Source organism: Aeromonas bestiarum (assembly GCF_028751155.1).
GTDB lineage: Bacteria > Pseudomonadota > Gammaproteobacteria > Enterobacterales > Aeromonadaceae > Aeromonas > Aeromonas bestiarum.
The window spans coordinates 1,832,443-1,890,113 of sequence record NZ_CP064746.1 but is presented as its reverse complement, the minus strand read 5'-3'; the positions used below and the strand labels follow the sequence as shown (position 1 = coordinate 1,890,113).

The following is a 57,671-nucleotide window of genomic DNA, read 5'->3' as shown; positions in this document are numbered from 1 at the left end:
AGTCCCCTTCGCCTTCGGCTGGCCCACCTTCGATCCCATCTCCATCGCCACCCTCACCGTCATCATGCTGATCACCTTCATCGAATCCATGGGAATGTTTCTGGCCCTCGGCGACATAGTCGGTCACCCGGCCAGCCGGGGCGACATAGTGCGGGGGCTGCGGGTGGATGGCATAGGAACCGTGATTGGCGGCATCTTCAACAGCTTCCCCCACACCTCGTTTTCCCAGAATATCGGGCTGGTGAGCGTGACCGGGGTGTCGAGCCGCTGGGTCTGTGTCATGTCGGGCGGGATACTGCTCGCCTTTGGCCTGATCCCCAAGATGTCGCTGATGGTCGCCTCCATTCCCCCCTTCGTGCTCGGCGGCGCCGGCATCGTCATGTTCGGCATGGTGCTGGCCACCGGCATTCGCATCCTGGCGCGGGCCGATTACAACAGCAACCGTCACAACCTCTACATAGTCGCCATCAGCTTGGGAATAGGCATGATCCCCACCGTCTCCGGCCACTTCTTTCAGCACTTTCCCGCCGCACTGCAGCCGCTGCTGCACAGCGGTATCCTGCTGGCGACCCTGAGCTCGGTGCTGCTGAATCTCTTCTTCAACGGCTACCAGCCGGATCTCAGCCACCAGCCTCGCCCCCTGCTGGTGGGCCCGGTCCGGCCGGTCGACCCCCGGCCATAAAAAAGCCGCCGGGCAGATACACTGCCCGGCGGCGCCTTCACGTGCCAGAGTCCCCTTAGCCGCAGGTCTGCTCGAAGCGATCCACCGCTGCCGCCACCAGCGCCATGCTGCCCTGCCAGAAGGCAGCCTCGCGGATATCCTGACCCAGGTGTTTTGCCACCAGATCTTCGGCGCTCATGCGGCCGGTATCGCGCAGCAGGGCGCGATACGCCCCGGCCACGTTCGTTTCCCCCGCCGCCTGACGGCTCATCAACTGCTGATAGACCCCCAGGCTGAACAGATAGCCAAACAGATAGGGATAGTTGTAAAACCCGAGCCCGGCGATGGAGAAGTGCGCCTTGGCCGCCCAGAACATGGGGTGGTAACGGCAGAGGCTCCCCTCATACCAGCGGCCCCACGCCTCGTCGGTCAGGGTCTTGAGCCGCTCAGCCGACACATAGCCCTGTCCGCGGGCGGTCACCAGCGCCTGTTCGAAGTCGAAGCGGGCCGGAATATTGACCAGGAAGGTGGCGGCGCCGTCGGCCTCGGCCCAGGCGATGGCCTGCTGCTGCTCCTGTGTCTGCGCCTGTTCGAACAGGGCGCTGCGCACCAGGGTCTCGGCGAAGATGGAGGCAGTCTCCGCCAGCGTCATGGGGTAGCTGCGCTGGCTCATGGGCAGATCGCGAATGAGCCAGTTGTGCCAGGCGTGACCCAGCTCGTGGGCGAGCGTGATGACGTTGTCCATGGTGCCGGCATAGGTGATGAAGACCCGCGGCTCCACCGGATCGGCAAACTTGGTGCAGTAGGCACCGGTACGCCGGTTCGGGCTCGGCGCCGCATCGATCCAGCCCTTCTCGGCCATCATGCGGGCAAACTCCCCCATCTCGGGATCGAAGCGGGCGAAGGCCTCGGCGATGATCTCGATGGCCTCCTCGAACGGGATCTCGCGGCTGCTGGCGGCCGGGGGCGGTGCAAACAAGTCCTCCGGCCCCAGATCGTCGATGCCGAGTCGCTTCGCCATCAGCCCCAGCGCCCGCTGGCCCAGACCCCGGGCGTGATAGGTTTCGGCCATGAGGGTATCCAGGGTGGTGCGCTCTATGTGGCTCTGATGGCAGGAGAGATCCAGCGCATCGAGCACACGCTGCTTGCCGCGCTGGCGCGAAAGCTCCAGCCGCCAGCCGTTGAGGGCATTGAGGATGGCCGCCACCGTCTCCTGCTCCCCTTCCCAGCCGGCACTGATGGCGTCGAAGGCTTCCCGGCGCAGGGCCCGTACCGGGCTGGATAGCAGGTTGCTGGCCTCGGCCAGTCCCATCTCGCGGCCGTCGATCACGAGGCGGATCTTGCCCACCAGATCGTTGTAGAGGTTGCCCCAGGCGTGCAGCCCGTCGGTGCCAAGCCCGATCACCAGCTGCTCTGCCTCCACCGGCAGGCGCTGATCCTGCAGCCGGCGCTCATGGCGCAGCCGGTAATCCTCTTCTCCGAGCAAGGGATCCAGCATCAGCCGCTCAAACTCGGGCTCGGGCAGTCCCAGCATCAGATCTTCCACCGGGGCCAGGGTCTTGAACAGATCGGCGTTGAGGGCGCGGGCGCGGGAAGCCAGCTGCTTGGCGAGCACATCGCGGGCGTCCTGACTGCCCTTGCAGGCCGCCAGTATGGCGACGTTCCAGCCGATATTGCGGATCCGCTGGGCCCGCAGACGCACTTCGCGCAAAAAATCGGGCAAGGCGTCGGCGTTGCCCAACACCTGCTCAAGACCGTCGATAAAACCGGCAAGCTCGGCGAGGTTGGCTCGGGCCAGGCTCATGTCCGCGTCCAGCTCGGGGCAGTCGAGGGCGGGATAGATATGCTGGTTGTGCCACTGTTGTGGGTAGATTCGTTGCTGCATCAAACGCTCGTCATCAATATCAGGGGGCAGAGGCTGCCCTGGGTGAAATGCGCGTGGCTGGGCCGCTGCGGGCCCGCCACGAAAGAAACAGGGGCCGCCGGGGCGACCCCGAACGGCCGGTCTGATCAACCCGTGCGATCAGATGGGCCAGCCCGTCACACCAGTCGCTCGAGGCGGTCGACCGCCTCCTCCACATAGCGCAGGCTCTCCTGCCAGAAGGCGGGTTCGCGAATGTCGACCCCCAGGTGTTTCTCCACCAGATCCTCGGCGCTCATGCGGCCCGTGTCGGTGAGCAGCGCGCGATAGGCCTGGGCAAACTCGCCCCCGGCCCGCTCCTTCTGGGCATAGAGCCCCAGGCTGAACAGATAACCGAACAGGTAGGGGTAGTTGTAAAACCCGAGATCGGCGATGGAGAAGTGGCACTTGCTGGCCCAGAACAGCTCGTCGTACTGGCTGAGAGTGTCACCATACCACTGCTGATGCGCGGATTTCATCATCTGCCGCAGCTGGCTTGCCCCCACATAGCCCTGCTCCCGCGCCGTCACCAGCGCCCGCTCGAAGGTGAAGCGGGCGGGGATGTCGAGCAGCAGGCTGGCGGCGCGCTCCCCATCCAGCCAGGCGATGGCCCGGCGCGGCTCCATCTTGTCGGTGGCGGCCAACAGGGCATCGCGCACCAGGGCCTCGGCAAACAGGGAGGCGGTCTCGGCCAGCGTCTTGGGGTAGTCGCGCTGCTCCAGCGGCAAGTCCCGCAGCAACCAGCTGTGCCAGGCGTGCCCAAGCTCGTGAGCCAGGGTGATGAGGTTGTCCATGGTGCCCTCGAAGGTGAGAAACACCCGAGGCTCGGGGGGATCGGCATATTCGGTGCTGTAGGCACCGCTGCGCCGGTTTGCGCTGGGGGCCGCGTCAATCCAGCCCTTGTCGGCCATCATGCGGGCAAAGGCCCCCATCTCGGGGTCAAAGCCGGCGAAGGCATCGGCCACCAGGGTCAGCGCCTGCTCGAAGCTGAGCGAGGCCGGAGTCGCGGCGGGCGCCGGGGCATAGAGATCCCAGGGGGCAAAATCGCTGATCTGCCGGGCGCTGGCCATGGCGCGCAGGGCTCGCCGCCCCAGCGTCTTGTGGGCGTCAGCCTCGGTCATCAGGGTATCCAGGGTGGCGCGCTCGATATGGCTCTGATGACAGGAGACATCCAGCGCATCTAGCCTGTGCACCTTGCCACGCTGGGCGGCGAGCTCGTTGCGCCAGCCGTTGATGGCGTTGAGGATGGCGGCCACCGTCTCCTGCTCTGCCTGCCAGGCGGCCTGAATACCGTGCCAGGCGCTGGCACGACGCGCCCGTTCCGGGTGGGCCAGCAGATTTTCCGCCTGGGCCAGCCCCATGGGCTCTCCGTCCACGACCGGCCTGAGCCGGCCCACCAGGCCGTCGTAGAGATCCCCCCAGCCTTGCAGTCCATCCACTCCCAGCCCCGCGATCAGCTGTTCGCTCTCCAAGGAGAGCCGTTGATCCTGCTGACGCCTGTCGTGACGGATGGCATAGGCCAGCTCGAACAGCTCGGGATCCTGCAACAGGGCCCGCACCTGCCCCTCGGGGGCGCTTGCCCAGAACAGGGCCACAGGTTTGCTGAGCTGGGCCAGGGTCGCCTGCAACTGCTGACCACGGGAGAGCAGCGCACGCGCCGCTTCGTCGCGACCATTGCGACTAAGCCGGTTATAGGCATAAGTCTGGCTGTTCCAGGCCAGCCGGCAAACGTCGGTCCAGCAGGATCTGATGGCCCGCAGCAGGTGGCGCAAGGCATTAATGTCGGTGGTCTTGGGCAGTTCATCCAGCAAGTGCTGCAGGCTGTTCAGGGTCTCGCGGGCACGCTGGAAATCAGCGTCGATCGCCGGGCAATCGGGGGCGGCATAGATGTGATCATCCAGCCAAACGGGTGGGTTCATGATAGTCCTTGTTTGTTTGCATCCATGTCATGTGGCCCCGCCTCTGTGGGCTGGTGCCAGTTCGGATAGTACGAAGGGGACCGGCACTTGCCCAGCCCCCATCCGAGTCAGCAAACAAGACGAACAATCACATCTGCGACGGCCTCTGTCGGCCGTGTACAAACAGTGGACAGACCGCCGTTATTTGGCGGGTTTGAGTTTGCTCACCAGGGTCATGGCCAGCACCAGCACCATGCCCGCCACCACACCGGCCACGGCGTTGAGCAGGGTCGGCGTCACCGCGGCCAGCACGGCGCCCACGGACGGCAAGGTGGCAAGGGCGGCGGCCGCAGCTTCAACCAGGTGATGGGCGAAGGGCCAGCCATGCACCAGAATGCCGCCACCCACCATGAACATGGCGATGGTCCCCACCAGTGCCAGCAGGTGCATCAGACGGGGCGCCGTCACCAGCAGGCCCCGCCCCACGGCGCGGCGCAAGGGGCCGCCATCGGGCTTTTGCAGCAGGTGCAGGCCGATATCGTCGAGCTTGACGATTAGCCCCACCAGGCCATAGACCCCGACCGTCATCAGCAGGGCTATGCCCGCCACCACGGAGATCTGCAGGCCCAGGCTGCTGCCCTGCACTGTGCCGAGCGCGATGACGATGATCTCGGCAGAGAGGATAAAGTCGGTGCGAATGGCCCCCTTTATCTTTTGCTGCTCGAAAGCCACCAGATCGTCCGGCACCGGGCCCCTGTGTTGCTCGCTCTCTGCCGCCTCGTGGGGCAGAAACTTGTGGGCCAGCTTCTCCGCCCCCTCGAAGCAGAGGTAGGCGCCCCCCAGCATCAGCAAGGGGGTGATGAGCCAGGGCACCAGGGCGCTGATGGCGATGGCGGCGGGCACCAGAATAAGCTTGTTGCGAAACGACCCCTTGGCCACGGCCCACACCACGGGCAGCTCCCGCTCGGCCCGCACGCCGGAGACCTGCTCGGCATTGAGGGCGAGATCGTCCCCAAGCACGCCGGCGGTCTTCTTGGCCGCCACCTTGGTCATCAGGGCCACGTCATCAAGCACGCTGGCAATATCATCGAGCAGGGCCAACAAACTGGTTCCGGCCATATCAGGCATTCCTCATCTCAGTGGAAACATCCCCCGGGCACGCAGGCCATCTCGCCGGGCAGAGGGGGGTCCTTATTTCAGGCAAAAGATGGCACAGTGTAACGAGAAGCCGCCCGTTAGGCAGCAACCACATCAGGGTCAATTGGCCTTGTTTCACCCCGAGTCCCCCCGGCTCAAGGAGTTCCCATGCAACCCTGGCAATCTCTGCTCGATTTCTGGTTTGGCGATGACGCCGACGACGCCACCCGCGCCAAACGGCAAGCCCCGCTCTGGTGGGGAAAAAGCAGCGAAACCGATGCGCTGATAACCAGCCGCTTTGGGGCGCTGGCCGAAGCCGCCGCCACTGGCTCTCTGGCCCACTGGGCCGAGGTACCCGTCGGCCGGCTGGCGCTGATCCTGCTGCTGGATCAACTGCCACGCAACATACATCGCGCCACGCCCGGCGCCTTTGCCCAGGACCCGCAGGCCCGGGATCTCTGTCTGAAGGGCCTGTCGCTGGGGGCAGACAAGGCGCTCTCGCCGCTGGCGCGGGTCTTCTTCTACCTGCCGCTGGAGCATGCCGAATCGCGCGAGCAGCAAGTCCGCAGCGTGACCCTGTTCGAGACGCTGGCGGCCGAGCAGGCCGGCAGTCCGGCGCAGGCCACCTTCGCGGGCTTCACCGATTTTGCCCGCCGCCATCAGGTGATCATCGAACGCTTTGGCCGCTTCCCTCACCGCAACGCCATACTTGGTCGCACCAGCACGCCGGAGGAGGCCGAATTTTTGCAGCAACCTGGCTCCGGTTTCTAGGCCAGCCGCAGAGACAAAAAAACGGGCCCGATGGGCCCGTTTTGCATGCAGGGAGTGGACAAGGGGCATCACGCCGCCTCTGCCAGCTCCTCCTCTTTCTTTTGGTAGGCCTGGGGCGAGAGACCCAGCAGCTCCTGCACTGTGGAGGCGACCGTGATGGAGGAGATGGTCCCCACCAGGATGCCGGCGAACAGGGTGAAGGCGAAACCGTAGAGGGCATCGCCGCCGAACAGCAGCAGGGCGCCCACGGTAAAGAGGGTGGTGCCCGAGGTGATCATGGTGCGGCTGAAGGTCGCCTTGATCGCCACGTCCGAGCAGTCGTGGATGGAGAGCTTGGTGCGTGAGCTCAAGATGTCCCGCAACCGGTCCGAGATGACGATGCTGTCGTTGAGGGAATAGCCGATCACCGCCATCAGGCCGGCGATCACGTTGAGGTCAAACTCGATGTTGAACAGCGCCAGCAGCCCCATGGCCACCAGGCCGTCGTGCAGCACAGACACCAGGATGCCGATGGCCTGACGCCACTCGAAGCGCACCGCCAGGTAGGCAGAGATGGCCAAGGAGGCCACCAGCACCGCCAGCATCCCCTGCTGGAACAATTCGGCACCCACCTGAGGGCCGACTATGGTGGTGCGCAGCAGCTCCACCGGCAAGTTGAGCTGTTGACCCAGCATGACTGCCAGCTCCTCGGCTGGCCAGGGCAGCTCGTGGGGTGGCAGCTTGATGAGCCACTCCCCCGGGATGCCGGCGCCGCTCAGCTCGACCGCCCCTGCCAGCGGGGCGCTCAGCAGGGCGTTCAGTTCATGGGCCTCTTTCAGGGTCTGGATGCGAAACTCCAGCAGTATACCGCCGGTGAAATCGAGCCCGAGCGACAGCCCGTTGATGGCCAGCACGGCTATGCTCGCCACCGTCAGCAGCACGGAGATCCACAACCCGATGTAACGCCAGCGGGTCAGGCCCATGGCAACGATCATTCTCAACATAGTTTTATCCTCGACAACAGCTGACTCGGGCTTCCCGCCGGGAAGCGCGTGGCGCAGGCGCGGAGCAGGCTCGAACGCGCGGCGCTATGGCACAGAGTGAATGCAGGGGTCACGGTCACACCCTCAGCAGCTTGTCGCTGCTCTTGCCCCACAGGGGGTTGATGATGGCGCGGGTGCCCCAGATGCCGGTCACCATGCTGGAGATGAGACCCAGGATCAGGGTGATGGAGAAGCCCTGCAGCGGGCCCGAGCCGATGGAGTAGAGCACCACGGCACAGATCAGGGTGGTGATGTTGGCATCGAAGATGGTGCGAAACGCCGAGCGATAGCCAAAGTCGATGGCGTTGGCGAGACTCCCCCCTTCCCGCAGGCGGTCCTTGATCCGCTCAAAGATCAGCACATGGGTATCCACCGCCATGCCGACCGTGAGCACCAGACCGGCGATCCCCGGCAGGGTCAGCACGGCCCCCGGCAGCACCGCCAGCATGCCCACCTGCATCAGCAGGTTGGCGATGAGCGCCGTGATGGCGACCCAGCCGAACTTGCGATACCAGGCCATCATGAACAGCATCATGCCCGCCATGCCGAACGCCAGCGCGGTGAAGCCCGCTTCTATGTTCTGCAAGCCCAGGGTCGGGCCGATTGAGCGCTCCTCCAGGATCTTCAGCGGCGCCGTCAGGGCACCGGCCCGCAGCAGCATGGCCAGCTCCTGGGCCTCTGGCAGACTGCCAATACCCGTGATGCGGAACTGGTTGCCGAGCGCCGTCTGTATGGTGGCGACGTTGATCACCTCGCTCTGGGCGCGCAGCTTGCCCTGGGCGTTGGTCTTGTATTCGGTGAAGACGGTGGCCATCGGCTTGCCCACGTGCTGGCGGCTGAACTGGTTCATCTTGCTGCCACCCAGGCTGTCGAGCACGATATTGACCTGGGGTTGGCCCATCTCGCCCATATTGGCGCGCGCATCGACTATGTGCTCACCGCTCAGCACCGGCTTGCGGGCCAGACCGACGGCCTGACCGCTGCGATCCGCCATGAAGAAGCGGCTGTCGGCCTGGGCCTCGTAGAAGGCCAGCGACGCGGTCGCACCTATCACTTCCTTGGCCTGCTTGGGATTGTGCACCCCGGGCAGCTCGATGCGGATGCCATCCTGACCCTGACGCTGGACCGAGGCCTCGACGATTCCGAGCTCGTTGATCCGCTTTTTCAGGATTGACAGGTTCTGGGTCACGGCGTTGTTGGCCAAGAGGGTGCGCTCGGCCTCGCTCATCACCAGCCGCAGCTCGTTGCCGCTGCGATTGAGTTGCCACTGATCCTGGCGGGTGCCGGCGGAATCCTTGATGATGTTGAGCCAGGGCGCCTGATCGGCCACCTCGGGCAGGGTGACTCTCACCTCCCCTTCGCTCACCCGGGCCACGTTGGCGCCCCGCAGGCGCGCCTCGCGGAACTGGGTGCGCAGCATGTCCACCAGGTTTCTGGTCTGGTTGTCCACCACGAAGCTGAGATCGACCCCGATCAGCAGCTGGGAGCCGCCGCGCAGGTCCAGCCCGAGCTTGATGGGGGCGGCGCCGAGCTGGCTGATCCAGGTCGGGGCATTGGAGTAGAACTCCAGGGTCAGGGCCGCGCTGTCATAGCCCTGCTGCTCCAGCAGCTGCTTGGCCCTCTGCTGTTCGGACTGGCTGTTGAACACCAGTTCGACCCGCTCTTTCTGTTGCACCTGTTTGACCGGCGCTATCTGGTTGTCGGCCAGCAGGGTGCGCTGTGCCTCGGTCAGGCTGGTCTGGCCGTGCAGGCCAAGGGAAGGCTGCTCACCGAAGAAGGTGGGCAGGGAGTAAAACGCGAAGGTGAACAGCATGAGCAGCAGCAGGGCATACTGCCACATGCTCATGCGATTCAGGGTGGTACGACTCTTTTTTCTCATGGCAAAAGCCTCTGTCAGGAGAAGGCGGCGCACTCGCCCCCCATGGCGGGAGCGGCACGCAAGAAAATACAAATGAGACTGGGCGCCCGTTCACGCGCGGTGAGCAGGCTTTACAGGAGACGATGAGGCAGTGCAGCGAGGCCGGACCCCATCGGGATCAGGCGAGATAACTCTGGGAGAAGCGGTATTGCAGGTGTTGGCGTTGCAACCTGTGCCGGTGAATGGTGGCAAAGCGGTCGCGGAAGCTGTTTTTGGGGTAGAAGAGCGCCGCATAGAGCAGCAGGCCGCACAGCAGCAGCAGGATCGCCTGCTGTGACCAGCTCATGATCAGCTCGTAGACGACGCTGCCGGGCTGGTGATCGCTGCGCAGGGAGTGTTCGAGCCGCAGCAGATGATTCTGATGGGAGCCGACAAACTTGACGACACCGTCGTCGCTGTCGCTGGCACTGTGGATCACCAGCAGGGTATCGGACTGATCGCCCGTGCCGGCATCGCTCATCACCTGGCCAGGCTGGGAAGCGGCCTGAGGCGCGGATACCTTGAGCCCCTCCACCGAGACGGTAGAGAGCAACAGAGTGAGCGAGATGAGCAGTGTCATCAACGCCAGTTTCACTTTGTCCAGCAGGCTCAAAAAGTTAATTCCCAAATAATAGAAAGGGCAAACTACCACAGGCACCCAACAAGGACAAGGGCGGCAGGGCCGTCAAGCCTCGCACGGCGCCCTGCCGAAAACGAAACTCACCCCTGTGACATCTGCCTGAAATCGCGGGCATAGCCCTTGAGCAGAGTGTAGAGATGGGCACGCTGGGAGATGTCCAGCGACTGGCTCAGGGCACTCAGCCAGTTGACGGTGCGCTGGCGGGATTGATCCGTGTAGCCGGTGAAACGGCCATCCATGAGTCCATCCCCCTGCTGCAACAGGGCGGTGAGCTGGGCGCCGAAGTCCGGGCTCTGGCGCTGCTGCATCAGCCTGTCCAGCTCCCTGGTCCAGGCGGTCTGAAACTCCAGCCAGGGGGCCTGCAGCTCGTACTGCCACTCCACCCACTGGGCCACCAGCGGCGCCTGGGCCGGCTTCACCTCCCCGATCCAGAACACCAGCCGCTCGTTCATCTTGCCGGTGAACTCCTTGAGCAGCTCGGCCTTGGGCTGGCGGGCAAAATCCTGCTCCCGCTCGGTCTGCCGGCTCAGCCTGTCCTTCATGAACATGGCCACCTGCTCCTCGGTCAGGGTACGGGCCAGCCGCACGGCGCGGGGAACCGTGTTCTCCAGGGTGCGGGTCAGGCTCTGCTGGGCCGCATTCAGATGAAGCGAGACCTGGGCCGGGCTCATGGGGCTCGCCACCGCCCTGGCCAGCGCATCCAGATCATCGGCGTAACGGGGCACCTCATACTGGCGGTGCCAGGCCATCAGCCCCTTCACCTCGTTGTCCAGCAGCCGCTTCTGGCTGCGATCCAGCGAGAAATAGTCATCCAGCTGCCAGACGATGGCCACGTCCAGCCAGTAATAGACCACCCGGGTGGAGCAGCCCACCAGCAGCAGACAGATCAGCAGCAGGCTCCAGCTGCGGGGTTGACGCCAGGAAAAGGAGGTCACCATGCACTACTCCCAAGGTTGACGAGTTGATGATTCATATCGATCTGATCCTGCCTATGCCAGCGTTGATACGCAGCGATTCGTGTCGAGCAACACCTGCCCCCCACCACCGGCCCTACTCCAGCCGTTGACGATTCGTGTCGATCAGGGCCTGGTAATCGGGCCCGGGGGTGTGCTCGGCCATCAGCAGCGCCCACAACAAGCCTATGTAGTCGACCCAGGGCAGGAAGGCCTGGCTCTGAAAGCCCCGACTTCCCAAACGCGCCCCTGCCCGCTCAAGATAGCCGCTCTCCAGCGCCTCTCGCTGGCCGTCGTCCCAGCCGTGGGTGCGCTGTATGCTGGCCACCTCGAAACCGGGATGACCGGCGGCGCCATACTCCCAGTCGATGACCCAGGGCCGGGTTCCCAACAAGTTAGCCGGATTGAGATCATGATGGCAAGGGAGCCAGCAATCGGCCGGCTCGCGACTGGCCAGCAGTCCCCGTTCCAGCGCAGGCAGCCAGTCAGGGATCCGGGCCAGACGGCCGCGATAACCGGCGGCATGAGCCCGCACCGCCATCACCACGGCGGGCACCGGCAACCGGTGCAGCCGTACCAGCACCTCGGCCAGCAGACCGGGCTGCTCGGCGGGGGACGGGGGCGCCTCGGCCCAGTTGGGTTCATCGCACCAATCCAGCAGCATCAGGCCGCTGGCGGGATCGCTGTGATGACAGGGCAGCGCCAGCCCCTGCCCCATGGCTCCCCGATAGAGCTGCCACTCGGTCGCCCGATCGATACCGAGCCGACAGGGATCCGGATGACCGAGCCGCAAAAAATGACTGCGCCCCGAGGGGAGGCGCAGTCGATAGTTGCAGTTGGTCAGGCCACTGGCCAGCGCTTCCAGCCGCCCCGAACGCCAGGGGGCCGGCAGGCTGGCCAGCAACTCCAGCTCCGCCAGATCACCAGCCAAAGGTGGATTTCTTCGCCTGTTTGCGGATCTCTTTCTGATCGGCCCACAGCAGTTCGCTGTTTTGCAGATCCATCAGGTTCATGGTCATCTGGTAGTAGACATCCTTCACCTTGCCGTTGTCCTTGACGATGCTGGCAAGGTTGCCATAGACCATGTAGCGGGCCCCGGTCTGCTTGCCCAGACGCACCATGGAGGCGGGATCCACCATGCCGCTGCTCTGTTGGTATTCGAGCTGCTGCTTGACCGCCGCCACCTTGCTCATGTCGACGAAGCGGAACTTGCCGGCTCGCAGCAGCTTGGTGCGAATGGTGTCCGTGATGGCCTCGGTGTCGATGTGCTCAGAGGTCTTGTTGCGGATGGAGTCCATGAACATCACCGGACGACCGCCCGCGGTGATCTCGCTGGTGGCCGGCGAGGCGAGCATGGAGTCCGCCATCTTGTCGGCAATGGCCTGCAGATCCGATGAGCCGTAGTCCACTGTCACCGTCTCGGTTTCGGTCGGATCGCCATAGCTGACGGTGGTGCTGGAACAGCCGCCAAGCAGCAGGGCGCCGGTCAATATCAGCAGGGCATGATTCATTTTCATCAGTAGGATTCCTCAATCACTTCGCGTACGTAAATCCGGTATCCCCGGGCGGCCGGGCTCGGCGCCAGGGCAGAGAGGGTGCGGGTCTGATAGCCGTGCAGCTTGATGGGGGTCCAGCCGCGGCCATCGCTGGCCACCTCCTGCCCCGCCTCATCATACCAATAGAACAGGTATTGCAGCTTGTTGTCACCGCGCTGGGTGCTGGCCGCCGCCACATTGACCTGCAGCAGGCCGTTTTGCTCGCGCCGGCTCAGCTCGGTCAGGGTCACATTGACGTTTTGATGTTGCTCCGCCACCGCCGCAGCTCCCGCCGCGCCATAGAGCGCCACGCCGGAGGTATTGGTGGCGCAGCCGGTCAGCAGCATCACCAGGGCCAAACCGTATGCTTTCATCTTGATCTCCTTAGCCGGCAGGCCATCTGGGCCCGACCGTCAGTCATGGGTGTCATGGTCCGGGCGCGCTTAGAGCGGCATCACCCGGGTCGTCAGGCCGGCACCGAGCCGCTGCACCCACACCAGGGTGGTACGCCCGCCGTGAACGGTGAGCGGCAGGGTGCGCATGGCGCTGCCCGCCCCCAGGGTGAGCTGCACCTCGCCTGCCGGCAGCATGCTCTGCCAGCTGGATGCCTGGGCCGGCAACGTCAGCCAGCTGCGGGTATCGGCCCGCTCCGAGAGGGTATTGAAGATACCGACCAGAATGTTGCCCACATCGCCCCCCTCCTTGGCGGCGGTGCGCCTCAGCTGCTCCTTGGTCACCAGCCGCAGCGCCTGACGGGTCAGCATGCCCGGCAACCGCTCCTGCAGATCCTTGGCGGCCAGCGCCTCCAGCCGCACCAGCTCGCTGGTCTGCTCAACCCGCTTGCCCACCGACACCGTCAGCGGGCCCGTGTTGCTGGCCCGGTTGTCGTAATAGGGCACGGCCACGGTAAAGGTACGAAAATCGCCGCTGGAGGTGGAGATGGGCAGCGGCAGGAACAGCTCGCGCCGCGCCGGGATCAGCCCATCTTCAAACAGCACCACCAGCTGCCCCTGATTTTTGGTTAAAAGCGGCGCCTTGCGACCCAGCTTCTTCTCGGTCTCCTTGAGCTCATCAGGGGAGCCGCGCAGCCGCGCCAGGCGCAGCAAGGCATCCTGCAGGCTCTGGTTGTCCGGCGCTATCTGGTAGCCACGCTGATAGTCGACCCAGGCATCGTTGAGATCCCCGGCCGCCTCATAGAGCACGCCGGAGAAATAGAAGGTGTAGGCGTTCTGAAAACCGTTTTTCACCTGGCCTATCAGCCGGTCGAGATCCGGTGCCCCGCGCGACATCAGCTGGCGCATCTCCCGCTCTGTACTGGCTTCGGCCCCTTTCTCTCTGGCCTTGTTTACCTCCCCCGCCCGCGCCTTGAGGGCACGCTCCTGCACCTGATTGGCCCGGCGCACCTCCACCAGGGCGCCGTCGGCATCTCCCCGCTGCAGGTAGTTGAGGGCCAGATAGTGATGCAGCATGGTGCGCTCATAATCCGGCGTCAGGTAGGCCATGCTCTGATCGTTGGTGAGCAGGCTGCCCGCCTGACCCAGCCCCTGGCTCAGCCGGTATTGGGCCTGATTGTCTTCCCACTCGAGGCGGCTGTCGGCGGCGGCGAAGGCCTGCTTGCTGCCCGCATCCTGAGCGGCCAGCCAGGCGATGCGGCCCTGCTCGAGCCGGTCCAGCACATAGGTGTCATCCCCCAGGGTGGATTCGCGCACCTCGGGCAGCGCCTCGGCGGCATGCCCCAGCAGCAGCTGGTTGCGCAGCGGCACCATCTGATCGGAATAGGAGACGAACATGTCCTGCCAGTGGGAGGCGCAGCCCCCCAGCAGGGCACTGGCCAGCAGGAGGCCGGCCAGACGGGGAAAGCGGTGCATCACAGGCAGAGCAGCGGCCCCAGGGATTGACCCCCTACCAGATGCATGTGGATGTGATAGACCTCCTGCCCGCCATGGCGATTGCAGTTCATGATCAGGCGATAACCATCCTCGGCGATCCCCGCCTCGCTGGCCAGCTTGCGGGCCACGGTGAACATGCGACCGAGGGCCAGCTCATGTTCGGCTTCCACGTCGTTGACCGTGGGGATCAGTACGTTGGGAATGATCAGGATATGGGTCTTGGCCTTGGGCTGGATGTCCCGGAATGCGGTCACCAGATCGTCTTGATAAAGGATGTCGGCGGGGATCTCTTTACGGATGATTTTGCTGAAAATGGTTTCTTGCGCCATGGATAACTCCTTTATATGAAAAAGAAAATTCAACACCAACCTCAAGCGGCTCCCGAGGTGGCCATCAGGGCCCGCCAAGTGTGACACAAGCCGACATTTGACACAGCCGTTGTCCCATTCTCTTCAGTTATTGTTAAAAATACCGATAGCCGGAAGACGTCAGATGGCGTCGCTCGCCCAGGGTGGTAGCAGGGTATCAAATGGACGGGGTATTCAGGCAAGGGACTTTTGCATATACAGCGGGACAATAATGAAACAAACAATGTCAGACCTCTCCATCTTGCAGAGGGTCTATTTAGGCTTTGCCATTCTGGTGGCCGTGATGGCGGCCACCTCGGTACTCACCTTTCGCAGCCAGAGCGAGCTCAATCAGGCGCTGGATCAGGTCACCCGGCAATCCATGCCGCTGGTGATCGCCAGCAGTCAGACCCAAATCAGCCTGCTCAGCGCCAACAAGTGGCTCACCGACGTGCTGACCGAGCAGGATCCCAAGCAGATCCCGGCCGAGGTGGCCGAGCTGCAACAGGCCAAGGCCCAGGTCGACAAGACGCTCGCCACCCTCAGCCGGCAGGCGGCGGCACACCCTGAGCTGCAGGGGGAGATGGCGGCACTGAGCAAGCTGGTCGGCGACTATCTGCAGCTGACCGGCACCCTGCCCACCGAACATCAGGCCCTGCTCACCCGCTTGCACAAGGTGAACCAGGCCAAGGGGCAGTTCCAGGTCAGTCTGCCCCAGTTCAAGAAAAACCTCGGCGACATGATGGTCACCATAGACGACAGCTTCATCAAGATGCTGTCCGAGACCCTGACCACCAAGCTCTCCGCCATCGAGCTCTCCACCATGGATGCGCTCAACCAGAGCATACCCGCTCCCATCGAGGGGGCGCTCAAGCGCAACAAGATGCAGATCGAGGGGTTCAACAGCACCATCAAGGATCTGCAGGGGGAGCTCAAGAACTTCGACAATGACATGGGTCACTACGTGCACGGCTTCGTGCGCGACACGACCGCCAGCGAGGGGGTGCTCTCCCAGTACCTGGCACTGATGCAGCAACAGGAGCAAATGCGCGAGCAGAGCAAGCAGGCCAGCAAGCTCATCGTCAGCATCCAGAGCAAGCTCGAGGGGATCACCGACCAGAGCCAGCAGTTGATGAACGCCAGCATACGCGCCTCCGGCAAGGTGCAGGCCCAGAGCACGCTCACCCAGGGGATCAGCATCGCCATCGCCATCCTGGTGGCCATTCTGGTGGCCTACACCCTGGGCAAGGCCATTCGCCGCCCGCTCAAGGAGCTGCTGCGGGTGCTGACCGAGGTGACCCAGGGCGACATGACCCAACGCATCGGTTTTCGCAGCAAGAACGAGTTTGGCCAGCTCGGCAGCCAGATCAACCTGCTGATCCAGCAGATGGGGGACGTGCTGACCCAGCTCTCCCAGGCCTCGACCCAGCTCAACGATGCCGCCCACGACAACCGTCACACCACGGAATCGGTGCGGGCGGATCTGGAGAAACAGCGTCAGGAAACCGCCTCGGTCGCCGCCGCCATGACCCAGATGGAAGCCTCGGTGCGTGAAGTGGCCCAGGCGGCCAACCAGACCCTGGAGCGGGTGCAGGACGTGGAGAAAGCCTCCGAGACCGGCCGCAAGGTGATGGCGGGCAACATCACCACCACCCATCAGCTGGCGGGCAAGTTGCAGCAGACCGGCAAGGTGATCGGCGATGTCAGTGCCATGAGCAACCAGATAGGCAACATACTCGACGTCATTCGCGGCATCGCCGAGCAGACCAACCTGCTGGCGCTCAACGCCGCCATCGAGGCGGCCCGGGCCGGCGAGCAGGGCCGCGGCTTTGCGGTGGTGGCCGACGAGGTGCGCAGCCTGGCGGGGCGCACCGCCCAGTCCACCAGCGAGATCCAGACCATGATCGAGAACCTGCAGCAGGGGGTCGCCAAGGCGGTGACAGTGATGCAGGAGTGCTCCCGCGAGATGGACAGCTGCGTGGATCAGAGCTCCCACGCCAACAACGCCATGGAGGAGGTACAGGGGATAGTGGTGCTGATCAGCGACATGTCGAGCCAGATAGCCTCCGCCGCCGAGCAGCAGCAGGCCACCAGCGCCGACATAGCCACCAACCTCAACCGCATCTCGGATATCTCGGATCTCAACTATCAGGGCATAGCCCGGGTGGCCGAGACCAGCCAGCAGCTCGACTCCCTGGCCGAGCAGCAGGAGAGCCTGGTCAAGCGCTTCCGGCTCAGCGCCTGATGAGGTCGTCTGTTTTTCCATTGCCCTGACACGACAAGGCCCCGCAGATGCGGGGCCTTGCTTATTCTGGCAAGAATCGCGGGATCAGGCGTAGGCGATGGCGCCCTTGCCCACCCCTTCATAGGCCACGATTTTCACGAACTTGTCGCCCACCTGCTTCTTCACATCGCGGGCTATATAACAGGCCAGCAGCTCTATGGTGGTGTCGGTATCGATCATCTCCACCTCTCCCGCCGGCATGGCCAGCTGGAACAACCCCTGGGGCGCCACGTACTTGAAGCCGAGATACTGCTCGCCGGCATCCTTCAGGGTCGCCTCGGCCAGCTCGCTCAGGGAGAGTTCGCCAAGGGCCACCTTGTCCTCTTCGGTACCGAGGTAGATGTCGGCCCAGCGCTCGGCCCAGTTCAGCTCCAGCTCAGCGTCGCGCTCACCGTCCAGGTGGATCTCGATGGGAGAGCGATGGCCGTGGGCGATGCGCTGGCAGTTGCCATCGTGCTTTTTCAGGCCGTGGCTGTAGTGGTAGAAGGCGCCATCGATCTGCTCCTGGCGCAGGGTCAGCGACAGATCCTTGATGTTGCCGGGCAGCCGCCGGGCCAGCACAGCCAGCAGATAGCGGGTGACGGACTCCTTGTCGATCTGGGGCGCCGGGATGAAGGCAAAGCCCTGAGTGGGGCAACGCAGGTGAATGGAGCGACCCGGGCGCAGCAGATCCACAGTGCTCTCCTCCCCCTCCAGCTGGGCCACATGGACCAAGGCGCACTCGGCCGGCACCAGCAGCTTGTGATCCACCTCTTCATCGATGATCGACTTGATCAGTTTTTTCACCCGACCAAAGTCCAGCAGCATGCTCATCTCGTTGAGCTCGCCGCTCATCTCGACATCCACCAGCCAGCTCTCCCCCACCATGCCACGGCGTTCACACAGGTAGCTGGAATCGATCACGGTCAAATCTCTTACAAATAACTTCATCAGTCAGGCCTTGCTACAGAGAAAGTGCAGTTTGCGATATTATGACCCGCGATCACTGACAAAGGAACCGGACTCCCCCATGAACAAATTGCTAATCAAGAATGCCACCCTGGTCAATGAAGGCCGCATCTATGCCTCGGATGTATTGATTGAAGGGGAACGGATCGCCCGGATCGCCCCTCACATAGAGGCGCCCGATGCCGTGGTGATAGATGCAGCAGGTCGTCACCTCATCCCGGGAATGATCGACGATCAGGTCCATTTCCGGGAACCGGGCCTGACCCACAAGGGGACCATCGCCAGTGAATCCCGGGCCGCCGTGGCAGGAGGCACCACCAGCTTCATGGAAATGCCCAACGTCAATCCCCAGACCACCACCCTCGATGCCCTCGAAGCCAAATACCAGATAGCCGCCAACTCCTCCGCCGCCAACTACAGCTTCTATCTCGGCGCCACCAACGACAACCTCGACGAGATCAAGCGCCTCGATCCCAAGCAGTCCTGCGGGGTCAAGGTGTTCATGGGCTCCTCCACCGGCAACATGCTGGTGGACAACCAGGAGACTCTGGCGGCGATTTTCCGCGAGAGCCCGGTGATGATAGTGACCCACTGCGAGGACACCCCCTCCATCAAGGTGCTGGAAGACGAGGCCCGCGCCAAGTGGGGCGAGGATGTGCCGATGCGCGAGCACGGCCGCATTCGCAATGACGAGGCCTGCTACAAGTCCTCCAGCATGGCGGTGGGTCTGGCGAAAAAGTACGGTGCCAAGCTGCACGTGCTGCACCTCACCTCCGCCAAGGAGCTGTCGCTGTTTACCGCCAGCCATGATCTCAGCGAGCTGAAAGACAAGAACATCACCGCCGAGGTATGCGTCCACCACCTCTTCTTCAACGAGGCGGATTACGACACCCTGGGCAGCCAGATCAAGTGCAACCCGGCGGTGAAGACAGCCGCCGACCAGCACGCCCTGCTGGATGCGGTACGCAACGACGTGCTGGACATCATAGCCACAGACCACGCCCCCCACACCTGGGAGGAGAAGCAGAACAGCTACTTCAAGGCGCCGTCCGGCATCCCGCTGGTGCAGCACTCCATGCTGGCCCTGCTGGAGCTCTACCACAACGGCGTGTTTTCGCTGGAAACCATCGTCAAGAAAACCTCCCACGCGGTGGCCGAGCGCTTCCAGGTGCAGGATCGCGGCTACATTCGCGAGGGTTACTTCGCGGATCTGGTGCTGCTGGATCTGGGCAAGCCCTATGTGGTCAACGACAGCAACCTGCTCTACCTGTGCGGCTGGTCACCCTTCAACGGCTACCGCTTCCACAGCACTGTGGAGATGACCCTGGTCAACGGCCAGATCGCCTGGCAAAACGGTCAGGTCACCGATCAGGTGCTGGGCAAGCGGCTGACCTTCAACCGCTGATCGCTTCATCGCCGATGCAAACGGCCGCCTCCGGGCGGCCGTTTGCATGGTGGGTTGAACAGTAGGTTGAAAAAGGCCCCTGACATGGGCCCTCGATAGCCTGATTTAGCCGCTTTGGTGGTACTTTGAGCACCAATTGCTCGTAAAGCAGGCAAACAGTCTCAGAGTGGGATTTCCCCTGTTGACAGGGTCGGGTCATCTCCATAAACTCAGCCCCCGTCAGCCGAGCTGACTCCGTCGGTGTGTAGCGCAGCCAGGTAGCGCATCTGCATGGGGTGTAGAGGGTCGGAGGTTCGAATCCTCTCACACCGACCAAATTCCCCGAGAAAGGCCTTGTCAGATGACAAGGCCTTTTCTTTTTGGCGCGGCGCGGCACAACGCTGCCCGCATTGTGTCGCCGATCGGTTTGTGCTGTAGTGATGCCGTGTTTTGCCAACCGGTGTTCGAGATGCCCCCTCTCCGCGTCTTTTGCCATCGTCTGCTGTTGCTCGGCCTCGGCGCGGCCCTGCTGCTCGGCTGCGCCACCCCCTATCACAGCAAGCCATCGTTCTGGAACGGCCAGACCGGCTTCTCCCAGACCCGGCTTGCGCCCGACAAATGGCAGCTGGAATTTATTGGCAACGATCTGGTGAGCCGGGAAACCGCCCGCAAGTATGTGCTGAAACGGGCGGGCGAAGTGGCGCAAGCCGAAGGTTATCAGTGGCTTGAGGTCAATGAATTGACCCTGCAGCGGGATGCGGTCAGGGTGACCCTAAGCCGCCCCCTGTTCGGGTTCGATGACGACGAGCCAGATCCCTTTCTGGATCAACGCACCGTGGAGCACCGCATCTCGGCATTGCTCATATTTACCCTCACCCGCAGCGCAAAAAACGACCGAACCATGAAAGCTGATTATCTTGCAAAGATTAAAATAAACGGCGATTAATATAGGTTAAATGCAAGATCCATATCACATACAACTAATGACAACATAAAATTCTGCTACAAGGCTCTGGATTTACCCCCCCGGATTAGGCATGCTGCCAGCACACCGGCTGTCAGGAATCTACGGCCCGGATCACAAAAACGGACTGAAGTGGCACCCCTGCCACCCTAAACGCTTTGCACTTATCAAAACTGGGACCCCCCCCATGAAAATGAATAAATTGACGGCTGCCATCCTCATCGCGATGCTGGTTGGCATCCTGACTGGTCAGGGCTATCGCATGTTTGCCCCGGATCAGGCCGCTGGCTTTGCCAGTGACATCACCATACTGACCGACATCTTCCTGCGCCTGATCAAGATGATCATCGCTCCCCTTGTCTTTACCACCCTGGTGGTCGGCATCGCCAAAATGGGCGATACCCGCACCGTGGGCCGCATCGGTGCCAAGACCCTGGGCTGGTTCATGCTGGCCTCCCTGCTCTCCCTGACCCTGGGTCTGGTGATGGTCACCCTGATGCAACCGGGCGTGGGGCTATCCCTCTCCCTGCCGGATGATGCCGCCAGTTCCGGCGTGGTCGCCGGTGCCATCTCCCTCAAGGACTTCGTCACCCACGCCATCCCGAAAAGCGTGGTTGAGGCCATGGCCACCAACGAGATCCTGCAGATAGTGGTGTTCTCCCTCTTCTTCGGGCTGGCCGCCGCCGCGCTGGGCGATGCCGCCAAACCCGTGGTCAAGCTGATGGCAAGCGCCGCCGAGATCATGCTGAAGGTGACCGGTTACGTGATGAACTTCGCGCCGTTCGCCGTGTTCGGTGCCATCGCCGCCATGGTAGCCAAGGAAGGGCTCGGCATACTCGCCACCTACGGCACCTTCATGGCCCAGTTCTATCTGGCCCTGGCCTGCCTCTGGCTGCTGCTCATCGCCATGGGCAGCCTGTTCATTCGCCGCCGCGTGCTGACCCTGTTGGCCATGATCCGCGAGCCCATACTGCTGGCCTTCTCCACCGCCAGCTCCGAGGCCGCCTATCCCAAGACCCTGGATCGGCTGGAGAAGTTCGGCTGTGACAAGCGCATCGCCAGCTTCGTGCTGCCCATGGGCTACTCCTTCAACCTGGACGGCTCCATGATGTACTGCACCTTCGCGGTCATGTTCATCGCCCAGGCCTATGGCATAGAGCTCTCCCTGGCCCAGCAGATCACCATGCTGCTGTTGCTCATGGTCACCTCCAAGGGGATGGCCGGCGTGCCGCGCGCCTCTCTGGTGGTCATAGCCGCCACCCTGAACCAGTTCCATATTCCGGAAGCCGGCATCCTGCTGCTGCTCGGCATAGACCACTTCCTCGACATGGGTCGCTCCGCCACCAACGTGCTGGGCAACGCCATCGCCGCCAGCGTGGTGGCCAAGACCGAAGACAGCCTGGGTGAAACCGAGCCGCTGGGTGAGGCAGATACCGCCAAGGCGTGATTTATCCCGCCAGCAAGATACAAAACGGCCCGCAGATGCGGGCCATTTTTTTGGCTTGTGCCTGCCCCTTAGGGCGAGTTCAGCACCAGCGGCGTACCCGCCGGCAGTACTCTGCATACGCCTCGCCGAAACGGGCTCGCAGCGCCCGCTCTTCCGGCACGATTTGGAAGCGATCGAGCCAGCCCCACAGCAGCAACGGGCCAAGCCAGACGCCCGATCCCCCCAGATAGCAGGCCAGCGCCATCATCCAGCAGACCAGCCCCAGGTACATGGGGTTGCGGCTGATGTGGTAGAGCCCGCCCGTCACCAGCGCACTGGCCTGCTCGGGCCGCATCGGACTGACGGTGGTGCCCTGGCGGCGAAAACGCAGCAGGGCGCCAAACCCGAACACTCCTCCCAGCAGCACCAGCAACAGCGCCGGGACGGGCCACCCCTCCCCGGTTCCGCCCCACGCCACCATGCCCAGCGCCACTATACCGAACAACAGCACGGGCGGCACACGACACTCTAGATCTATCATCTATTGACTCCCATGACAGGTGCCACAATCGACACCTTGCGATACACTTCCCGACGGGAATAATGCCGCAGGAAATTGACAAAGTTCATAACAATAACAATGCCTTGGCTACACTCTATCCCATCTGCATGGCAAAGGCCGAGATCGGGTCGTCATGCACCTCAACCCCAACAATAAAAAAGGAACCACCCCATGCACAAGAAGACACTGCTGGCCACCTTGATCCTGGGCCTGCTGGCCGGTCAGGCCGTCGCGGCCCCTTACCTGCCGCTGGCCAGCGATCATCGCAACGGCGAAGTGCAAACCGCCAGCAATGCCTGGCTGGAAGTTGATCTCGGCGCCTTCGAGCACAACATCCAGACCCTCAAGGATCGCCTCGGTGACAAGGGCCCGCAGATCTGCGCCATCATGAAGGCGGACGCCTATGGTCATGGCATCGACCTGCTGGTGCCCTCAGTGGTCAAGGCCAACATCCCCTGCATCGGCATCGCCAGCAACGAAGAGGCCCGCGTGGCCCGCGAGAAGGGCTTCACCGGCCGCCTGATGCGGGTGCGCTCTGCCACCCCGGACGAAGTCGAACAGGCCCTGCCCTACAAGATGGAAGAGCTGATCGGCAGCCTGGTGAGCGCCCAGGGCATAGCCGACATCGCCCAGCGTCACCATACCAATATCCCAGTGCACATAGGTCTCAACTCCGCCGGCATGAGCCGCAACGGCATCGACCTGCGTCTGGCGGACTCCAAGGCCGATGCGCTGGCCATGCTCAAGCTCAAGGGGATCACCCCGGTCGGCATCATGACCCACTTCCCGGTGGAAGAGAAAGAGGACGTCAAGCTGGGGCTGGCCCAGTTCAAGCTGGACTCCCAGTGGCTGATCGAGGCGGGCAAGCTGGATCGCAGCAAGCTCACCATCCACGCGGCCAACTCCTTCGCCACCCTGGAAGTGCCGGACGCCTACTTCGACATGGTGCGCCCGGGCGGCCTGCTCTACGGCGACTCCATCCCCTCCTACACCGAATACAAGCGGGTCATGGCGTTCAAGACCCAGGTCGCCTCCGTCAACCACTACCCGGCCGGCAATACCGTCGGTTATGACCGCACCTTCACCCTCAAGCGCGACTCCTGGCTCGCCAACCTGCCGCTGGGTTACTCCGACGGCTACCGCCGTGCGCTCAGCAACAAGGCCTATGTGCTGATCCAGGGTCAGAAGGTGCCCGTGGTCGGCAAGACCTCCATGAACACCATCATGGTGGACGTGACCGATCTGAAAGGGGTGAAACCCGGTGACGAGGTGGTGCTGTTCGGCCGCCAGGGTGAGGCCGAGGTGAAGCAGGCGGATCTGGAGGAGTACAACGGCGCCCTGCTGGCGGACATGTACACCATCTGGGGCTACACCAACCCCAAGAAGATCAAGCGCTAAGCAAATCTCTGCTATGAAAAAGGGCTCCCGCGGGAGCCCTTGTTGTCAGTGCTTTATGGTCTGCCGAGTTCAAGCGGCCTTTTTGCGGGTCACCCAGAGGCTCAGCCCCATGGACGCCAGCAGGATCAGCGCTACCACACCCAGCGCTATGCCACTCAGGGGGCTCTTGAACAGACCCCGCCGAGATTATTTACAGCGCCTTCAAACGGCCTTTTTGCGGGTCACCCAGAGGCTCAGCCCCATGGACGCCAGCAGGATCAGCGCTACAACGCCCAATGCAATGCCGGTCGGGATCTTGAACACATCCAGCAACAGCATCTTGACCCCGATGAACATCAGGATCAGCGCCAAGCCGTATTTCAGCAGGGCGAAACGCTCGGCCACCCCCGCCAGCAGGAAGTACATGGCGCGCAGACCCATGATGGCGAAGATGTTGGAGGTCAGTACGATGAAGGGATCCGTGGTCACCGCGAAGATGGCTGGGATACTGTCCACCGCGAAGATGAGATCGCTCACCTCCACCAGCACCAGAATGAGCAGCAGCGGGGTGGCATAGCGCACACCGTCACGCCAGACGAAGAACTTCTCCCCTTCCAGCGTCTCCGTCACCTTGAAGCGACGACGCATCCAGCCCAGCAGCGGGTTGTTGGCCAGATCCGGCTCCTTGTCGGCCGCCCACAGCATCTTGACCCCGGTCAGCAGCAGGAAGGCGCCGAACAGGTAGAGGATCCAGTGGAACTGCTCGATGAGCCAGCTGCCCGCGAACACCATGCCGGCCCGCATGACGATGGCACCCAGCACCCCGTACAGCAGCACCCGGCGCTGCAGCTCGGCCGGAATGGCAAAGTAGCCGAACAGCATCAGCCAGACGAAGACGTTGTCCACCGCCAGCGCCTTCTCGATGAGGTAGCCGGTGAGGAACTCCAGCCCCTTCTGGTTGGCGATCTCGCGCCCGGCGCTGTGATCCAGCCAGAACCAGATGGCCAGGTTGAAGAGCAGGGCCACGCTGATCCAGATAAGGGACCAGATGCCCGCCTCTTTGAGGGACACCTTGTGCGCCTTGCCACCCCCGACAAAACGGATATCAATCCATAACAGGACCAGCACTATGCTGAAGAAACCGGTCCACATCCACCATTCACCCATTTCACTTCTCCCAAAAACGACAAAACCCACGACCGAGAGGCGTGGGTTTGCGTTTGGAGCAGATACACCTTGCCTCTCGGCAAGGTCTCACTTACAGCTGATTTGCATCAACTGCCCGGCTGCCGGGTGCACTGCAGGATATGGGTGCACCGTAATGACGACAAACCAGCGAGAAGTTACTCCCCTTGTTGGGCGGATAGTAACAGTGGCCAAAGATAACGCCAAGAGACATCTTCACCTCTGGCCCAAATTAATCGGGGCACCACCAGGGTGCCCCGCAAACGCATTCAACAAACCGGCATCAAAGCGGATCGGCCTTGAGGCAGGAGACCGCATGGTCGAAGTTGCCCTCAAGCATGGGGCGGGTCTTGGCGCACTCGGGGCCTGCCACCGGGCAGCGGGTGCGAAACACGCAGCCGGACGGCGGGTTCATCGGCGATGGCAAGTCCCCTTCCAGGATCTGGATGACCTTGCTGCGCTCCAGATCCGGATCCGGAATGGGCACGGCCGACATCAGCGCCTTGGTATAGGGGTGCAGAGGGTTTGCGAAGATCTCCTTGCGCGTGCCCAGCTCCACCGCGTTGCCCAGATACATCACCAGCACCCGATCCGAGATGTGCTTGACCACGGACAAGTCGTGGGCGATGAAGATGAGCGACAGCCCCATCTCCTTCTGGATAGCCTTGAGCAGGTTCACCACCTGAGCCTGGATGGAGACATCCAGCGCCGAGACAGGCTCGTCACAGATGATCATCTTGGGCTCCAGGATCAGCGCCCGGGCGATGCCGATACGCTGGCACTGGCCGCCGGAGAACTCGTGCGGGTAGCGGTTTACCAGGTTGGGCAAGAGGCCCACCTTGGTCATCATGGTGCGCACCTTCTCCTTCACCTGCTCTTTGGAGAGGTTCGGATAGAAGGTGATGAGCGGCTCGGCGATGATGTCGCCTATGGTCATGCGCGGATTCAGAGAGGCCAGCGGATCCTGGAAGATCATCTGGATCTCCTTGCGTTTCTCCCGCAGCGCCTTCTGGTCGAGCTTGGTCAGATCGTTGCCAAGCCACACCACCTTGCCGTCTGTGGCAGGCACCAGGCCTATCAGGGCACGGGCGAAGGTGGATTTGCCACAGCCGGACTCGCCCACCACCCCCAGGGTTTCCCCTTCATACAGGCGCAGGGTCACACCGTCTACCGCCTTCAACGCCGAGGGCTTGGCCCAGGGCCAGGCCCTGTCACTCTTGATGCTGAAGTGGACCTTGAGGTCGGACACTTCCAGCAGCAGTTTCTTGTCAGTACCCATTTAATTCGCCCCCTTGATCATGGCATCCGATACCCAATGGCAAGCCCGCTCACGGCCGTCATTGAACGGCGTCAGGAGCATGGAGGATTGCTGGCCGCATATAACAGCATTCATACGCTCACCTCCTTGGCATTGATGGCATCAGATACCCAATGACAGGCCCGCTCACGGCCATCGTTGAACGGCGTCAGAACAGGTGACTGCTGGCCGCAAATCTCGTGTACCCGATGGCAGCGCTCCTGGAAGGGGCAGCCGGTGGGCAGACGCAGCAGGTTGGGCGGATTGCCCGGAATGGTGGGCAGCTCTTCCCCTTCGGTGTCGAGGCGGGGAATGGCGCGCAGCAAGCCTTCGGTATAGGGATGACTCGGGCGATAGAAGATGTCGTTCACCCGACCATACTCCATGGTCCGACCGGCGTACATCACCAGCACCTTGTCACAGATGCCAGCCACCACGCCCAAGTCGTGGGTGATCATGATGATGGAGGTGTTGAACTCGCGCTTGAGCTCGTTCATCAGCGTCATGATCTGGGCCTGCACAGTCACGTCCAGCGCCGTGGTCGGCTCATCGGCGATCAGCAGCTGTGGCCGGCACAAGAGGGCCATGGCGATCATCACCCGCTGGCGCATGCCACCGGAGAACTCGTGGGGGTACATGTTCATCCGCTTGCGTGACTCGGGGATCTTGACCGCATCCAGCATGCGCACCGACTCTTCGAACGCCTCGGCCTTGCTCACTCCCTTGTGCAGCATCAGCACTTCCATCAGCTGATCCTTCACCTTCATGTAGGGGTTCAGCGAGGTCATGGGGTCCTGGAAGATCATGGCGATCTTCTCGGAGCGGATCTTGTTGAGCTTGTGCTCCGGCAGATTCAGGATCTCGTCGCCCTGAAACTTGGCCGAGCCCGTGATGATGCCGTTCTTGGCCAGCAGCCCCATGATGGCAAAGGCCGTCTGGGACTTGCCGGAGCCGGACTCGCCGACGATCCCCAGGGTCTCGCCAGCAGCGAGAGAGAAGTTGAGGTCGTTGACCGCCACCACATTGCCGTCCGGAGTCTTGAACTCGACCCGCAGATCTTTTACATCCAGTAATTTCATAAAAACTCCTTATCGATCCTTAGCCGCTCTTGTTATCGATCCTTCGGATCGAGTGCGTCACGCAGACCATCCCCGAGGAAGTTGAAGCAAAACAGGGTCACCACCATGAAACCGGCGGGGAACAAGAGTTGCCAGATGGCTACTTCCATCGACTTGGAGCCTTCATCCAGCAGGGCACCCCAGCTGGTCATGGGTTCCTGGACGCCGAGGCCCAGAAAACTCAGGAAGGATTCAAACATGATCATGCCCGGCACCAGCAAGGTGGCGTAGACGGCCACGATACCGAGCACGTTCGGTACTATGTGACGGGTGATGATCTTCCACTTGGAGACGCCACAGACGTGGGCCGCCTCGATAAACTCCTTGCTCTTGAGGCTCAGGGTCTGGCCTCGCACGATCCGCGCCATGTCGAGCCAGCTCACCGCACCGATGGCGATGAAGATGAGCGCCAGATTGCGGCCGAAGAAGGTCACCAGCATGATCACGAAGAACATGAAGGGGAAGGCGTTGAGGATCTCCAGCACGCGCATCATCAGGCTGTCGATCCGCCCGCCGATGAAGCCGGAGGCTGCGCCGTAGAGGGTACCTATGACCACGGCCACCATGGCGCCCATGATGCCGACCATCAGCGAGATGCGGCCCCCCAGCAGGGTGCGCACGAACAGATCGCGCCCCAGACTGTCGGTGCCGAACCAGTGGCCGGTTTCCATGTCAGGGGCCGATTGCATGGCGCCCCAGTCCGGATCGTCGAAGGTGTATTGGGACAAGTGCGGCCCCACTATCACCGCCAGACCGATAATGGTCAGTATGATGAGGCTGGTCAGCGCCGCCTTGTTGCGCAGGAAACGGCGACGGGCATCCTTCCACAGGGAGCGTCCTTCCACCACTTCCACTTGCTGTGCGAACGCCGCTATGGCTTCGCGTTTCTCAGTTGTGACAACCATGATGTACTCCCGACTTAGTAACGGATCTTGGGATCGATAAAGGCATAGAGAATATCGACCACGGCGTTAAAGGTGATGGTGAGGGCGCCGACCAGAATGGTCAGCCCGAGCACCATGGAGTAATCACGGTTGAGGGCACCGTTGACGAACAGCTGGCCTATCCCCGGCAGACCGAAGATGGTCTCTATCACCACGGATCCCGTAATGATGCCGACGAAGGCCGGGCCCAGATAGGAGACCACCGGCAGCATGGCCGGGCGCAGCGCGTGCTTGAGAATGATGTGACGCAGCGGCAGGCCCTTGGCGCGGGCGGTACGGATGAAGTTGGAGTTCATGGTCTCGATCATGCTGCCGCGCATGATGCGCGAGATGGCGGAGATGTAGTACATCATCATGCCGAATACCGGCAGTACCATGAATTGCACCCCGCCCCCCTGCCAGCCACCAGCCGGGAACCAGCCCAGATAGATGCTGAAGAAGAGCACCAGCAAGGGTGCCAGCACGAAGCCTGGGATCACCACCCCGGCCATGGCCGACGACATCAAGAGATAGTCGATGAGGGTGTTCTGTTTCAAGGCCGCTATGGTGCCAAAGGTCACCCCCAGCAAGACGGCAAAGACGAAAGCCGCGCTCCCGATCTTGGCGGAAACAGGCAACGCCTGGCTCACCAGATCATTGACGCTGAAGTCCTTGTATTTGAAGGAAGGCCCCAGATCGCCCTGCACCAGGTTGCCAAGATAGGTGAGGTATTGCACGCCGATGGGCTTGTCCAGGCCGTACTTGGCCTCGATGTTGGCCAACACTTCCGGCGGCAGGGAACGTTCGCTGGTGAAGGGGTTACCCGGTGCGAAACGCATCATGAAGAAGGAGACGGTGATCAAGACCAGCAGAGTCGGGATCGCTTCCAGTAGACGTTTAAGAATGAATTTCAACATAGACAATTCCTGTCCTGTACTGCTTCCAAAGGGTCGCGGTTGTAATAAAGGCCCGCCGTCCGGCGGGCCTGCTTGTTATGCGACTTGTTATTTTACTCAGTGAGCAATGATATACATGTCTTTGCTGTAGAGGTTGTCCAGCGGGTTGGCCGGGTAGCCGCCCACGTAGGACTTGACCATGCGGGAGGTCACGTACTGATAGATGGGGGCAATCGGCATGTCCTTGGCCAGGATCTCTTCGGCCTGGACATAGAGCTTGTTGCGGGAGGCTTCATCCACCTGATCGCGAGACTCTGTCATCAGCTTGTCAAACACCGGGTTGGAGTACTTGCCGTCGTTGTTGCCGTGAGTGGTCTGCATCAGATCCAGCATGGAAGAGGCTTCGTTGTAGTCGGCGATCCAGCCGGCACGGCCCACGTCAAACTGACCCTGCTTCTTGGTTTCCAGGTAGGTTTTCCACTCCTGGTTCACCAGGCTCACCTGCACGCCCAGCTTCTTCCACATGGAGGCGACGGCGACCGCCACCTTCTTGTGGTTGTCGTCGGTGTTGTAGAGCAGCTCGAATTTCAGCGGCTTGCTGGCATCGAAACCGGCCTCTTCCAACAGGGCTTTGGCCTTGGTGTCACGCTCCGCCTGGGTCATCTTGGACCACTCGGGGGCCACCGGCTTGAAACCGTCCACGAAGTCAGGCACGAGCGTGTAGCCCGGGGTCTCACCCTTGCCCATCACCTTCTCGGCGATCACGTTGCGGTCGATGGCGTAGGAGAGTGCGGTCCGCACGCGCACGTCATCAAACGGCTTCTTCTTGAAGTTGTACTGGTAGTAGTAGGTACCGACGTAACCACTCACCTTCAGCTCATCGGGCTTCTCTTTCTTCATCTGCTTGAAGCGTTCGATGGGCATGTTGTAGGTGAGATCCACTTCGCCCGCCAGATAACGGTTCAGCTCGGCGTTGGTGGACTGGATCGGCAGGTAGGTGACGGTATTGATCACCGTCTTGGCGTTGTTCCAGTAGTTGGGGTTGCGCTCGATGTCGACGCGCTCGTTCACCACCCAGTCTTTCAGCTGATAGGCACCGTTGGATACCATGTTGCCGGGCTGGGTCCACTTGTCACCAAACTTCTCTACCACTTTCTTGGGCACAGGGTAGGTGGTGGTGTGGGAGAGCATGCTGACGAAGTAAGGGATCGCTTTTTCCAGCTGCACTTCGAAGGTGTAGTCGTCGACCGCCTTCACACCCAGGGTGTCAGACGGCTTCTTGCCGGCGATGATTTCGCTGGCATTGACTATGGTCGGGATCTCCAGATACCAGGAGTAGGGCGACGCAGTCTTGGGATCCACGGCCCGCTTGAAGGCGAACTCGAAATCGTGGGCTGTCACGGGATCCCCGTTGGACCACTTGGCATCTTTGCGCAGGTGGAACACGAAGTGTTTGTTGTCCTTGGTTTCCCAGGACTCGGCCACGGCAGGGAGCACTTCCCCCTTGGGACCTGAACTCACGAGACCTTCGAACAGGTCACGCAGAATATTGGATTCAACCGTTCCTTCGGTTTTGTGGGGATCGAGCGTTGCCGGCTCGGAGCCATTGCCTTTCACCAACTGCTGAACATCAGCCAGCTTGGTGCCTGCGGGAACATCAGCGGCTTGCGCCACATTGACACCGCCAAACAGAGCTGCCACCAAGAGGGTATTAATCATTGTTTTTTTATGAGTCATTTCCATACTCCAACAAGAACATTCCATGCATTTGTCCATCAACGAGATAAGTACCCCGCTGCCAGCATAATTCCCTGACATTTCTGATAATGCAATAGATATTGTCAGGCGAGGCTGGGCTTCATGGTTAAAAAAACAGCTTTTAGCCAATTATTCAGCATTTAAATATAGCGTTGCGGACGTTTTTTATACAAACCCGCTCGATTCTAGGAAATGACCAACAAAAAAGAAACAATAAAAAGCCGGTCACGAGGACCGGCTCCGACAAAACAGACCTGAATCACATCAATCCGGGGAAAACCCCCTTGATCCCCGCCACCATGATCTCGATGCCGAGCGACATCATGATGAGACCCATGATCCGGGTGACCACGTTGATGCCGGTATTGCCCATCAGCTTGAACAGCAAGGGGGCGGCGCGGAAGATGAGCCAGGAGCAGAAGGCAAACACCATCACCACCAGCGACATGCCCAGCATCTGGGACCAGGTGCTCTGGCTGGCGTAGACAATAGAAGAAGAGATGGCTCCCGGGCCTGCCATCAGCGGCAGTGCCAGCGGCACCACAGCGACAGATTCCCGCGCGGCCAGTTCCCCTTTCTCCTGCTTGTTATGCTTCACCTCCCCCAGCTTGCCCTGCAGCATGGACCAGGCGATCAGGGTGATGAGCGAGCCGCCGGCGATGCGAAACGACGCCAGCGAGATGCCAAAACCGTCCAGGATCAGCTGCCCCATGTACATGGAGACCAGCAGGATGATCATCACCGCAATATTGGCAGTGGTGTTGGTTTTCATCCGCTCTTCCGGCGTTTGATGGCCGGTCAGACTGACAAAAACCGGCAGCAATCCCAACGGATTGATGATCGCGAACAAACCGATGAAAAACTTCAGATATAAAGAGACGTCAATTGCTGCCATAGGCGCCATCCAGAAGTAAGCAAGGCCACACGGGCCACCCCGATAAACCGAGCGTAAATTTACACCATGCCCTCAACCTTCACCAATCAAATAATCTCACCCTTTCCGTGGCTTTTCAGTTAGTTCCTCTAATGTATCGCCAAAATTCAACACATTGATTTGTTAATAAACATTGTCGCAATTTAACACTCTGGTAAAATCACTTCGAGTTTTATGCGGCCACGGAGTTTGGGCGCAACATTTCCTCTCAGCAAACAAGGATTTTGTAATGATTGATACGGACATCAAACTGCAATGGCACCTGGATTCGCTGCCAGCAGGCACGGTCGACCCCCTGCTCGGCTTTTTTGACCGGCTGCCGCTCGATCCCTACATCCAGGGCACCTTTCGGGAGCGTCGCTATGGCCGCGTCGAGAAAGAGGGTTCACGCTTCTTCCCTCTCGACAATGGCGTCTTCTTTCAGGCCGCCGCCATCAACAAGTTCCTCGGGGATGTGCCCAGAACCTATGCCGAGCTGGACCCCGCCTTCGTCGCCCACCCCGCCTTCCAGCTGATGCTGACCCGCTTTGCCCGCCATATCCGGTTGGCGGATGGCAAGGCGATCGGCATTCACCAGATGCGGATCACCACGGGCCAGGGCGAGAGCGTGCCCCCCGCACCGGAAGGCGTCCATCAGGATGGTTTTGACTTCATCGGCGTGTTCTTTTGCGGCAGCGAGGGCGTCAGTGGCGGCGCACTTCAGCTCTATCATGGATTAAAAGAACAACCATTTTTTCAACAAGAATTAAACGCTGGTGGGTATCTGATCCTGGATGATCGTCGTTTCTATCACAATGCGGCCCCCATACTGCCCCTGGCCCCGACCCGGGGACACTGGGACGTGATAGTGCTAACTGCTTGAAAAATGGTGCGTGGCGCCCTGTTCACGCACCATTCAGCCCGCTTTTGCTCCACTCTACATTCGTGTAACATCCGGAAAACATGTATTGTGAAACAAAATTTCTTTTGTTCTTTTGTTACACATGATCCAGATCAAGTTTTTCTGAGTCAGCCCCGCTCTATAATCGACTCAGAAAGCAATTTAGTAAGGCATGTAAATACCCCCTTGTAGTGATTCTCGCCTTGACAGGGCGACTATAATTGCCGGGCATTGCCAAACTCTTACTAAACAGTTTTCAAATCATCAGGAGATAAACATGGCAGTAACCAATTTGGCTGAACTGGATGCACTGGTCGCCCGCGTCAAAGAAGCACAGCGTGAATTCGCCAGCTTCTCGCAAGAGCAGGTAGACAAGGTTTTCCGTGCCGCAGCCCTGGCCGCCAGCAATGCCCGTATCCCCCTGGCCCAGATGGCCGTGGAAGAGTCAGGCATGGGTATCATCGAAGACAAGGTTATCAAGAACCACTTCGCCTCCGAATACATCTACAACGCATATAAAGATGAGAAGACCTGCGGCGTCCTGAGCCAGGATGACGAGATGGGCACCATGATCATCGCCGAGCCGGTTGGTATCATTTGCGGTATCGTTCCGACCACCAACCCGACCGCTACCGCGATCTTCAAATCGTTGATCTCCCTGAAGACCCGCAACGCCATCATCTTCTCCCCGCACCCCCGCGCCAAGAACTCCACCAATACCGCTGCCAAGCTGGTACTGGATGCAGCCGTTGCCGCCGGTGCACCGAAAGACATCATCGGCTGGATCGATCAACCGTCCGTTGAGCTGTCCAACGCGCTGATGAAGCACAACGACATCAACCTGATCCTGGCCACAGGTGGCCCGGGCATGGTGAAAGCCGCTTACTCTTCCGGCAAGCCTGCTATCGGTGTAGGTGCCGGTAACGTGCCTATCGTCATCGACGAAACCGCCGATGTGAAACGTGCCGTTGCCTCCATTCTGATGTCCAAGACCTTCGACAACGGTGTGGTCTGTGCTTCCGAGCAAGCCGTCATCGTCGTTGACGCCATCTACAACCAGGTGAAAGAGCGTTTCTCCAACCACGATGGCTACATCCTGTCCAAAGATGAAGCGGACAAGGTACGTAAAGTGCTGCTGATCAACGGCGCGCTGAACGCAGATATCGTTGGCCAGCCGGCCACCAAGATCGCCGCCATGGCTGGCGTGACTGTGCCTGCCACCACCAAGATCCTCATCGGTGAAGGCCTGGAACTGTGCGCTGAAGATGAATTCGCTCACGAGAAGCTCTCTCCGACGCTGGGTATGTTCCGCGCCAAGAACTTCGAAGAAGCCGTCGAGATGGCCTGCACCATGGTCAACATCGGTGGTATCGGTCACACCTCTGGTCTGTACACCGACCAGGATCGCAACCAGGACCGTATCAGATACTTCGGCGACAAGATGAAGACCGCCCGTATCCTGATCAACACCCCCTCCACCCAGGGTGGTATCGGTGACCTGTACAACTTCGCTCTTGCTCCTTCCCTGACCCTGGGTTGCGGCTCCTGGAGTGGTAACTCCATCTCCGAGAACGTCGGTCCCAAGCACCTGATCAACAAGAAGACAGTCGCAAAACGGGCAGAAAATATGCTGTGGCACAAACTTCCGAAATCCATCTATTTCCGTCGTGGCTCCCTGCCAATCGCCCTGGGCGACCTGGAAGGTAAAAAGCGTGCAATGGTCGTCACCGACCGCTTCCTGTTCAACAACGGCTATGCCGACGACGTGGTTCGTCTGCTCAAGAAGCTGAACATGGAAGTGGAAGTATTCTACGAAGTAGAAGCTGACCCGACTCTGTCCATCGTCCGCAAGGGCGCCGAGATGGCGAACTCCTTCAAGCCTGATGTCATCATCGCGCTGGGTGGTGGTTCACCCATGGATGCGGCCAAGATCATGTGGGTCATGTACGAGCACCCGGATACTGCGTTCGAAGACCTGGCCATGCGCTTCATGGACATCCGCAAGCGTATCTACAAGTTCCCGAAAATGGGTGTGAAGGCCGAACTGGTCTGTATCACCACCACGTCCGGTACCGGTTCTGAAGTCACCCCGTTTGCGGTCGTGACCGACGACGCCACCGGCATGAAGTACCCGCTGGCCGACTACGAGCTGACCCCGAACATGGCCATCGTCGATGCCAACCTGGTCATGAACATGCCCAAGTCCCTGTGCGCCTTCGGTGGTGTGGATGCGGTCACTCACGCCATGGAAGCCTACGTTTCCGTACTGGCCAACGAGTACTCCGACGGTCAGGCGCTGCAAGCCCTGAAACTGCTGAAAGAGTACCTGCCGTCCAGCTACCAGAACGGTGCCAACGACCCGGTTGCTCGTGAGAAAGTACACAACGCGGCCACCATCGCCGGTATCGCGTTCGCCAACGCCTTCCTGGGTGTGTGCCACTCCATGGCGCACAAACTGGGTGCTGAATTCCACATTCCGCACGGTCTGGCCAACGCCCTGCTGATCAGCAACGTGATCCGCTACAACGCCAACGACAACCCGACCAAGCAGACTGCGTTCTCCCAGTACGACCGTCCGCAAGCTCGCCGTCGCTATGCCGAAGTGGCTGACCACCTGGGCCTGAGCGCTGCCGGTGACCGTACCGCAGCCAAGATCGAGAAGCTGCTGACCTGGCTGGACGAGCTGAAAGCCACTCTGGGCATCCCGGCCTCCATCCGTGAAGCCGGCGTGAACGAAGCCGACTTCCTGGCCAAGGTTGACCAGCTGGCGCTGGAAGCCTTCGATGACCAGTGCACCGGTGCCAACCCGCGCTACCCGCTGATCACCGAGCTCAAAGCCATACTGATGGACACCTACTACGGCCGCCCCTTTACCGAGGAAGCCCGAGTAGCAACCAAGGTGGAAGCCAAGGTTGAGACCAAGGTGGACAACAAGAAAAAATCCAAGGCCTGATAATCGGACTTGAAGTAGAGAGCCCGCGCACATGCGCGGGCTTTTTTGTTTGTCTATCTCTCTAATTTTGCTAGCTTGTTGGTAGGCATTCATGAAATGCGAGTTAGCACATGGCGCTGATACAAGCCTCGATAGAGCAGTTACGGATCGGCCACTACATCCATCTCCCCACGGGATGGACCAGTCACCCTTTTATGTTCAATGCCTTCAAGATCAAGGATCAGCAGCAACTCGACATCATTCGCCATCTCGACCTCAATCTGTTGATGGTGGATCCGGACAAGAGCGACCTGCCCATAGAGCCCATCTTGCGCGGCGATATTCCCTCCGCCGGCCCCGATCTGTCGATCATCGACGAGGTCATAGACACGGGCCCGCCCCCCTTTGACGAGAAAGCCTTCCGCCGCTCCCTGCGCGCCGCCGACAAGGCCTTTGGTCAATCCATGTCCGAGCTGCGCGATGCGCTGGGGGCCCTCAACCTCAAACCTGACGAGGGGCTGGCCAACACGGCGCAGATAGTGCGCAACGCCGCCGCCCGCATCAGTGAACACGAGGGGCCGCTCGGCCTGCATCTTATTCGCAGCCCGCACACCGACATCCTGCTGCAGCACAGCCTGAACGTGGCCTTCATCGCCATGCTGATGGCCCGGGAACTCGGCATGAACCCCATCGAGATCGAGGAGACGGGACTGGCGGGCCTGGTACACGATATCGGAGAGCTGAAGATCCCGAGCCAGATCACCCAGAAACGGGGGGATCTCAACAAGTCAGAGCAGAACTTTCTCAAAATGCATCCCCAGTACGGGCTGGAGATGCTGACCCAGTTGCAGGCATTTGAGCCCAAGATCCGCCAGGTGGCCCATCTGCACCACGAGCGGCTCGATGGCAGCGGCTTTCCCCTCGGTATCAAGGGTGGCGAGATCCCGCCACTGGCACGGATCATCGGACTGGTGGACTACTATGACGAGCTGCTGCATCCGCGCAGCAGCGCCACCCCGGCGGCACCTAGCCAGGCCATCAGCCAGCTCTACAAGCTGTCCCAGAAGAAGTTCGATCAGGATCTGGTCAAGCTGCTGATAAAGGTCCTGGGTGTCTATCCCCCCGGTTCCCTGGTGCAGCTCTCCGACGACTCAGTGGCGCTGGTGCTCTCCACCGAGCCCACCATGCCCCTCAAACCCAAGGTGCTGCCCTACATCAAGGCACAGCGACCGGAAGGGGTGGCCATGCTGGATCTGCGGGAGGATGAGCGCACCATCAAGTCATTTATCAAGCAAGAAGACCTGGATGAGGGACAACGGCTGTTTTTCAACCTGACCCGGCGCTTCTGTTACTATTTTGCCTTCTGAGTTATCCCCAGAAGCTGGGGATAACTCATTGGACAAACCTGAATAATTGTCCAATTACCCTCAAAACGGTCCACTGCCGACCATGGATAAAAAACGCCCAGCCAGGGGGCTGGGCGGAGCATGCCACCTCCGTGTGGCGTATCCAGCGGATACATTCATGCTCCATCCAGCAATACCAACCCTTGGGCGATTACACAAATATCAATTTAACATGCTGATTTGATATGGTTTTATGGCACATTTCTGGCAAACTTCGCCCGCAATCGAGCGCACGTCGCTCACAGAACAAGATCCTGATCACACTTATTCATGGCTGCCGCTTTTTTCGGCTCGGACTCTGAGGAACGTTTTTTATGCAGTTGGTCCTCTCCCTGCTTCAACAGATGAGCGTCAGTCTGGTGATCGCCTATCTCTTCTCCAAGAGTCCGCTGCTGCGCCCCCTGGCCAACTATTCCGTCAGACTTCCTCACAAGATACTGATATACATCATTTTTTCTTGTTTTTGCATCCTGGGTACCTACGTGGGGCTGGATATCGACGATGCCATCGCCAATACCCGTGCCGTCGGGGCCGTGCTGGGGGGGCTGCTGGGGGGCCCGCTGGTAGGATTTCTGGTGGGACTGACCGGTGGCGTGCACCGCTACAGCCTGGGGGGATTTACCGATCTGGCCTGCGCCATCTCGACCACCTGCGAGGGGCTGCTGGGGGGGCTGGTGCACTGGCGCCTGATGCGCTCTGGCAGGATGAATGCCCTGTTCGAACCCAGGATCGCCTTCTTCACCACCCTCTACGCCGAGATATTGCAGATGATCATCATACTGCTGGTGGCGACCCCGTTCGATCAGTCCCTGCTGCTGGTGCGCACCATAGCCACCCCCATGATCCTGGCCAACTCCTGCGGCGCGGCCCTGTTCATCAGCATGATCCGCGATCAGCAGCAGATGTATGAGAAGTTCTCCCGGGTCTTCTCCGCCAAGGCGCTTACCATCGCCAATCGCACCGTCGGCATCATGAGCCAGGGCTTCACCCCCGAGGCCAGCAACAAGATTGCCCACATCATTCAGGAAGAGACGGGGGTCGGCGCCGTCGCCATCACGGATACCGACAAGATCCTCGCCTTCATCGGCACCGGAGAAGATCACCACAAGCCGGGTACCCCCATCACCTCGGCCATCACCCTGCAGGCCATCGCCCGCAACAAGGTGCTGTTTGCCGATGGCAACAGCCAGCCCTATCGCTGCAGTATCTCGCCTCAGTGCCAGCTGGGCTCGGTGCTGGTGATCCCGTTGCACGGCGACGAGGGGGTGATCGGCACCATCAAGTTGTATGAACCCAAGAAGCGCTTGTTCCTCAAGATCAATCACACCCTGGGGGAAGGGATAGCCAACCTGCTGTCACAGCAGTTGCTGACCGGCCGGCTGGAACAGCAGCAGCGCCTGCTGGTGCAATCCGAGCTCAAGCTCATCCAGGCCCAGATCAACCCCCATTTCCTGTTCAATACCCTCAACACCATCAGCGCCATCACCCGACGGGAGCCCGAGCGGGCACGTCAGCTGCTGCTGCACCTCTCCTTGTTCTTTCGCAAGAACCTCAAGCGCCAGAGCGGGTTGGCCAGCCTGCAGGAGGAGCAGGAGCACTGCCAATCCTATCTCGAGATAGAGCTGGCCCGCTTTGGCGATCGGCTGACCGTGATAAACGATATCCCGCCCCATCTGGCCGGCCTGACGCTGCCGAGTTTTACCCTGCAACCCCTCATCGAGAATGCCATCAAGCACGGCATCTCCACCCTGCTGGAGCAGGGCCGAATCCGTCTTTATGCCGAAGAGAGCCAGGAGAGCGTGACCATCTGCGTGGAGGACAATGCCGGCACTTGGCAGGAGGGTCCGGCGGGGGATGGACTCGGCATGACCATAGTGGATCGGCGCCTCAAGAGCGCCTTCGGCAGCAGGTATGGCATCCGCGTCAGCTGCGAACCCGAGTGCTGGACCCGGGTCGCGTTCACCCTGCCCAGGGAGGCGTTATGACAAAAAATCACCCCTCGCCCCGGATGATCCGCCCGGCCGACCCCTTGCATCCCCATTCCGCGCCGTTCACGCACCATCACGATGTTCAGGAGAGCGCATGATCCGCACGCTCATAGTCGATGACGAACCCTATGCCCGCGAGGAGCTGGCCCAGCACCTGACGGGCGATCCCGACATCGAGATCCTGGGGTTGGCGGCCAACGCCATCGAGGCGCTTCCTCTGATCCAGCGGCTCAAACCGGACGTGGTGTTCCTCGATATCCAGATGCCCAAGCTGAGCGGCATGGAACTGGTGGCCATGCTCGATCCCCTGCCCCGCATCGTGTTTGTCACCGCCTTCGACGACTACGCCATTCAGGCATTCGAGGAGAACGCCTTCGACTACCTGCTCAAACCGGTGGAGCCGGCACGCCTCGCCAAGACGCTGGCTCGCCTCAAGCAGGATCTCACCCCACAGCCCATCGCCTCGCTGGCGCCGGCCATCCGCCACATTCCCGGCTATCTGCACAACCGGGTGCGGCTGCTGCCCATCGAGCAGGTGGAGTACGCCTTCTCCGATCTCGGCGGGGTGCACGTTGCCTGCCAGGGCGAGCTGTTTCACACCCAGCTCACCCTGAAATCATTGGAGGAGAAGACGCCCCTGCTGCGCTGCCACCGCCAATATCTGGTGGCGCCGGGGGCCATCTTCGAGATCCAGCTGCTGGAAAACCAGCTGGCGGAGATAGTGACGCCAAGCGATGCCCGGTTGCCGGTCAGCCGCCGCTACCTCAAGGAGCTCAAAGACGAACTGGGGCTCGAATAACGGCGCGGGATTGTGCGCGGGATCACAGCCGGCGACCGCTCGGGTCGCCATGGCGCCGCTCACCACGTTTCACCTGCCCTCCGGGGCCCCTCCCTCTAGACTCGCTACGCACACCATAAAATAACAATGATGGAGCGTAACAATGATCTGGTTCTTCCTCTGTGTTGGCTTGCTGATCGCCGGCTACTTTATCTACGGCAAGTTCATCGAGCGGATATTCGGCCCGAAACCCGAGCGCGCCACCCCCGCCATCACCATGGCTGACGGGGTGGACTATGTGCCCATGTCGGACAAGAAAGTCTACCTGGTACAACTGCTCAACATCGCCGGCGTCGGCCCCATCTTCGGCCCCATACTGGGTGCCCTCTACGGCCCGGTCGCCATGCTCTGGATCGTGTTCGGCTGCATCTTCGCCGGTGCGGTACACGACTACTTCTCCGGCATGCTGTCGGTGCGCGCCAAGGGCGCCTCGGTGCCGACCGTGGTCGGCGAGCACCTTGGCACAGCCGCCAAACACTTCATGAACCTGTTCGCCGTGGTGCTCTTGATGCTGGTGGGCGTGGTGTTCGTGCTGAGCCCGGCGGGCCTCTTGGCCAACCTCACCTCCATCGATCTGGTCTACTGGATAGTGGCCATCTTTGCCTACTACATACTCGCCACCATAGTGCCCATCGACAAGATCATCGGCCGCTTCTACCCCATCTTCGGCGCCCTGCTGGTATTCATGTCGGTCGGCCTCATCATAGGGCTCATCGTCTCCGGCAAGGGCTTCTACAACACGGGGATGGATTTCTCCAACCTGCACCCGACCGAGCTGCCGCTCTGGCCGCTGTTGTTCATCACCATCGCCTGTGGCGCCGTGTCGGGTTTTCACGCTACCCAGTCCCCGCTGATGGCGCGCTGCATGCAAAACGAGAAGTCCGGTCGCTTCATCTTCTACGGCGCCATGATAGGTGAAGGGGTCATCGCCCTCATCTGGTGCACCCTGGGGCTCTCCTTCTACGACAGCACGGAAGCGCTCAACGCCACCATGGCCAACGGCGGGCCGGCGGCCGTGGTGCACGAAGTCTCCACCAGCCTGCTCGGCACGGTCGGCGGCATACTGGCCATTCTGGGCGTGGTGATCCTGCCCATCACCTCCGGTGATACGGCGTTTCGCAGTGCCCGCCTGATCGTGGCCGACTTCCTGCACCTGACCCAGAAACCCATGGCCAAACGCCTGCTGATCGCCGTGCCCATGTTCATCCTCGGCTTCCTCATCTCCAAGGCGGAATTTGGCATCATCTGGCGCTATTTTGGCTGGGCCAACCAGACCACGGCCGTCATCATGCTGTGGACTGCGGCGGCCTATCTGGCCAAAGAGGGCAAGCTGCACTGGGTCTGCACCATTCCCGCCATCTTCATGACAGCCGTGGTGTTCACCTATCTCGCCAACGCCCCCATAGGTTTCGGGCTGGAGATGGGTATCTCCACCATCATAGGCCTCACCTGCACCCTGGTGACGACGGTGGCCTTCCTGGTGAAATTCAGACCGGCACTGGTGAGCAGCACCAGCGAGAGTTGATCTGCTCAAGAAATTGAAAAAGGGAGCCTCATCGGCTCCCTTTTCTCTGCTCATTTCACGCCAGTGATGCCATACTTCCCCCGTAAGTCCTTGTCATCGATACGACTTTTCGGACTGGTGACGAATGGCATACCATCATTTTTGACGACTTCAGGCTGACTTAAGCTCCGGTACAAGAATATCGCTTAAGATGCCGTGCTAAAAAACGATAAATGTGTGATTCCCAATTGCTTTATAGAAAATTGAACTCAATGATTGGTTGTACATCAAACCGCTGGAGACCCCCATGTTCCTTGATTATTTTGCCCTTGGCCTGCTCTTCTTCGTCGGGCTGGTCATGTTCTACGGGATCATAGTGATCCACGACATTCCTTATGAAATAGCCAAGCACCGCCAGCACCCCCATCAGGACGCCATTCACGTGGCGGGATGGGTCAGTCTGTTTACCCTGCACGTGCTCTGGCCCTTCCTCTGGATCTGGGCCACCCTCTATCGCCCCGAGCGGGGATGGGGCTTCAACCAGCGCCTGCAGCAGGATGAGGACGAGATACAACTGCTCAAGCAGGAACTCGCCGATCTCAAGACGCGCATCAATACCATCGAACAGACTGAACAACAGGGATAACTCATGGACCTGCTACTGATCCTGACCTACACGGCACTGTGCGTGGCCGTGTTCAAGATTTTCCGCATTCCTCTCAACAAATGGACAGTGCCCACGGCGGCGCTGGGCGGCGTGCTCATCATAGGTACCCTGATCATATTGATGAACTACAACCACCCCTACTCTGAGATGGCACGCAACTACTATATCTCCACCCCGATAGTGCCGCTGGTGAAGGGTCGCGTGGTCGAGGTGCCGGTCAAGCCGAACCAGAAGGTGAAACAGGGGGATGTGCTGTTTCGTATCGAGGCAGACCCCTTCGAACAACAGGTTGCCAGCCTGCAGGCGCGGCTCCAGTCCAATCAGGATCACGTCAAATCCATCCAGGCCAGGCTGAGATCCGCCAAGCTGGATCTCGGCCGCTCCCAGGAGCTGGTGCGCCGTGGTGTCGGCAAGCAGCGGGATCTCGACGTGAGCCAGGCCAATGTCGACGATCTGGTCTCCCAGCTGGATCAGCAGCAAGCCCTGTTCAACGATGTGCAGGCCCAGCTGAAGAAGGCCCAGTATGACCTGGAGCAGACAGTGGTGCGCGCCCCCTCGGACGGCTTCGTGCTGCAACTGGCGCTGCGTCCCGGCATGATTGCCACCCCCTACCTCTACCGTCCCGTCATGACCTTCGTGCACCAGAGCGAGAACTACTATGTGGGCTGGTTCTGGCAAAACAGCATGCAGCGTCTGGCCATCGGCGATGAGGCCGAGGTGGTGATAGACGGCATTCCGGGCAAGATCTTCAAGGGAGAAGTGACCATAGTGGTGCCCGCCATCGCCGCCGGGAACGTGCAGGCCAACATGGGGCTGCTGGATCAGAGTACGGCCCAGCGCCCGGGCCGCCTGCCAGTCACCATCAAGATCACCGATCCCGAGTGGCCCAAATATCAGGTGATCGCCGGTGCCAGCGGCCAGGCTGCCATCTATACCCAGCATTTCCACCACGTCTCAGTGATGCGCAAAGTGCTGCTGCGCATGGCGAGCTGGATGAACTACGTCTTCCCCTTCCATTAATCAAGGCAAGAGTCCCAGCGGGCCGGCATCATGCCGGCCCGCTGTTTTTGTGGCCCCAAGATCCCTATAATGGCGCCATCCTGCACCACAGCCGTTCCCCATGTTCGTTCTCAGACCCTATCAAACCGACGCCGTCAATGCCGTGATCAGCCACTTTCGCCAGCACCCGGATCCCGCCGTGGTGGTGCTGCCCACTGGCGCCGGCAAGAGCCTGGTGATCGCCGAGCTGGCCCGCAAGGCCCGTGGCCGCGTGCTGGTGCTGGCTCACGTCAAGGAGCTGGTGGAGCAGAACCACGCCAAGTACGAGGCCTGGGATCTCAAGGCTGACATCTTCGCCGCCGGGCTCGATCGCAAGGAGGCGAGCGCCCAGGTAGTGTTCGGCTCGGTGCAGTCGGTGGCCCGCAATCTGGCCGCCTTTGATGGCGCCTTCTCGCTGCTCATCATCGACGAGTGCCACCGGGTCTCGCTTGAGGACGACAGCCAGTACCATCAGGTGATCGACCATCTCAAAACCGCCAACCCGGCCCTCAAGATCCTCGGCCTCACCGCCACGCCGTATCGGCTCGGGCTGGGCTGGATCTACCGGCGCCACTACCACGGCATGGTGAAAAGCCATGGCGAACGGCTGTTTGGCGACTGCGTGTTCGAGCTGCCCCTGCGCTTCATGGTCAAAAACGGCTATCTGACCCCACCCAGGCTGGTGGATGCCCCCATAGTCCACTACGACTTCAGCAAGCTGGTGCCGCGCGCAAACGGCCTGTTCAGCGAGGCGGATCTCAACGGCGAGCTCAAGCGCCAGCAGAGGGTCACCCCCCATATCCTGAGCCAGGTACTGGAGTACGCCGCCGATCGGCAAGGGGTGATGATCTTCGCCGCCACCGTCGAGCATGCCCGCGAAATTCACGGCCTGCTCGGCGCCAAAGAAGAGAAGGCGGCCCTGATCACGGGCGAAACGCCGGGGCCGGAGCGCGATGCCCTTATCAGCGCCTTCAAGGCGCGGGAGCTCAAGTTTCTGGTCAACGTGGCCGTGCTCACCACCGGCTTTGACGCCCCCCACGTGGATCTCATCGTCATGCTGCGCCCCACCGAGTCGGTCTCCCTCTATCAGCAGATCGTCGGCCGCGGCCTGCGCCTCTCGCCGGGCAAGGCCGATTGTCTGGTGCTCGACTATGCGGGCAACAACTTCAATCTGTTTGCTCCCGAGGTGGGGGAACCCAGACCCCACGCAGGCACAGAGCCGGTGCAGGTGCCCTGCCCCGCCTGCGGCTTTGCCAACACCTTCTGGGGCAAGACCGACGAGGAGGGCAAGGTGATCGAGCACTACGGTCGCCGCTGTCAGGGCTTGTTTGAAGATGACGAGGGCAACCGCGAGGAGTGCGACTACCGCTTTCGGTCAAAAATCTGCCCCGCCTGCGGCGCCGAAAACGACATCGCCGCCCGCCGCTGCCAGAGCTGCGATCAACTGCTGGTGGATCCTGACGACAAGCTCAAGGAGGCGCTCAATCTCAAGGACTGCATGGTCATTCGCTGCGCCGGGCTCACCTTCACAGCAGGACGCGGCAAACAGGGGGAACGACTGGAGGTGACCTATCACGATGAGGATGGTCTCACCCTCAATGAGTACTTCGGATTTCACTCCCAGGGTGCGCGGCGCTTGTTTCAACAACGCTTTGTGCGTCATCATTGGCCCGCCCCGGGCCTGGAGCCCGAATTTGCCACCCTGGCGAGCGTGCTGGCGGCGCAAAGCCAGTTTCGCCACCCGGATTTCGTCATCGCCCGCAAATCGGGGCGGTTCTGGCAGATAAAAGAGAAGATTTTTGATTATGACGGCCGCTATCGTACCGCCAACGCCTCTGCCTAGAGGCAGGCCATGCGGTCGGCTGGTGAAAGAGAACAGATTGGATCATGCCGGCCGGCATCGTACCGCCAACGCCTCTGGCGAGAGGCAGGCACTGCGGTCGGCTGGTCAAAGAGAACAGATTGGATTATGTCGGCCGGTATCGCACCGCCAACGCCTCTGGCCAGAGGCAGGCACTGCGGTCGGCTGGTCAAAGAGAACAGATTGGATCATGTCGGCCGGTATCGTACCGCCAACGCCTCTGGCGAGAGGCAGGCCCTGCGGCCGGCTGGTGAAAGAGAGAATGGTTTGTTATCAGGGTCGGTATCGCACTGCCGACACCCTTCGTCAAGTTAGAGGATTCTATGCAGCGGCTGTTGATTGGTTTTTGTGCTCTGTTTTCCATGGTGGCTCAGGCTGCCCCGCTGACCCCACCCAAGGGGGGCCAGTACGCCATCATAGTGCAGGGCAATGGCGGGGTGGAGTTTGCCCGCCACGCCGATGACATGATAGCGCCCGCCTCTACCATGAAGGTGCTGACCGCGCTGGCCGCCCGCCTCGAGCTCGGCGCCGACTTCCGCTTTGCCACCGACATCCAGGCCCAGCCTGGCGCCAAGCAGGGTGACGCCATCAAGGGCGACATCTGGATCAACTTCGTCGGCGACCCCACCCTGTCACGGATGGATCTGCTGGCCCTGTTCAAGCAGCTCGGGGTCAACCGCATCCAGGGCAACGTCTACGTCAACACAGGCGCCTACAACGGCTATGAGCGCGGCAACGGCTGGTCGTGGGGGGATCAGACTCTCTGCTTCGCCGCCCCCGTCTCCTCCGTCATCATCGACAAGAACTGCGCCTATGGCACCATCACGGCCACCCAGATTGGCAAACCCGCCACCGGCAACGTGGCCACAGGCGTGCCCATCGGCATCGGCGCCGACAACGTGGAAGTGATGAACTATGGCGACATGGCCCGCCAGTTCTGCGCCCTGGAAGTGGACATGGCCAAGGGCAACTTCTACGAGCTCAAGGGCTGTATCACCCCGAACAAGGAGCCGCAGGGTCTGCGTTTTGCCATTCACGACGTGGAAGCCTGGGGCTGGGACAACATTCGCTGGGCCATGGACAGAGCCGGCATCAAGCATGAGGGACTGCTGCGAGTGACCCACAAGGCACCGGAGGGGGCCGAGACCCTGGGCACCCACTATTCGGTCTCATTGCCCATCATGCTCTCCAAGATGCTCAAAAAATCCGACAACCTCTACGCCGACACCTTCCTGAAGACGGTGGGCCGCCACTACTACAACAAGCCGGGCAGCTATCGCAGCGGCACCATGGCGGTGCGCGCCATCCTGACCAAGAACGGTATCGATCTGGGCAACGCCACCCTGGCCGATGGCTCGGGTCTCTCGGCCCACAACCTCATCAGCGCCCGCCAGATGCTGTCTGTGCTCACCTTCATCCAGAAAAATGATGCCGAACTCGGCTTCATCAAGCTGCTGCCCAGCTCTCAGGTGGATGGCACCCTGGCCTGGCGGCGCAGCGTCACCGCCCCCATGATGAAAAACAAGGTGCATGCCAAGACAGGCACCATCACGGGCACCTCCAACCTGGCCGGCTTCATCGATACCGCCGGGGGGCAGCGCAAGGCCTTCGTGATGTTCCAGCGCGGCCTGTCGCAGGATCCCGCCACCCACGAGCGCTACCGTGCCAGCAAGGCTGTCTGGCCCTGGACAGTGTTCGAAAAGGGCGTGCTGGAGAGCATCTACCAGCAACAACCCATCCAGATCATCGAGCAGTAATGTGGGGAGCCACGTTGCCAGCAAGGTGGCTTATCGGATATGGCGAACGGCCGTATCGACAATTTCCACTTTGACTAGCCACGAGGCAGGGCTATGCTGTGCCCTGCTTCATATCAACGGAGAGAGAACATGTTTGCAGTGATTTTTGGTCGTCCCGGTTGCCCCTATTGTGTCCGTGCCAAGCAGATCGCCGAGCAGCTGGTTGAGCAGCGTGACGATTTCAAATTCCGCTACGTGGACATCCACGCCGAAGGCATCACCAAGGAAGATCTGGCCAAGAGCGCCGGCAAGCCGGTCAATACAGTGCCGCAAATCTTCCTGGACGAGCAGCACATTGGTGGCTGCACCGATTTCGAAGCCTATGCCAAAGAGAACCTGGGTCTCTACCAGTAAGCTCCCCCGCATGGAAAAAAGGCGCCTGATGGCGCCTTTTTTTATGGTGCAAACCGCCGCTCAGCCCGCGGTCGGGGTGAAGCGGCTCACCACTTGGCCCTGATGTTCGATCCACTCCATGAACATGGCCACCGGGCGGGCATAGACGGCTCCATCCTGCTCGGATTGATAGATCACCAGCTGCTCCTGGGTTTCGGTGTGCAGGGCCAGGGTGAGCACCTGATAATAGCCTCCCTTGAAGTGGCGATAACGGCCGGGCGCGGGTGCGTGCATGGAGATACCTCGACAGATGATGAAAATGGGCCCGGCGACGATGTGCCAAGGCCCCACAAGGGGGACAGGCCACGATTTTTTACGCAAGCCAATCGTGCCATTGGATGCGAATATTTCAACACAGTCGGGTAGCTTTGTTAATCAGCCCCTCATCTTTCACTGGTTAACCTCGGTTCACACAAACGATCGTGCTAAATTTAACGTTTCAGCAACCCTGTTTTAGGGCTAAAAATCAGGGAATTCTACTAAAAATAAGATTGTTCTAGCATTCAATTCTGTGAAGAATAGGGGAAAAGAAATTTGATACTAAAAATCGCCTTTTTCGCCAACGCGTCCCCACGGGGAAGGAAGCACACTCACCATGTTCACTATCGACAAGTCGCACAAGCTCGACGATGTCTGCTATGACATCCGCGGCCCGGTGCATAAAGAAGCTCGCCGTCTCGAAGACGAAGGCCACCGCATCATCAAGCTCAACATCGGCAACCCGGCCCCGTTCGGCTTCGATGCGCCGGAAGAGATCATCAAGGATGTGATCCTCAACATGCCGCTGAGCCAGGGCTACTGCGACTCCAAGGGGCTCTTCTCGGCCCGCAAGGCGGTGATGCAGTACTACCAGCAAAAAGGGATGCGCAAGGTCGACATAGACGACATCTACATCGGCAATGGCGCCAGCGAACTGATCGTGATGGCCATGCAGGCGCTGCTCAACAACGGCGACGAGATGCTGGTGCCCTCCCCCGACTATCCGCTGTGGACCGCCGCCGTCACCCTCTCGGGTGGCCATGCGGTGCACTACCGCTGCGACGAAGGGGCCGACTGGTATCCGGATCTGGACGACATCCGCGCCCGCATCACACCGCGCACCCGCGGCCTGGTGCTGATCAACCCCAACAACCCGACCGGCGCCGTCTACGGCAGCGAGTTCCTGCTGGAGGTGATCGAGATAGCCCGCCAGCACAACCTCATCATCTTCGCCGACGAGATCTACGACAAGATCCTCTACGACGACATCTCCCACACCAGCGTCTGCACCCTGTGCGACGATGTGATGGTGGTGACCTTCAACGGCCTCTCCAAGGCCTACCGCGCCTGTGGTTTCCGCCAGGGCTGGATGGTCATCACCGGGCCCAAGGGACGCGCCAAGGGGTACATCGAGGGGCTGGAGATGCTGGCCTCCATGCGACTGTGTGCCAACGTGCCGATGCAGCACGCCATCCAGACCGCGCTCGGTGGCTACCAGAGCATCAACGAGCTGATCCTGCCGGGCGGTCGCCTGCGCAAGCAGCGGGACAAGGCGTGGGAGCTCCTGAACGAGATCCCCGGCGTCTCCTGCGTCAAGCCCAAGGGGGCGCTCTACATGTTCCCGCGCCTGGATCCCAAGGTGTACGACATTCGCGACGACCAGAAGATGGTGTTCGACCTGCTGCAGCAAGAGAAACTGCTGCTGGTGCAGGGCACAGGCTTCAACTGGCCGGCGCCGGATCACTTCCGGCTGGTGTTCCTGCCCCGTGAAGAGGAGCTGGAAGAGGCCATCGGTCGTCTCTCCCGCTTCCTCAAGGGCTACAAGCAGTAAGCAAGACCCATGAAAAAGGCTCCCTCGGGAGCCTTTTTGCTGTCTGTCGTTTGGTACTTAAGCCATCAGCCATGCAACAGGGTTCCCGCCACCAGCACCGCCATGGTGATGAGGGCCACCCCGACGATGAAGGGCAGCACCCAGCGCACGAAGCGATCGTAGGGGATCCTGGCCAGCGCCAGCCCCGCCACCAGATGGGCGGCGGTGGGAGCGAACAGGTTGATCCAGCCGGAGGCGGACTGATAGGCGGTGATCACCAGATCCCGGGAGATGCCGGAGAAGTCCGCCAGCGGCCCCATCAGCGGCATGGAGACGGTCGCCAGCCCCGAGGTCGAGGGAATAAAAAAGCTCAGGATGATGTGCACCAGATAGGCCATCAGGATGAAGACCGACGACGACAGCCCGGTCACCAGCCCTTCGGCCCAGTGCAAGATGGTGTCTATGATGACGCCCTGCTCCATCACCACATAGATGCCGCGCGCCACCGCCACCACCAGCGCCACCCCGATGAGATCCCGAGCCCCGCTCAGGAAGGTCGCGACGTAGTTGGACTCCGGCATGCGGTTGATCTGCGCGATCAGGATGGAGGCGCTGAAGAACAGGGTGGAGAGCTCGTCAAACCACCAGCCAAGGGTTGGCAGGAAATCGATCCCCAGATCGGACCAGGGCACCACCGCATAGATCATCAGCAGGAAGGTGCCGAAAAACACCAGCATGGTGAGCTTCTGCTTGCCGGTGAAGGCCGAGTCGCTGCGCTTCATCTGGGAGAATTCGTCATCATATTGGATGTCGGCCAGCACGGAGCGGGACTTGTCCTGCTGCACCTGCTTGGCATAACGCATCACGAACCAGGAGGCGAAGATCACCAGCAGCAGCCACTGGATGACCCGCAGACCTATCCCCTCGCCGATGGGAATGCCGGCAAAACCGGAGGCGATGCCGGTGGCAAAGGGGTTGACGGTGGAGGCAAGCACACCGACGCCGGAGCCGAGCAGGATGATCCCCGCCGCCACCATGCGATCGAAGCCCGCCGCCATCATGACAGGCACGATCAGCGCCCAGAAGGCCACCGTCTCCTCCGCCATGCCGAAGGTGGAGCCGCCGAGGGCAAACAGGGCGATCAGCACGGGGATCAGCAGCCGCTCGCGACCGGCGAAGGCGCGCACGATTGCCCCCACCCCGGCATCGAGCGCCCCGCTCTGCATGGTCACCGCCAGAAAGCCGCCTATGATGAGCACGAACAGCGCCACGTCGGCCGCCTTGTGGAAGCCCTGGATGGGGGCCTTGAGCACCTCGAACACCCCCTGCGGGTGGGAGGGCAGCTCGGTGTAGCTGCCGGGCACAGGCAGCAATCGCTCATCGCCGCTGTAGTCGGCCACGGCCGCCGCCGCCACCGGCTGCTGGGTCTTGGCTGTTACGTAGTTGTATTTGCCCGCCGGCAGCACCCAGGTGAGGGCCGCCATCAGGGCGATGATGATGAAAAGCAGGGTATAGACAGTGGGGAGTTGGCGCTTCTTGGGCGCCTCGTTTGGAGTGGTCATAGCTTCCGTTCCTCGGCAATGCCGTCTGTGATCCGATCAGCGCAAGACTAGCGGGTTTGATATGGGAAAAAGGTGATCGCGGATAATAAAATTCCGCAACTTGGCGGAGTTTTTGCCAAAAAAACAGGGCCCCGCGGGGCCCTGTTTTCACTTGAGTCAGGATCAGAGCTCGACCACGTCGAATTTCACGTCCGGGTTCACATCCGCCTCGTAATCCACCTCGGCCAGGCCGAAACCGAACAGGCGCAGGAACTCCTGCTTGTAGCCGGTGTAGTCGGTCAACTCGGAGAGGTTCTCGGTAGTGATGGAAGGCCAGAGATCGCGGCAGGTCTGCTGCACGTCTTCACGCAGTTCCCAGTCGTCCATGCGGATGCGGGCCTGCTCGTCCAGTGCCAGCTCCTCGCCATAGAGGCGGGTGCGCATCATGCGATAGACCTGCTCCATGCAACCTTCGTGAATCCCCTTCTCCTTCATGATCTTGAAGGCCATGGAGATGTAGAGCGGCATTACAGGAATGGCAGAAGAGGCCTGGGTCACCACGGATTTGAGCACGGCCACGTGAGCGGTGCCGCCCTTGGCAGCCAGATCGCCACGGATGGCGGTGGCGGCGCGGTCCAGATCTTCCTTGGCGCGGCCCAGGGTGCCATGCCAGTAGATGGGCCAGGTCAGGTCGGTGCCGATATAGGAGTAAGCCACGGACTTGGCGCCGTCGGCCAGCACGCCAGCATCGCGCAGGGCCGCCATCCACAGTTCCCAATCCTGGCCGCCCATGACGGTGATGGTGTTCTGGATCTCTTCCTCGTTCGCCGGCTCGACGGTGGCTGTGATGATCTGATCCTTGTTGGTATCGATGGCGGTGGTGGTGTAGGTCTCGCCGATGGGTTTCAGGGCAGAGCGCACCACTTCACCTGTCTCCGGCATCTTGCGCACCGGCGAGGCCAGGGAGTAGACCACCAGATCGATCTGGCCCAGATCGGCCTTGATGAGCTCGATGACCTTGGCGCGGCACTCGTTGGAGAAGGCATCGCCGTTGACGCTTTTCGCATACAGACCCGCCTCTTTGGCAGCCTTGTCGAAGGCGGCGGAGTTGTACCAGCCCGCAGTCGCCGTCTTGGTTTCGCTGCCGGCTTTCTCGAAGAAGACGCCTATGGTGGCAGCGCCGCTACCGAAGGCAGTGGCAATCCGGGAAGCCAGACCATAACCGGTGGAAGCGCCGATCACCAGCACCCGCTTGGGGCCATTGGCAATCATGCCCTGCTCCTGGGTGTAAGCGATCTGGCGACGAACATTGGCCTCACAGCCAACCGGGTGAGTGGTGGTGCAGATAAAGCCGCGAACCTTGGGTTTGATAATCATATGGGGGTCTCGGATCCGTTAAATGGATGAAATCGGGGCATAAGATACCTCATCTTGCCGCCCTAGGGTGCTCTGATGTGTTGAACTGCGGGGAAAACGAACAGATTCACGGTATCCGCACCGCCAAAACCGGGCCGGCGCCAGGGGAATGACGGTTGGAAAAGCCTGGGCATGAAGCAGGTGCCAGCCGCACACCCGAGTCTGGCCCCCCGGGGGCAGCCAGAATAAATAAAATAAAAACAGATAATTACCCCCATATCTGCGCGATTGGCCAAATATTCTGTACTAGTATTCAGCCGGTCGACTATTGTCACGAGAAGTCTCACAAGGGTCTCAATGAGGAGTTCCACCATGTTTTGGAAACGTGCAAACGACAATGAGAAACGTGAGCAAGAGGCTGCACTGGCGGAACTGGGCGCCTTCGAGCATGCCATTCAGTCCCGGGTGCCCTATATCCAGTTCACGCCGGAGGGCGTGGTCACCTTCGTCAACGATCTCTTCCTGGCGATCATGGGTTACCGCCGGGATGAGGTGCTGGGCCAGCACCACAGCGCGCTCTGCTTCCCCGAGGATGTCAAACGCCGCGAATACGAACAACTGTGGCATGACTTGCGCAGCGGTGCATTTCGTAACGGGCGTTTCATTCGGCAGGCCAAGTCGGGCAAGGCGGTCTGGCTGGAGGCCACCTATTTCCCCATCCTTGTCGATGGCAAGGTCATCAGGGTGGCCAAGGTGGCCTCCAACGTGACTGAGCAGCAGTCATCGCTGGAGCGGACCCAGGCCCTGCTGGCGGCCCTGGACAAGTCCCTTGCCGTCATCGACTTCCAGCCCGATGGCACCGTCATCACAGCCAACCAGAACTTCCTCAACTGCTTCGGCTACCGGTTGGACGAGGTGGTGGGCAAGTCCCACCGCCTCTTCTGCGATGAAACCTTCTACCAGAATAATCCCAACTTCTGGCGGGATCTGGGCTCGGGCAGCATCCAGTCCGGCCTCTTCATGCGCCTCGGCCGCCACGGTGAAAAGATCTGGCTGGAGGCCACCTACAACCCCATCTTCAACCACGAAGGCAAGGTGATCAAAATCATCAAGCTGGCGAGCGACATCACTGAACGGGTCGAGAAATCCATCTCGGTGCGCGAGGCGGCGCAAAAGGCCTGCGCCATCGCAGGTGAAACCGTGTCGAGCGCCGCCAAGGGACGCGAGGTGATCGACAAGGTGCTGGAGACCTCGTCCCACATCAACAGCTCGGTCAACGAGGTGACCCGGCAGATTGAAAATCTCAATCAGCAGTCGAAGAACATAGAGTCCATCATCTCCACCATCAGTGGCATAGCGGATCAGACCAATCTGCTGGCGCTCAATGCCGCCATAGAGGCGGCCCGGGCCGGCGAGCAGGGGCGCGGCTTTGCCGTAGTGGCGGACGAAGTGCGGCAACTGGCCGCCAGAACCTCCACCTCCACGGGGGAAATCGTCTCCGTCATCAAGCTCAACTCCGACATCACCTCCAGGATCACCCAGACCGTCTCCGTGGTCTCCGACAAGGCGATGGCGGGACAGGAGCAGGCCAGCATCATAGCCACCGTCATCAAGGAGATCATCGAAGACGCCAACTCGGTCTCCGACACCGTCAAGGGCCTCTCCATCTGACTCTGTGTGAAAGGGCCCGCCACAGAAACAAGCGACGGCTCAGTCCGTCGCTTGTTTCATTCTGCCCATGTGAAAGCGCGGCCAGCCTTGCAGCCTGCCGTGATGTGAAGGAAATAAATGCGAGGGGAAGAAAGGAGTGGCAGCGGAGATGGCGGGCAGGACGCTGGCGTCATCAAGATTGCACGAAGCACGGGCATAGCCCGGCCATCAGGCCTCGCCCATATAGCGGCGAGCCTCCTCATCGGCCAGTACCAGGGCCGTTTCCCACAGCTCGGCGATCAAGAGTCCTTCCTCTCCCACGGCCGCTTCCTCCAAGGCCTCCAGCGCCCTGGCATCGGCCAGGGTAAAGGGATTGTGCGCCAGCAGGGCCTGCGCCCTGGTCAATAACATCATGCCGTTCATCTGTGATCTCCCGGATCCTGCCTGACCTGTCTGTGCAGACTGTAGCCGATAAGCCGCTCGGCGCCAGCCACGCTGCCAGCGTAGTGCAGGACAGATCAGCTGTCGGCGATGACAGGCGCGCGAACCTTGTGCCGCGCGGGCAGCTGCCCCACTGCTATGCCGAGCAGCACGGCGCCACAGGCGAGCCACTGCAGCGACGTCAGGGTTTCCCCCAGCAGCAGATAGGCCAGCAACAGGGTAAAGACAGGAATGAGGTTCACATAGGCCGCCGCCAGCGTCACCTTGACCTGGGTCACCGACCAGTTGTAGAGCAGGTAAGCCCCGAGCGTCACGAAGGCACCGAGGAAGGCGATGACCGCCATGTCTTGCCAGGCCCAGGCCGTCGGCCAGGGTTCGCTGACGGCGAAGGGGGCAAAGAAGAGGGTGCCAACAAAGGCCTGCAGGGCAGTCAGGGTGAGCACGCTGTAGCGACTGGAGAGCTTCTTGAATACCACCGAGTAGGTGGCGGCGCACAGCATGGCAGCCATCTCCAGGCTGTTGCCGAGCAGGGCGTTGGGGGCAAACTCGTCCACCCCGCTGCCCAGCCCCAACAGGGCTATGCCGAAGATGGCGATGGCAAACCCGAGCCACTGGCGGCGACTCACCCGCTCCCTGAGCAGCACAAAAGCCACCAGCGCCACTATGAGCGGCAGCAAGGCGCAGACCATGCCCGCCTGACCGGCGCTGGTGTAGCGCAGAGCATTCACCTCCAGCAGGAAATAGAGGCAGGGCTCCAGTCCCCCCATCAGGGCCAGCCAGCGCCAGTCTCCCTTTTGATAGCAAAAATTGCCCAGGTAGCGGTAGCAGAGCAGCCAGCAGAGCGCGGCCACGCTCATGCGCATGAAGAGCACCTGGCCGAAGCCCCAGATCCCCAGCACGTGCTTGAGCGCGATGAAGGAGCTGGACCAGAGCAGCATCGCCAGGGTGAGGGTAAAGATAGGTAAAGGGCGCACATTTCCTCCATGAAATTGGCCATTTGAATAATAACCATGCGGCCTTGCGGTTGTTTAAAGGCACCTAAAATCAGATAATACCGCCGCCCTCAAACCGGATAACCAACCTTCAATGACTGAGTACCTGCTTTTATTGGTCGGCACAGTGCTGATTAACAACTTCGTGCTGGTGAAGTTTCTCGGCCTGTGCCCCTTCATGGGCGTCTCTGGCAAGCTGGAGACCGCCATCGGCATGGGGCTTGCCACCACCTTCGTGATGACGCTGGCCAGCGCCTGTTCCTATCTGATGGAACACTATATCCTGATCCCGTTGAACATCGCCTACCTGCGCACGCTCGCCTTCATTCTTGTGATCGCCGTCGTGGTTCAGTTCACCGAGATGGTTATCCGCAAGAGCAGCCCGACCCTCTATCGCCTGCTGGGCATCTTCCTGCCGCTCATCACCACCAACTGTGCCGTGCTGGGGGTGGCGCTGCTGAGCATCAACGAGCGCCACAACTTCATCCAGAGCATCATCTATGGCTTCGGGGCTGCCTGTGGCTTCTCGCTGGTGCTGATCCTGTTTGCCGCCATGCGTGAGCGCCTGGTGGCGGCCGACGTCCCCACTCCGTTTCGCGGCGTCTCCATCGCCATGATCACCGCCGGCCTGATGTCGCTGGCCTTTATGGGCTTTACCGGCCTCATCAAGATATAGCGCTATGACTCACATACTCTTTGCCGTTCTGGTGTTGGCTCTGCTGGCCCTGGCCTTCGGCATCATTCTGGGCTTTGCCGCCGTCAAGTTTCATGTGGAAGCCGATCCCATCGTCGATCAGCTCGATGCCCTGTTGCCACAGACCCAGTGCGGCCAGTGCGGCTACCCGGGTTGCAAGCCTTATGCCGAGGCCCTGGCCAACGGCGATCAGATCAACAAGTGTGTGCCCGGTGGCGATGCCACCATGCGCAAGATTGCCGACCTCATGGGGGTAGAGCCCCAGCCGCTGGGCGGTGGCGAAGCCGCCGTCCCGGTAAAGAGAGTCGCCTTCATCCATGAAGATCAATGCATCGGCTGCACCAAGTGCATCCAGGCCTGTCCGGTCGATGCCATCGTCGGTGCCACCAAGGCGATGCACACCGTGATCAAAGACGAGTGCACCGGCTGCGATCTCTGTGTCGATCCCTGCCCAACCGACTGTATCGAAATGATCCCTGTGCCGACCACGGTCGACAACTGGAAGTGGGATCTGGCCAGCGTCGCCATTCCGGTCAAGATAGTGGAATAAACAGCGGAGTAACCATGCAGTCCTTACTCGAACGCATCAAAGCCGGCACCCTGTGGGATTTTCACGGCGGCATTCATCCTCCCGAAAACAAAGATCAATCCAGTCTGACCCCTGTGGTGGACGCGGGCCTGCCGCCCCAGCTCATCATACCGGTACGCCAGCACGCGGGCCCGGCCGGCGATCTGCTGGTGCAGGTCGGCGACAAGGTCAAGAAGGGTCAGCCGCTGACCCGCTACGACAAGGGTCGCATAGTGCCGGTGCACGCCTCCACCTCGGGCACCATCACCGCCATCGGCCACCACACGGTAGCGCACCCCTCCGGCCTCGATGATCTCTGCATCACCCTCACCCCGGATGGGGAAGATGACTGGGGTGAGCGCCAGGGCCGCAGCGACTACTGGAACCTGGAGCGGGGCGAGCTGCTGGAACGCATCCAGCAGGCGGGCATCGCGGGCCTCGGCGGCGCCGTGTTCCCGACCCACAGCAAGCTGGACGGTCGCGGTCAGCTGACCGAGATCCTGATCGTCAACGGACTGGAGTGCGAGCCCTACATCAGCACCGACGATCGGCTGATGCAGGAGTATGCCGACGAGATCATGGACGGCATCCGGGTGCTCAAGCACCTGCTCAAGCCCAAGCTGACCCTGATCGGGGTGGAAGACAACAAGCCGGCCGCCATCGGCGAGCTGACCCGTCACGCCACCGACGAGGACGTGCTGGTCAAGACGGTGCCGACCAAGTACCCCTCGGGCGGCGCCAAGCAGACCATAGAGCTGCTCACCGGCCGTCAGGTCCCCAAGGGGGGCCGCGCCGTGGACATGGGCATCATGGTGCTCAACGTGGCCACAGTGTTTGCCATCAAGCGCGCCATCATAGACGGCGAGCCGCTCATCTCCCGCATCGTCACCCTCACCGGCGACGCCTTCAAGAAACCGGGCAACGCCTGGGTGCTGCTGGGTACCCCGGTGCGCTGGTTGCTGCAGCGTTTCGAGCTGCAGCCCGAGGCGGATCAGCGGGTGATCATGGGCGGCCCCATGATGGGCTTCACCCTGCCCCATGCCATGGTGCCCGTGGTCAAGGCCACCAACTGCCTGCTCTCCCCCACCCGGGCCGAGTTGCCGCCGCCCGGCCCGGAGCAGGCCTGCATTCGCTGCAGCGCCTGCGCCGACGCCTGCCCGGCCAACCTGCTGCCCCAGGAGCTCTACTGGTACAGCCGGGCCAAGGAGTACGACAAGGCCGACGGGCTCAGCCTGTTCGACTGCATCGAGTGCGGTGCCTGCGCCTGGGTCTGCCCAAGCGAGATCCCCCTGGTGCAGTACTACAAGATTGCCAAGGATGACATCCGCGAGGCCCGTGCCGAGGCCGAGAAGGCCGAGCGTGCAAAGCAGCGTTTCGAGGCCAAGCAGGCCCGCTTCGAGCGGGAAAAAGCGGCCCGCGAGGCTCGCCACGCCGAGGCTGCGGCCCAGCGCCGCCAGGCCATGACGGCCGCCGGTGGCGAAGATCCGGTCGCCGCAGCTCTGGCCCGCATCAAGGCCAAGCAGGACGCTGCGCCGGTCGGCGCCAGCGAGCTCGCGCCGGACAACAGCGCCATGATTGCCGCCCGCGAGGCGCGCAAGCAGGAGGCCATCGCCCGCCGCGCCGCCAAGGCT

50 protein-coding genes and 1 tRNA gene (2 of these 51 only partly in view) are annotated in these 57,671 nt (G+C 61.1%); 24 read left to right on the top strand and 27 right to left on the bottom strand.

Annotation, left to right across the window (positions count from 1 at the left end):
* On the top strand, positions 1-682 hold the final stretch of the coding sequence (locus IU367_RS08810) for a nucleobase:cation symporter-2 family protein (RefSeq protein WP_274454060.1). 716 nt of this gene lie to the left of the window's left edge; 682 of the gene's 1,398 nt are visible here — the last part of the coding sequence; its start codon lies off the left edge, out of view; it ends in the stop codon at positions 680-682.
* A gap of 55 nt (positions 683-737) precedes the next feature.
* Here the strand turns inward: IU367_RS08810 and IU367_RS08805 are convergent, their stop codons facing one another.
* The 3 genes from IU367_RS08805 to IU367_RS08795 form a co-directional block, all read right to left on the bottom strand.
* On the bottom strand, positions 738-2,546 hold the full coding sequence (locus tag IU367_RS08805) for a M3 family oligoendopeptidase (RefSeq protein ID WP_274454059.1): 1,809 nt from the start codon (positions 2,544-2,546) through the stop codon (positions 738-740).
* 155 nt (positions 2,547-2,701) lie between these two features.
* Positions 2,702-4,480 carry a M3 family oligoendopeptidase gene (locus tag IU367_RS08800; protein WP_274454058.1) on the bottom strand — a complete coding sequence of 593 codons (1,779 nt, stop codon included), beginning with the start codon at positions 4,478-4,480 and terminating at the stop codon, positions 2,702-2,704.
* A gap of 180 nt (positions 4,481-4,660) precedes the next feature.
* Positions 4,661-5,578, bottom strand: a complete 918-nt coding sequence (locus tag IU367_RS08795; protein ID WP_274454057.1) for a DUF808 domain-containing protein — start codon at positions 5,576-5,578, stop codon at positions 4,661-4,663.
* A 186-nt stretch (positions 5,579-5,764) separates the two neighbouring features.
* Here IU367_RS08795 and IU367_RS08790 point away from each other — a divergent pair, with 186 nt between their 5' ends.
* Positions 5,765-6,367, top strand: coding sequence for a DUF924 family protein (locus IU367_RS08790; RefSeq protein ID WP_274454056.1), 603 nt, complete (start codon positions 5,765-5,767; stop codon positions 6,365-6,367).
* Between the two features lie 68 nt (positions 6,368-6,435).
* On the opposite strand, the gene secF is transcribed toward IU367_RS08790, so the two are convergent.
* The 9 genes from secF to hinT all read right to left on the bottom strand — a co-directional run bounded on the left by secF (position 6,436) and on the right by hinT (position 14,632).
* On the bottom strand, positions 6,436-7,350 hold the full coding sequence (gene secF / locus IU367_RS08785) for a protein translocase subunit SecF (RefSeq protein WP_172955328.1): 915 nt from the start codon (positions 7,348-7,350) through the stop codon (positions 6,436-6,438).
* A gap of 115 nt (positions 7,351-7,465) precedes the next feature.
* A complete protein-coding gene (secD, locus tag IU367_RS08780) occupies positions 7,466-9,268 on the bottom strand; it encodes a protein translocase subunit SecD (RefSeq protein WP_103470543.1) in 1,803 nt (600 codons plus the stop codon).
* A 157-nt stretch (positions 9,269-9,425) separates the two neighbouring features.
* A complete protein-coding gene (locus tag IU367_RS08775) occupies positions 9,426-9,899 on the bottom strand; it encodes a hypothetical protein (RefSeq protein WP_052449190.1) in 474 nt (157 codons plus the stop codon).
* A gap of 107 nt (positions 9,900-10,006) precedes the next feature.
* Positions 10,007-10,864, bottom strand: a complete 858-nt coding sequence (locus IU367_RS08770; protein ID WP_043141194.1) for a DUF6279 family lipoprotein — start codon at positions 10,862-10,864, stop codon at positions 10,007-10,009.
* Between the two features lie 112 nt (positions 10,865-10,976).
* Positions 10,977-11,810: a phosphotransferase gene (locus tag IU367_RS08765; RefSeq protein ID WP_274454055.1), complete on the bottom strand. Its 834-nt coding sequence runs from the start codon at positions 11,808-11,810 to the stop codon at positions 10,977-10,979.
* Entirely contained in the window at positions 11,800-12,396 is a 597-nt protein-coding gene (gene lpoB, locus IU367_RS08760; RefSeq protein ID WP_274454054.1) for a penicillin-binding protein activator LpoB, read from the bottom strand. Before lpoB ends, IU367_RS08765 begins: the two co-directional genes overlap by 11 nt.
* Complete coding sequence (locus IU367_RS08755) at positions 12,396-12,788, bottom strand: YcfL family putative periplasmic lipoprotein (protein WP_043141200.1); 393 nt, start codon at positions 12,786-12,788, stop codon at positions 12,396-12,398. Before IU367_RS08755 ends, lpoB begins: the two co-directional genes overlap by 1 nt.
* Before the next feature lie 69 nt (positions 12,789-12,857).
* Positions 12,858-14,282, bottom strand: coding sequence for a COG3014 family protein (locus IU367_RS08750; RefSeq protein ID WP_274454053.1), 1,425 nt, complete (start codon positions 14,280-14,282; stop codon positions 12,858-12,860).
* On the bottom strand, positions 14,282-14,632 hold the full coding sequence (gene hinT / locus IU367_RS08745; protein WP_042869695.1) for a purine nucleoside phosphoramidase: 351 nt from the start codon (positions 14,630-14,632) through the stop codon (positions 14,282-14,284). The genes IU367_RS08750 and hinT overlap by 1 nt, the downstream gene beginning before the upstream one ends.
* Positions 14,633-14,882: 250 nt before the next feature.
* Here hinT and IU367_RS08740 point away from each other — a divergent pair, with 250 nt between their 5' ends.
* Positions 14,883-16,895, top strand: a complete 2,013-nt coding sequence (locus IU367_RS08740) for a methyl-accepting chemotaxis protein (protein WP_274454051.1) — start codon at positions 14,883-14,885, stop codon at positions 16,893-16,895.
* An 84-nt stretch (positions 16,896-16,979) separates the two neighbouring features.
* Here IU367_RS08740 and IU367_RS08735 read toward each other — a convergent pair whose 3' ends face one another.
* Positions 16,980-17,864 carry a 6-pyruvoyl trahydropterin synthase family protein gene (locus tag IU367_RS08735; protein WP_274454049.1) on the bottom strand — a complete coding sequence of 295 codons (885 nt, stop codon included), beginning with the start codon at positions 17,862-17,864 and terminating at the stop codon, positions 16,980-16,982.
* 79 nt (positions 17,865-17,943) lie between these two features.
* Between IU367_RS08735 and IU367_RS08730 the strand changes: the two genes are divergently transcribed.
* From IU367_RS08730 to IU367_RS08715, 4 genes are all read left to right on the top strand, one after another.
* Positions 17,944-19,287, top strand: coding sequence for a dihydroorotase (locus IU367_RS08730; RefSeq protein ID WP_005314854.1), 1,344 nt, complete (start codon positions 17,944-17,946; stop codon positions 19,285-19,287).
* 238 nt (positions 19,288-19,525) lie between these two features.
* Positions 19,526-19,602 (top strand) — tRNA-Pro (locus IU367_RS08725).
* A 25-nt stretch (positions 19,603-19,627) separates the two neighbouring features.
* On the top strand, positions 19,628-20,212 hold the full coding sequence (locus IU367_RS08720; protein ID WP_274454048.1) for a CC0125/CC1285 family lipoprotein: 585 nt from the start codon (positions 19,628-19,630) through the stop codon (positions 20,210-20,212).
* Between the two features lie 205 nt (positions 20,213-20,417).
* Positions 20,418-21,677: a dicarboxylate/amino acid:cation symporter gene (locus tag IU367_RS08715; protein WP_043141217.1), complete on the top strand. Its 1,260-nt coding sequence runs from the start codon at positions 20,418-20,420 to the stop codon at positions 21,675-21,677.
* A gap of 79 nt (positions 21,678-21,756) precedes the next feature.
* Here IU367_RS08715 and IU367_RS08710 read toward each other — a convergent pair whose 3' ends face one another.
* A complete protein-coding gene (locus IU367_RS08710; RefSeq protein ID WP_274454047.1) occupies positions 21,757-22,197 on the bottom strand; it encodes a methyltransferase family protein in 441 nt (146 codons plus the stop codon).
* Between the two features lie 192 nt (positions 22,198-22,389).
* On the opposite strand from IU367_RS08710, the gene alr reads away from it, so the two are divergent.
* Positions 22,390-23,616: an alanine racemase gene (gene alr / locus IU367_RS08705; RefSeq protein WP_043141219.1), complete on the top strand. Its 1,227-nt coding sequence runs from the start codon at positions 22,390-22,392 to the stop codon at positions 23,614-23,616.
* Positions 23,617-23,817: 201 nt separating this feature from the next.
* On the opposite strand, the gene IU367_RS08700 is transcribed toward alr, so the two are convergent.
* The 8 genes from IU367_RS08700 to IU367_RS08665 all read right to left on the bottom strand — a co-directional run bounded on the left by IU367_RS08700 (position 23,818) and on the right by IU367_RS08665 (position 31,667).
* Positions 23,818-24,762 carry a TerC family protein gene (locus IU367_RS08700; protein ID WP_043141221.1) on the bottom strand — a complete coding sequence of 315 codons (945 nt, stop codon included), beginning with the start codon at positions 24,760-24,762 and terminating at the stop codon, positions 23,818-23,820.
* A gap of 301 nt (positions 24,763-25,063) precedes the next feature.
* Complete coding sequence (gene oppF / locus IU367_RS08695) at positions 25,064-26,059, bottom strand: murein tripeptide/oligopeptide ABC transporter ATP binding protein OppF (RefSeq protein ID WP_043141223.1); 996 nt, start codon at positions 26,057-26,059, stop codon at positions 25,064-25,066.
* Complete coding sequence (locus tag IU367_RS08690; protein WP_098983810.1) at positions 26,060-26,173, bottom strand: oligopeptide transporter ATP-binding component; 114 nt, start codon at positions 26,171-26,173, stop codon at positions 26,060-26,062.
* Positions 26,170-27,156 carry an ABC transporter ATP-binding protein gene (gene oppD, locus IU367_RS08685; protein ID WP_098983809.1) on the bottom strand — a complete coding sequence of 329 codons (987 nt, stop codon included), beginning with the start codon at positions 27,154-27,156 and terminating at the stop codon, positions 26,170-26,172. The genes IU367_RS08690 and oppD overlap by 4 nt, the downstream gene beginning before the upstream one ends.
* 32 nt (positions 27,157-27,188) lie before the next feature.
* The gene (oppC, locus tag IU367_RS08680; RefSeq protein ID WP_274454045.1) at positions 27,189-28,100 is read right to left on the bottom strand and encodes an oligopeptide ABC transporter permease OppC; all 912 of its coding nucleotides are present in this window, start codon (positions 28,098-28,100) and stop codon (positions 27,189-27,191) included.
* Between the two features lie 14 nt (positions 28,101-28,114).
* Positions 28,115-29,035, bottom strand: coding sequence for an oligopeptide ABC transporter permease OppB (gene oppB, locus IU367_RS08675; protein ID WP_043141229.1), 921 nt, complete (start codon positions 29,033-29,035; stop codon positions 28,115-28,117).
* 96 nt (positions 29,036-29,131) lie between these two features.
* The gene (locus IU367_RS08670) at positions 29,132-30,751 is read right to left on the bottom strand and encodes an ABC transporter substrate-binding protein (protein WP_043141297.1); all 1,620 of its coding nucleotides are present in this window, start codon (positions 30,749-30,751) and stop codon (positions 29,132-29,134) included.
* 280 nt (positions 30,752-31,031) lie between these two features.
* Positions 31,032-31,667 carry a YchE family NAAT transporter gene (locus IU367_RS08665; protein WP_005314822.1) on the bottom strand — a complete coding sequence of 212 codons (636 nt, stop codon included), beginning with the start codon at positions 31,665-31,667 and terminating at the stop codon, positions 31,032-31,034.
* 268 nt (positions 31,668-31,935) lie between these two features.
* Here IU367_RS08665 and IU367_RS08660 point away from each other — a divergent pair, with 268 nt between their 5' ends.
* The 11 genes from IU367_RS08660 (at position 31,936) to IU367_RS08610 (ending at position 46,970) form a co-directional block, all read left to right on the top strand.
* Positions 31,936-32,568, top strand: coding sequence for a 2OG-Fe dioxygenase family protein (locus IU367_RS08660; RefSeq protein ID WP_241326104.1), 633 nt, complete (start codon positions 31,936-31,938; stop codon positions 32,566-32,568).
* Positions 32,569-32,863: 295 nt separating this feature from the next.
* Entirely contained in the window at positions 32,864-35,539 is a 2,676-nt protein-coding gene (adhE, locus tag IU367_RS08655; protein ID WP_043141234.1) for a bifunctional acetaldehyde-CoA/alcohol dehydrogenase, read from the top strand.
* Between the two features lie 110 nt (positions 35,540-35,649).
* On the top strand, positions 35,650-36,885 hold the full coding sequence (locus IU367_RS08650; protein ID WP_043141236.1) for an HD-GYP domain-containing protein: 1,236 nt from the start codon (positions 35,650-35,652) through the stop codon (positions 36,883-36,885).
* Positions 36,886-37,238: 353 nt separating this feature from the next.
* Positions 37,239-38,909, top strand: a complete 1,671-nt coding sequence (locus IU367_RS08645; protein WP_274454042.1) for a sensor histidine kinase — start codon at positions 37,239-37,241, stop codon at positions 38,907-38,909.
* 97 nt (positions 38,910-39,006) lie between these two features.
* Positions 39,007-39,711 carry a two-component system response regulator BtsR gene (btsR, locus tag IU367_RS08640; protein WP_274454040.1) on the top strand — a complete coding sequence of 235 codons (705 nt, stop codon included), beginning with the start codon at positions 39,007-39,009 and terminating at the stop codon, positions 39,709-39,711.
* Between the two features lie 142 nt (positions 39,712-39,853).
* Positions 39,854-41,275: a carbon starvation CstA family protein gene (locus IU367_RS08635; protein WP_043141243.1), complete on the top strand. Its 1,422-nt coding sequence runs from the start codon at positions 39,854-39,856 to the stop codon at positions 41,273-41,275.
* Between the two features lie 286 nt (positions 41,276-41,561).
* On the top strand, positions 41,562-41,900 hold the full coding sequence (locus IU367_RS08630; protein ID WP_042869880.1) for a DUF3302 domain-containing protein: 339 nt from the start codon (positions 41,562-41,564) through the stop codon (positions 41,898-41,900).
* Positions 41,901-41,903: 3 nt separating this feature from the next.
* Positions 41,904-42,941: an HlyD family secretion protein gene (locus IU367_RS08625; RefSeq protein WP_098983802.1), complete on the top strand. Its 1,038-nt coding sequence runs from the start codon at positions 41,904-41,906 to the stop codon at positions 42,939-42,941.
* Positions 42,942-43,041: 100 nt separating this feature from the next.
* The gene (gene radD, locus IU367_RS08620) at positions 43,042-44,802 is read left to right on the top strand and encodes a DNA repair helicase RadD (protein WP_274454038.1); all 1,761 of its coding nucleotides are present in this window, start codon (positions 43,042-43,044) and stop codon (positions 44,800-44,802) included.
* A gap of 341 nt (positions 44,803-45,143) precedes the next feature.
* Complete coding sequence (gene dacB, locus IU367_RS08615; RefSeq protein ID WP_274454037.1) at positions 45,144-46,577, top strand: D-alanyl-D-alanine carboxypeptidase/D-alanyl-D-alanine endopeptidase; 1,434 nt, start codon at positions 45,144-45,146, stop codon at positions 46,575-46,577.
* Between the two features lie 129 nt (positions 46,578-46,706).
* Positions 46,707-46,970 (top strand): GrxA family glutaredoxin, encoded by a 264-nt coding sequence (locus IU367_RS08610; protein WP_010633640.1) that lies wholly within the window; start codon positions 46,707-46,709, stop codon positions 46,968-46,970.
* A 60-nt stretch (positions 46,971-47,030) separates the two neighbouring features.
* Here IU367_RS08610 and IU367_RS08605 read toward each other — a convergent pair whose 3' ends face one another.
* Positions 47,031-47,243 (bottom strand): DUF1653 domain-containing protein, encoded by a 213-nt coding sequence (locus IU367_RS08605; RefSeq protein ID WP_043556427.1) that lies wholly within the window; start codon positions 47,241-47,243, stop codon positions 47,031-47,033.
* A gap of 361 nt (positions 47,244-47,604) precedes the next feature.
* Between IU367_RS08605 and IU367_RS08600 the strand changes: the two genes are divergently transcribed.
* Positions 47,605-48,819: a pyridoxal phosphate-dependent aminotransferase gene (locus IU367_RS08600; protein WP_274454036.1), complete on the top strand. Its 1,215-nt coding sequence runs from the start codon at positions 47,605-47,607 to the stop codon at positions 48,817-48,819.
* Positions 48,820-48,884: 65 nt separating this feature from the next.
* On the opposite strand, the gene IU367_RS08595 is transcribed toward IU367_RS08600, so the two are convergent.
* Both IU367_RS08595 and fabV read right to left on the bottom strand, forming a co-directional pair.
* A complete protein-coding gene (locus tag IU367_RS08595; RefSeq protein WP_274454035.1) occupies positions 48,885-50,360 on the bottom strand; it encodes a YfcC family protein in 1,476 nt (491 codons plus the stop codon).
* A 162-nt stretch (positions 50,361-50,522) separates the two neighbouring features.
* Positions 50,523-51,716, bottom strand: a complete 1,194-nt coding sequence (fabV, locus tag IU367_RS08590) for an enoyl-ACP reductase FabV (RefSeq protein ID WP_005314774.1) — start codon at positions 51,714-51,716, stop codon at positions 50,523-50,525.
* Between the two features lie 351 nt (positions 51,717-52,067).
* Here fabV and IU367_RS08585 point away from each other — a divergent pair, with 351 nt between their 5' ends.
* On the top strand, positions 52,068-53,366 hold the full coding sequence (locus IU367_RS08585; protein WP_274454034.1) for a methyl-accepting chemotaxis protein: 1,299 nt from the start codon (positions 52,068-52,070) through the stop codon (positions 53,364-53,366).
* Between the two features lie 207 nt (positions 53,367-53,573).
* Here the strand turns inward: IU367_RS08585 and IU367_RS08580 are convergent, their stop codons facing one another.
* Entirely contained in the window at positions 53,574-53,768 is a 195-nt protein-coding gene (locus IU367_RS08580) for a hypothetical protein (RefSeq protein ID WP_043141260.1), read from the bottom strand.
* 95 nt (positions 53,769-53,863) lie between these two features.
* Positions 53,864-54,760: a DMT family transporter gene (locus IU367_RS08575; protein ID WP_274454033.1), complete on the bottom strand. Its 897-nt coding sequence runs from the start codon at positions 54,758-54,760 to the stop codon at positions 53,864-53,866.
* A gap of 112 nt (positions 54,761-54,872) precedes the next feature.
* Here IU367_RS08575 and rsxA point away from each other — a divergent pair, with 112 nt between their 5' ends.
* The 3 genes in view from rsxA to rsxC are tightly spaced (at most 14 nt apart) and all read left to right on the top strand, a layout consistent with a single transcriptional unit that may run on beyond the window.
* Entirely contained in the window at positions 54,873-55,454 is a 582-nt protein-coding gene (gene rsxA, locus IU367_RS08570) for an electron transport complex subunit RsxA (protein WP_042869638.1), read from the top strand.
* Positions 55,455-55,458: 4 nt separating this feature from the next.
* Positions 55,459-56,022, top strand: a complete 564-nt coding sequence (rsxB, locus tag IU367_RS08565) for an electron transport complex subunit RsxB (RefSeq protein ID WP_043141265.1) — start codon at positions 55,459-55,461, stop codon at positions 56,020-56,022.
* Positions 56,023-56,036: 14 nt separating this feature from the next.
* Positions 56,037-57,671 carry the 5' portion of an electron transport complex subunit RsxC gene (rsxC, locus tag IU367_RS08560; protein WP_274454032.1) on the top strand. Its footprint extends 768 nt past the window's final position, so only the first 1,635 of its 2,403 coding nucleotides appear in the window; the start codon lies at positions 56,037-56,039; its stop codon lies beyond the right edge, outside the window.

What these genes read in the sequence shown, in the direction of transcription:
- adhE (WP_043141234.1), top strand. Translation starts at nt 32,864, where the DNA reads ATGGCAGTAACCAATTTGGCTGAACTGGATGCACTGGTCGCCCGCGTC.
- IU367_RS08710 (WP_274454047.1), bottom strand. Translation starts at nt 22,197, where the DNA reads ATGATAGATCTAGAGTGTCGTGTGCCGCCCGTGCTGTTGTTCGGTATA.
- lpoB (WP_274454054.1), bottom strand. Translation starts at nt 12,396, where the DNA reads ATGAAAATGAATCATGCCCTGCTGATATTGACCGGCGCCCTGCTGCTT.
- hinT (WP_042869695.1), bottom strand. Translation starts at nt 14,632, where the DNA reads ATGGCGCAAGAAACCATTTTCAGCAAAATCATCCGTAAAGAGATCCCC.
- oppD (WP_098983809.1), bottom strand. Translation starts at nt 27,156, where the DNA reads ATGAAATTACTGGATGTAAAAGATCTGCGGGTCGAGTTCAAGACTCCG.
- IU367_RS08595 (WP_274454035.1), bottom strand. Translation starts at nt 50,360, where the DNA reads ATGACCACTCCAAACGAGGCGCCCAAGAAGCGCCAACTCCCCACTGTC.
- fabV (WP_005314774.1), bottom strand. Translation starts at nt 51,716, where the DNA reads ATGATTATCAAACCCAAGGTTCGCGGCTTTATCTGCACCACCACTCAC.
- IU367_RS08605 (WP_043556427.1), bottom strand. Translation starts at nt 47,243, where the DNA reads ATGCACGCACCCGCGCCCGGCCGTTATCGCCACTTCAAGGGAGGCTAT.
- IU367_RS08715 (WP_043141217.1), top strand. Translation starts at nt 20,418, where the DNA reads ATGAAAATGAATAAATTGACGGCTGCCATCCTCATCGCGATGCTGGTT.
- oppF (WP_043141223.1), bottom strand. Translation starts at nt 26,059, where the DNA reads ATGGGTACTGACAAGAAACTGCTGCTGGAAGTGTCCGACCTCAAGGTC.
- radD (WP_274454038.1), top strand. Translation starts at nt 43,042, where the DNA reads ATGTTCGTTCTCAGACCCTATCAAACCGACGCCGTCAATGCCGTGATC.
- IU367_RS08790 (WP_274454056.1), top strand. Translation starts at nt 5,765, where the DNA reads ATGCAACCCTGGCAATCTCTGCTCGATTTCTGGTTTGGCGATGACGCC.
- IU367_RS08735 (WP_274454049.1), bottom strand. Translation starts at nt 17,864, where the DNA reads ATGAAGTTATTTGTAAGAGATTTGACCGTGATCGATTCCAGCTACCTG.
- IU367_RS08800 (WP_274454058.1), bottom strand. Translation starts at nt 4,480, where the DNA reads ATGAACCCACCCGTTTGGCTGGATGATCACATCTATGCCGCCCCCGAT.
- IU367_RS08700 (WP_043141221.1), bottom strand. Translation starts at nt 24,762, where the DNA reads ATGGGTGAATGGTGGATGTGGACCGGTTTCTTCAGCATAGTGCTGGTC.
- secF (WP_172955328.1), bottom strand. Translation starts at nt 7,350, where the DNA reads ATGTTGAGAATGATCGTTGCCATGGGCCTGACCCGCTGGCGTTACATC.
- oppB (WP_043141229.1), bottom strand. Translation starts at nt 29,035, where the DNA reads ATGTTGAAATTCATTCTTAAACGTCTACTGGAAGCGATCCCGACTCTG.
- IU367_RS08580 (WP_043141260.1), bottom strand. Translation starts at nt 53,768, where the DNA reads ATGAACGGCATGATGTTATTGACCAGGGCGCAGGCCCTGCTGGCGCAC.
- alr (WP_043141219.1), top strand. Translation starts at nt 22,390, where the DNA reads ATGCACAAGAAGACACTGCTGGCCACCTTGATCCTGGGCCTGCTGGCC.
- IU367_RS08795 (WP_274454057.1), bottom strand. Translation starts at nt 5,578, where the DNA reads ATGGCCGGAACCAGTTTGTTGGCCCTGCTCGATGATATTGCCAGCGTG.
- IU367_RS08740 (WP_274454051.1), top strand. Translation starts at nt 14,883, where the DNA reads ATGAAACAAACAATGTCAGACCTCTCCATCTTGCAGAGGGTCTATTTA.
- rsxA (WP_042869638.1), top strand. Translation starts at nt 54,873, where the DNA reads ATGACTGAGTACCTGCTTTTATTGGTCGGCACAGTGCTGATTAACAAC.
- IU367_RS08670 (WP_043141297.1), bottom strand. Translation starts at nt 30,751, where the DNA reads ATGACTCATAAAAAAACAATGATTAATACCCTCTTGGTGGCAGCTCTG.
- IU367_RS08720 (WP_274454048.1), top strand. Translation starts at nt 19,628, where the DNA reads ATGACAAGGCCTTTTCTTTTTGGCGCGGCGCGGCACAACGCTGCCCGC.
- dacB (WP_274454037.1), top strand. Translation starts at nt 45,144, where the DNA reads ATGCAGCGGCTGTTGATTGGTTTTTGTGCTCTGTTTTCCATGGTGGCT.
- IU367_RS08660 (WP_241326104.1), top strand. Translation starts at nt 31,936, where the DNA reads ATGATTGATACGGACATCAAACTGCAATGGCACCTGGATTCGCTGCCA.
- rsxB (WP_043141265.1), top strand. Translation starts at nt 55,459, where the DNA reads ATGACTCACATACTCTTTGCCGTTCTGGTGTTGGCTCTGCTGGCCCTG.
- IU367_RS08645 (WP_274454042.1), top strand. Translation starts at nt 37,239, where the DNA reads ATGCAGTTGGTCCTCTCCCTGCTTCAACAGATGAGCGTCAGTCTGGTG.
- IU367_RS08690 (WP_098983810.1), bottom strand. Translation starts at nt 26,173, where the DNA reads ATGAATGCTGTTATATGCGGCCAGCAATCCTCCATGCTCCTGACGCCG.
- IU367_RS08755 (WP_043141200.1), bottom strand. Translation starts at nt 12,788, where the DNA reads ATGAAAGCATACGGTTTGGCCCTGGTGATGCTGCTGACCGGCTGCGCC.
- IU367_RS08585 (WP_274454034.1), top strand. Translation starts at nt 52,068, where the DNA reads ATGTTTTGGAAACGTGCAAACGACAATGAGAAACGTGAGCAAGAGGCT.
- oppC (WP_274454045.1), bottom strand. Translation starts at nt 28,100, where the DNA reads ATGGTTGTCACAACTGAGAAACGCGAAGCCATAGCGGCGTTCGCACAG.
- IU367_RS08750 (WP_274454053.1), bottom strand. Translation starts at nt 14,282, where the DNA reads ATGCACCGCTTTCCCCGTCTGGCCGGCCTCCTGCTGGCCAGTGCCCTG.
- IU367_RS08805 (WP_274454059.1), bottom strand. Translation starts at nt 2,546, where the DNA reads ATGCAGCAACGAATCTACCCACAACAGTGGCACAACCAGCATATCTAT.
- IU367_RS08665 (WP_005314822.1), bottom strand. Translation starts at nt 31,667, where the DNA reads ATGGCAGCAATTGACGTCTCTTTATATCTGAAGTTTTTCATCGGTTTG.
- IU367_RS08600 (WP_274454036.1), top strand. Translation starts at nt 47,605, where the DNA reads ATGTTCACTATCGACAAGTCGCACAAGCTCGACGATGTCTGCTATGAC.
- secD (WP_103470543.1), bottom strand. Translation starts at nt 9,268, where the DNA reads ATGAGAAAAAAGAGTCGTACCACCCTGAATCGCATGAGCATGTGGCAG.
- IU367_RS08635 (WP_043141243.1), top strand. Translation starts at nt 39,854, where the DNA reads ATGATCTGGTTCTTCCTCTGTGTTGGCTTGCTGATCGCCGGCTACTTT.
- IU367_RS08650 (WP_043141236.1), top strand. Translation starts at nt 35,650, where the DNA reads ATGGCGCTGATACAAGCCTCGATAGAGCAGTTACGGATCGGCCACTAC.
- IU367_RS08610 (WP_010633640.1), top strand. Translation starts at nt 46,707, where the DNA reads ATGTTTGCAGTGATTTTTGGTCGTCCCGGTTGCCCCTATTGTGTCCGT.
- IU367_RS08730 (WP_005314854.1), top strand. Translation starts at nt 17,944, where the DNA reads ATGAACAAATTGCTAATCAAGAATGCCACCCTGGTCAATGAAGGCCGC.
- IU367_RS08625 (WP_098983802.1), top strand. Translation starts at nt 41,904, where the DNA reads ATGGACCTGCTACTGATCCTGACCTACACGGCACTGTGCGTGGCCGTG.
- IU367_RS08630 (WP_042869880.1), top strand. Translation starts at nt 41,562, where the DNA reads ATGTTCCTTGATTATTTTGCCCTTGGCCTGCTCTTCTTCGTCGGGCTG.
- IU367_RS08770 (WP_043141194.1), bottom strand. Translation starts at nt 10,864, where the DNA reads ATGGTGACCTCCTTTTCCTGGCGTCAACCCCGCAGCTGGAGCCTGCTG.
- btsR (WP_274454040.1), top strand. Translation starts at nt 39,007, where the DNA reads ATGATCCGCACGCTCATAGTCGATGACGAACCCTATGCCCGCGAGGAG.